49 protein-coding genes (2 of these 49 running past the window's edge) are annotated in these 57,671 nt (G+C 73.5%); 47 read left to right on the top strand and 2 right to left on the bottom strand.

Annotated features, from left to right (window positions below):
• The 20 genes from ACYVHQ_RS05025 to ACYVHQ_RS04930 all read left to right on the top strand — a co-directional run.
• Nucleotides 1–591: the 3' portion of an LmeA family phospholipid-binding protein gene (locus ACYVHQ_RS05025; RefSeq protein ID WP_460511038.1), read on the top strand. Its footprint begins 207 nt before the window's first position; 591 of the gene's 798 nt are visible here — the last part of the coding sequence; its start codon lies off the left edge, out of view; its stop codon occupies nt 589–591.
• Nucleotides 592–670: 79 nt separating this feature from the next.
• Nucleotides 671–2,110 (top strand): diaminopimelate decarboxylase, encoded by a 1,440-nt coding sequence (gene lysA / locus ACYVHQ_RS05020; protein WP_460511037.1) that lies wholly within the window; start codon nt 671–673, stop codon nt 2,108–2,110.
• On the top strand, nt 2,107–3,423 hold the full coding sequence (locus ACYVHQ_RS05015; RefSeq protein WP_460511036.1) for a homoserine dehydrogenase: 1,317 nt from the start codon (nt 2,107–2,109) through the stop codon (nt 3,421–3,423). Before lysA ends, ACYVHQ_RS05015 begins: the two co-directional genes overlap by 4 nt.
• Complete coding sequence (gene thrC, locus ACYVHQ_RS05010; RefSeq protein ID WP_460511035.1) at nt 3,423–4,505, top strand: threonine synthase; 1,083 nt, start codon at nt 3,423–3,425, stop codon at nt 4,503–4,505. Before ACYVHQ_RS05015 ends, thrC begins: the two co-directional genes overlap by 1 nt.
• A complete protein-coding gene (gene thrB, locus ACYVHQ_RS05005) occupies nt 4,505–5,437 on the top strand; it encodes a homoserine kinase (protein ID WP_460511034.1) in 933 nt (310 codons plus the stop codon). Before thrC ends, thrB begins: the two co-directional genes overlap by 1 nt.
• A gap of 240 nt (nt 5,438–5,677) precedes the next feature.
• A complete protein-coding gene (rho, locus tag ACYVHQ_RS05000) occupies nt 5,678–7,945 on the top strand; it encodes a transcription termination factor Rho (protein ID WP_460511033.1) in 2,268 nt (755 codons plus the stop codon).
• A gap of 2 nt (nt 7,946–7,947) precedes the next feature.
• On the top strand, nt 7,948–9,030 hold the full coding sequence (gene prfA / locus ACYVHQ_RS04995; RefSeq protein WP_460511032.1) for a peptide chain release factor 1: 1,083 nt from the start codon (nt 7,948–7,950) through the stop codon (nt 9,028–9,030).
• Nucleotides 9,027–9,884, top strand: a complete 858-nt coding sequence (gene prmC, locus ACYVHQ_RS04990; protein ID WP_460511031.1) for a peptide chain release factor N(5)-glutamine methyltransferase — start codon at nt 9,027–9,029, stop codon at nt 9,882–9,884. The genes prfA and prmC overlap by 4 nt, the downstream gene beginning before the upstream one ends.
• Before the next feature lie 38 nt (nt 9,885–9,922).
• Nucleotides 9,923–10,600: an L-threonylcarbamoyladenylate synthase gene (locus tag ACYVHQ_RS04985; protein ID WP_460511030.1), complete on the top strand. Its 678-nt coding sequence runs from the start codon at nt 9,923–9,925 to the stop codon at nt 10,598–10,600.
• A gap of 3 nt (nt 10,601–10,603) precedes the next feature.
• Nucleotides 10,604–11,875 (top strand): MraY family glycosyltransferase, encoded by a 1,272-nt coding sequence (locus ACYVHQ_RS04980; RefSeq protein ID WP_460511029.1) that lies wholly within the window; start codon nt 10,604–10,606, stop codon nt 11,873–11,875.
• Nucleotides 11,872–12,297, top strand: coding sequence for a hypothetical protein (locus tag ACYVHQ_RS04975; protein WP_460511028.1), 426 nt, complete (start codon nt 11,872–11,874; stop codon nt 12,295–12,297). The genes ACYVHQ_RS04980 and ACYVHQ_RS04975 overlap by 4 nt, the downstream gene beginning before the upstream one ends.
• A 159-nt stretch (nt 12,298–12,456) precedes the next feature.
• Entirely contained in the window at nt 12,457–13,284 is an 828-nt protein-coding gene (atpB, locus tag ACYVHQ_RS04970; RefSeq protein ID WP_460511248.1) for a F0F1 ATP synthase subunit A, read from the top strand.
• A 57-nt stretch (nt 13,285–13,341) separates the two neighbouring features.
• The gene (atpE, locus tag ACYVHQ_RS04965) at nt 13,342–13,575 is read left to right on the top strand and encodes an ATP synthase F0 subunit C (RefSeq protein ID WP_043594505.1); all 234 of its coding nucleotides are present in this window, start codon (nt 13,342–13,344) and stop codon (nt 13,573–13,575) included.
• Between the two features lie 19 nt (nt 13,576–13,594).
• Nucleotides 13,595–14,155 (top strand): F0F1 ATP synthase subunit B, encoded by a 561-nt coding sequence (locus ACYVHQ_RS04960; protein WP_460511027.1) that lies wholly within the window; start codon nt 13,595–13,597, stop codon nt 14,153–14,155.
• A gap of 2 nt (nt 14,156–14,157) precedes the next feature.
• Nucleotides 14,158–14,949 (top strand): F0F1 ATP synthase subunit delta, encoded by a 792-nt coding sequence (locus ACYVHQ_RS04955; protein ID WP_460511026.1) that lies wholly within the window; start codon nt 14,158–14,160, stop codon nt 14,947–14,949.
• Nucleotides 14,950–15,009: 60 nt separating this feature from the next.
• Nucleotides 15,010–16,647, top strand: a complete 1,638-nt coding sequence (atpA, locus tag ACYVHQ_RS04950; protein WP_460511025.1) for a F0F1 ATP synthase subunit alpha — start codon at nt 15,010–15,012, stop codon at nt 16,645–16,647.
• A gap of 43 nt (nt 16,648–16,690) precedes the next feature.
• On the top strand, nt 16,691–17,590 hold the full coding sequence (locus ACYVHQ_RS04945) for a F0F1 ATP synthase subunit gamma (RefSeq protein ID WP_460511024.1): 900 nt from the start codon (nt 16,691–16,693) through the stop codon (nt 17,588–17,590).
• Between the two features lie 24 nt (nt 17,591–17,614).
• Nucleotides 17,615–19,075, top strand: a complete 1,461-nt coding sequence (atpD, locus tag ACYVHQ_RS04940; protein ID WP_460511023.1) for a F0F1 ATP synthase subunit beta — start codon at nt 17,615–17,617, stop codon at nt 19,073–19,075.
• Nucleotides 19,076–19,077: 2 nt separating this feature from the next.
• Entirely contained in the window at nt 19,078–19,338 is a 261-nt protein-coding gene (locus ACYVHQ_RS04935) for a F0F1 ATP synthase subunit epsilon (RefSeq protein ID WP_460511022.1), read from the top strand.
• A 21-nt stretch (nt 19,339–19,359) separates the two neighbouring features.
• On the top strand, nt 19,360–20,121 hold the full coding sequence (locus ACYVHQ_RS04930; protein ID WP_460511021.1) for a YaaA family protein: 762 nt from the start codon (nt 19,360–19,362) through the stop codon (nt 20,119–20,121).
• Nucleotides 20,122–20,209: 88 nt separating this feature from the next.
• On the opposite strand, the gene ACYVHQ_RS04925 is transcribed toward ACYVHQ_RS04930, so the two are convergent.
• Entirely contained in the window at nt 20,210–20,767 is a 558-nt protein-coding gene (locus tag ACYVHQ_RS04925; protein WP_460511020.1) for a methylated-DNA--[protein]-cysteine S-methyltransferase, read from the bottom strand.
• A gap of 127 nt (nt 20,768–20,894) precedes the next feature.
• On the opposite strand from ACYVHQ_RS04925, the gene ACYVHQ_RS04920 reads away from it, so the two are divergent.
• The 9 genes from ACYVHQ_RS04920 (at nt 20,895) to ACYVHQ_RS04880 (ending at nt 37,551) form a co-directional block, all read left to right on the top strand.
• Nucleotides 20,895–21,443, top strand: coding sequence for an FHA domain-containing protein (locus tag ACYVHQ_RS04920; RefSeq protein WP_460511019.1), 549 nt, complete (start codon nt 20,895–20,897; stop codon nt 21,441–21,443).
• Nucleotides 21,440–22,231 (top strand): PP2C family protein-serine/threonine phosphatase, encoded by a 792-nt coding sequence (locus ACYVHQ_RS04915; RefSeq protein ID WP_460511018.1) that lies wholly within the window; start codon nt 21,440–21,442, stop codon nt 22,229–22,231. The genes ACYVHQ_RS04920 and ACYVHQ_RS04915 overlap by 4 nt, the downstream gene beginning before the upstream one ends.
• Before the next feature lie 177 nt (nt 22,232–22,408).
• Nucleotides 22,409–23,836: a serine/threonine-protein kinase gene (locus ACYVHQ_RS04910; protein ID WP_460511017.1), complete on the top strand. Its 1,428-nt coding sequence runs from the start codon at nt 22,409–22,411 to the stop codon at nt 23,834–23,836.
• Nucleotides 23,833–29,670, top strand: a complete 5,838-nt coding sequence (locus ACYVHQ_RS04905; RefSeq protein WP_460511016.1) for an Ig-like domain-containing protein — start codon at nt 23,833–23,835, stop codon at nt 29,668–29,670. Before ACYVHQ_RS04910 ends, ACYVHQ_RS04905 begins: the two co-directional genes overlap by 4 nt.
• A gap of 10 nt (nt 29,671–29,680) precedes the next feature.
• Nucleotides 29,681–30,652 (top strand): AAA family ATPase, encoded by a 972-nt coding sequence (locus tag ACYVHQ_RS04900; protein ID WP_460511015.1) that lies wholly within the window; start codon nt 29,681–29,683, stop codon nt 30,650–30,652.
• Nucleotides 30,649–32,088 carry a DUF58 domain-containing protein gene (locus ACYVHQ_RS04895; protein WP_460511014.1) on the top strand — a complete coding sequence of 480 codons (1,440 nt, stop codon included), beginning with the start codon at nt 30,649–30,651 and terminating at the stop codon, nt 32,086–32,088. The genes ACYVHQ_RS04900 and ACYVHQ_RS04895 overlap by 4 nt, the downstream gene beginning before the upstream one ends.
• Nucleotides 32,085–34,457: a transglutaminaseTgpA domain-containing protein gene (locus tag ACYVHQ_RS04890; RefSeq protein WP_460511013.1), complete on the top strand. Its 2,373-nt coding sequence runs from the start codon at nt 32,085–32,087 to the stop codon at nt 34,455–34,457. Before ACYVHQ_RS04895 ends, ACYVHQ_RS04890 begins: the two co-directional genes overlap by 4 nt.
• A gap of 8 nt (nt 34,458–34,465) precedes the next feature.
• The gene (locus tag ACYVHQ_RS04885) at nt 34,466–36,868 is read left to right on the top strand and encodes an FHA domain-containing protein (RefSeq protein WP_460511012.1); all 2,403 of its coding nucleotides are present in this window, start codon (nt 34,466–34,468) and stop codon (nt 36,866–36,868) included.
• Nucleotides 36,869–37,212: 344 nt separating this feature from the next.
• Nucleotides 37,213–37,551: a hypothetical protein gene (locus ACYVHQ_RS04880; protein WP_460511011.1), complete on the top strand. Its 339-nt coding sequence runs from the start codon at nt 37,213–37,215 to the stop codon at nt 37,549–37,551.
• An 8-nt stretch (nt 37,552–37,559) separates the two neighbouring features.
• Here the strand turns inward: ACYVHQ_RS04880 and ACYVHQ_RS04875 are convergent, their stop codons facing one another.
• Nucleotides 37,560–38,576, bottom strand: a complete 1,017-nt coding sequence (locus ACYVHQ_RS04875; protein WP_460511010.1) for an asparaginase — start codon at nt 38,574–38,576, stop codon at nt 37,560–37,562.
• A gap of 44 nt (nt 38,577–38,620) precedes the next feature.
• Here ACYVHQ_RS04875 and ACYVHQ_RS04870 point away from each other — a divergent pair, with 44 nt between their 5' ends.
• From ACYVHQ_RS04870 to infB, 18 genes are all read left to right on the top strand, one after another.
• A complete protein-coding gene (locus ACYVHQ_RS04870) occupies nt 38,621–39,088 on the top strand; it encodes an OsmC family protein (RefSeq protein WP_460511009.1) in 468 nt (155 codons plus the stop codon).
• Nucleotides 39,089–39,184: 96 nt separating this feature from the next.
• Nucleotides 39,185–40,165 carry an FKBP-type peptidyl-prolyl cis-trans isomerase gene (locus ACYVHQ_RS04865; protein WP_460511008.1) on the top strand — a complete coding sequence of 327 codons (981 nt, stop codon included), beginning with the start codon at nt 39,185–39,187 and terminating at the stop codon, nt 40,163–40,165.
• Nucleotides 40,165–41,244: a 1-deoxy-D-xylulose-5-phosphate reductoisomerase gene (gene dxr / locus ACYVHQ_RS04860; RefSeq protein ID WP_460511007.1), complete on the top strand. Its 1,080-nt coding sequence runs from the start codon at nt 40,165–40,167 to the stop codon at nt 41,242–41,244. Before ACYVHQ_RS04865 ends, dxr begins: the two co-directional genes overlap by 1 nt.
• 148 nt (nt 41,245–41,392) lie before the next feature.
• Nucleotides 41,393–42,688 carry a M50 family metallopeptidase gene (locus tag ACYVHQ_RS04855; RefSeq protein WP_460511247.1) on the top strand — a complete coding sequence of 432 codons (1,296 nt, stop codon included), beginning with the start codon at nt 41,393–41,395 and terminating at the stop codon, nt 42,686–42,688.
• Between the two features lie 36 nt (nt 42,689–42,724).
• Nucleotides 42,725–43,873, top strand: coding sequence for a flavodoxin-dependent (E)-4-hydroxy-3-methylbut-2-enyl-diphosphate synthase (gene ispG / locus ACYVHQ_RS04850; RefSeq protein ID WP_460511006.1), 1,149 nt, complete (start codon nt 42,725–42,727; stop codon nt 43,871–43,873).
• A 182-nt stretch (nt 43,874–44,055) separates the two neighbouring features.
• On the top strand, nt 44,056–44,976 hold the full coding sequence (locus ACYVHQ_RS04845; protein ID WP_460511005.1) for a MetQ/NlpA family ABC transporter substrate-binding protein: 921 nt from the start codon (nt 44,056–44,058) through the stop codon (nt 44,974–44,976).
• Nucleotides 44,973–46,025 (top strand): methionine ABC transporter ATP-binding protein, encoded by a 1,053-nt coding sequence (locus ACYVHQ_RS04840; RefSeq protein WP_460511004.1) that lies wholly within the window; start codon nt 44,973–44,975, stop codon nt 46,023–46,025. Before ACYVHQ_RS04845 ends, ACYVHQ_RS04840 begins: the two co-directional genes overlap by 4 nt.
• 1 nt (nt 46,026) lies before the next feature.
• Nucleotides 46,027–46,686 (top strand): methionine ABC transporter permease, encoded by a 660-nt coding sequence (locus ACYVHQ_RS04835; protein ID WP_460511003.1) that lies wholly within the window; start codon nt 46,027–46,029, stop codon nt 46,684–46,686.
• A 29-nt stretch (nt 46,687–46,715) separates the two neighbouring features.
• On the top strand, nt 46,716–47,786 hold the full coding sequence (locus ACYVHQ_RS04830) for an AAA family ATPase (RefSeq protein ID WP_460511002.1): 1,071 nt from the start codon (nt 46,716–46,718) through the stop codon (nt 47,784–47,786).
• A 5-nt stretch (nt 47,787–47,791) separates the two neighbouring features.
• Nucleotides 47,792–48,679, top strand: coding sequence for a DUF58 domain-containing protein (locus ACYVHQ_RS04825; protein WP_460511001.1), 888 nt, complete (start codon nt 47,792–47,794; stop codon nt 48,677–48,679).
• On the top strand, nt 48,666–49,145 hold the full coding sequence (locus ACYVHQ_RS04820) for a hypothetical protein (RefSeq protein ID WP_460511000.1): 480 nt from the start codon (nt 48,666–48,668) through the stop codon (nt 49,143–49,145). Before ACYVHQ_RS04825 ends, ACYVHQ_RS04820 begins: the two co-directional genes overlap by 14 nt.
• A complete protein-coding gene (locus ACYVHQ_RS04815; RefSeq protein WP_460510999.1) occupies nt 49,136–50,137 on the top strand; it encodes a VWA domain-containing protein in 1,002 nt (333 codons plus the stop codon). The genes ACYVHQ_RS04820 and ACYVHQ_RS04815 overlap by 10 nt, the downstream gene beginning before the upstream one ends.
• Nucleotides 50,134–51,177, top strand: a complete 1,044-nt coding sequence (locus ACYVHQ_RS04810) for a vWA domain-containing protein (RefSeq protein ID WP_460510998.1) — start codon at nt 50,134–50,136, stop codon at nt 51,175–51,177. The genes ACYVHQ_RS04815 and ACYVHQ_RS04810 overlap by 4 nt, the downstream gene beginning before the upstream one ends.
• Complete coding sequence (locus ACYVHQ_RS04805) at nt 51,174–52,001, top strand: hypothetical protein (protein ID WP_460510997.1); 828 nt, start codon at nt 51,174–51,176, stop codon at nt 51,999–52,001. The genes ACYVHQ_RS04810 and ACYVHQ_RS04805 overlap by 4 nt, the downstream gene beginning before the upstream one ends.
• Nucleotides 52,002–52,054: 53 nt before the next feature.
• The gene (locus tag ACYVHQ_RS04800) at nt 52,055–53,806 is read left to right on the top strand and encodes a proline--tRNA ligase (RefSeq protein WP_460510996.1); all 1,752 of its coding nucleotides are present in this window, start codon (nt 52,055–52,057) and stop codon (nt 53,804–53,806) included.
• A gap of 138 nt (nt 53,807–53,944) precedes the next feature.
• Nucleotides 53,945–54,934 carry a transcription termination factor NusA gene (gene nusA, locus ACYVHQ_RS04795; RefSeq protein ID WP_460510995.1) on the top strand — a complete coding sequence of 330 codons (990 nt, stop codon included), beginning with the start codon at nt 53,945–53,947 and terminating at the stop codon, nt 54,932–54,934.
• Nucleotides 54,935–54,940: 6 nt separating this feature from the next.
• Nucleotides 54,941–55,474, top strand: a complete 534-nt coding sequence (locus ACYVHQ_RS04790) for a YlxR family protein (protein WP_460510994.1) — start codon at nt 54,941–54,943, stop codon at nt 55,472–55,474.
• Between the two features lie 77 nt (nt 55,475–55,551).
• On the top strand, nt 55,552–57,671 hold the 5' portion of the coding sequence (gene infB, locus ACYVHQ_RS04785; protein ID WP_460510993.1) for a translation initiation factor IF-2. Its footprint extends 664 nt past the window's final position; 2,120 of the gene's 2,784 nt are visible here — the first part of the coding sequence; its start codon is at nt 55,552–55,554; its stop codon lies off the right edge, out of view.

Genomic DNA, 57,671 nt, shown 5'->3' with positions numbered 1-57,671 from the left:
ACGGCCACCGGCGGGGTCGACGTCGACATCCACGGCTGGTCGCTCCTCCTGCAGGCGCTGCGCGGCTCCGTCGACGACGTGACCGTGACGGGCGACGACCTCGAGCTGTCGGGCGTGCCGATCGGGCTCCGGGTCGACCTCACCGACGTCCCCGTCGACGGGCAGGGCACGACGGGACCGAGCACGGGCAGCCTCACGGTCGACCAGGAGTCCGTGAACGCGCTGCAGGCCGTCCAGGACACGGGCGGCTCCCTGACGCTGGGCAGCGCGAGCGTCACCTACGACCGCTCGTTCGAGGTTCCGCTGCTCGGCGAGGTGCCGGTCAGGGTCGAGGGGCGACCCGACCTGTCGAGCGACGGCCGCACGCTCACGCTGACGCCGACCGCCGCCTCCGTGCCCGGTTCCGGGCTCCAGATCGACGAGCCGCGGGTGCTGGGCACGTTCGCCTTCGACGTCTGCGTGGCGCAGTACCTGCCCGAGCAGCTGCAGCTCACCGACGTCGTCGTCGAGCCGTCGACGCTGACGCTCGACCTGCGCAGCGACGGCCTGCCGCTGTCCTCCGAGGCGTTCTCGTCGCGCGGCCGTTGCTGACCCCTCGTCACACGGCGCACCGCGTCGGTCGGCCTCGGTAAGCTCGGGGGGTCCCGCCGTCCCCGTCCCCGAGGAGATCGTGTCCCCGAACCCCCTGGCCCCGGACTGGCTCGTCGAGCCGGCCGACGCCGACGCGCTCGATCCCGCCGTCTGGTCGCGCACCGCGCGGCGCCGCCCCGACGGGGCCGTCGAGATCGGCGGCGTCGACGTGCACGAGCTCGCCCGCCGCTTCGGCACGCCGCTCTACGTGACCGACGAGCACGACGTGCGCGAGCGCGCCGCCGAGGCCAGGGCTGCGTTCGACCGCGAGCTCGGTCGCGTGGGCACGACGGCCAAGGTGTACTACGCCGCCAAGGCGTTCCTGTCGGTCGAGGTCGCGCGATGGGTGGCCGCCGCGGGCCTGCACCTCGACATCTGCACGAGCGGTGAGTTCGCCGTCGGGCACGCCGCGGGGGTCGACCCGGCGCGCATGGGGTTCCACGGCAACAACAAGTCGCTCGCCGAGATCGACCGCACGGTGGCCGCGGGCATCGGCTCGATCGTCGTCGACAACCCCCTCGAGGTCGAGCGGGTCGCCGACGCCGCCGAGCGCCACGGCCGCGTGCAGGCCGTCCGGGTGCGCGTCAACAGCGGCGTGCACGCCTCCACGCACGACTACCTCGCCACGGCGCGCGAGGACCAGAAGTTCGGCATCCCCCTGGCCGACACCGCCGACGTGGTCGCCGAGATCCGTCGCCGTCCGTCGCTGCGGTTCCTCGGCCTGCACAGCCACATCGGCTCGCAGATCTTCGGCGCCGACGGCTTCGTCGAGGCCGCGCGCCGCCTGCTCGGCGTGCACGCGGCCCTGCTGGCCGACGGGCCCGTCCCCGAGCTCAACCTGGGCGGCGGCTTCGGCATCGCCTACACGAGCGCCGACGACGCCCCGCCGCTCGCCGACCTGGCCCGCGAGCTCGCCGACATCGTCGCGGGGGAGTGCGCCCGCCTGGGCGTGCCCGTCCCGGTCGTCGCCGTCGAGCCCGGGCGCGTCATCGTCGGACCAGGCACGACCACGCTCTACACCGTCGGCACCCTGAAGGACGTCACGGTGACCGACGACGCCACGGGCACGACGGCCGTCCGCCGCTACGTGAGCGTCGACGGGGGCATGAGCGACAACGCGCGCACGGCCCTCTACGGCGCCGACTACTCGGTCCGACGCGTCGGTCGCACCTCCGACGCCGAGCCCGTGCTCGTCCGCGTCGCGGGCAAGCACTGCGAGAGCGGCGACGTCGTCGTGCTCGCCGACTACCTCCCCGCCGACGTCGAGCCGGGCGACCTGCTCGGCGTCCCCGCCACGGGCGCCTACTGCTGGAGCCTCTCGAGCAACTACAACCACGTCGGCCGGCCCGCCGTGGTCGCGGTCGCCGACGGCGAGGCGCGCGTCCTCGTGCGCGGCGAGACCGAGGCCGATCTGCTCGCCCGCGACGCCGGGCTCGACCCCGAGCGCCACGACCCCACCCCGACGAACGGACCATCATGATCGAGTACCGCAACGTGAGGGTCGCCCTGCTGGGGGCGGGCAGCGTCGGGTCGCAGGTCGCGCGCCTCCTGCTCGAGCAGGGCGACGACCTCGCGGGGCGCGCCGGAGCCGGTCTCGAGCTCATCGGCATCGGGGTCCGCGACGTCGACGCCCCGCGCGACGTCGACCTGCCGCGCGAGCTCTTCACGACCGACGTCGAGCAGCTCATCGTGGGGGCCGACATCGTCGTCGAGCTCATCGGTGGCATCGAGCCCGCGCGCAGCCACGTGCTCGCCGCCCTCGGCAGCGGGGCCGACGTCGTCACCGGCAACAAGGCGCTCCTGGCCAGCCACGGTCCCGAGCTCTTCGCCGCCGCCGAGCAGGTCGGCGCGCAGATCTACTACGAGGCGGCGGTCGCCGGGGCGATCCCCATCATCCGGCCGTTGCGCGACAGCTTGGCCGGCGATCGCATCCGCCGCATCATGGGCATCGTCAACGGCACGACGAACTACGTGCTCGACCGCATGGACCGTGAGGGCGACAGCTTCGAGGGCGCCTTGGCCGCCGCGACCGAGCTGGGCTACGCCGAGGCCGACCCGACCGCCGACGTCGAGGGCTACGACGCCGCGCAGAAGGCCGCCATCCTGGCGAGCCTCGCGTTCCACACGGCCGTGCCGCTCGACGCCGTGCACCGCGAGGGCATCACGGGCGTCACGCACGACCAGGTCGTGGCCGCGCGCGGCGCCGGCTACGTCGTCAAGATCCTCGCCATCTGCGAACGCCTCGTCGACGACGACGGCGTCGAGGGCGTCAGCGCGCGCGTCTACCCGGCGCTCGTGCCCGAGGCGCACCCGCTCGCCTCCGTGCACGGGGCCAAGAACGCGGTCTTCGTCGAGGCCGAGGCCGCGGGCGACCTCATGTTCTACGGTGCGGGCGCGGGCGGCGTCGAGACGGCCTCGGCCGTGCTCGGCGACCTGGTCAGCGCCGCACGACGGCACGTGGTCGGCGGTCCGGGCGTCGCCGAGTCGACCCGGTCGGCGCTCCGCGTGCTGCCCATCGGCCACGTGACGACGCGCTACCAGATCACGCTCGACGTGGCCGACCAGCCCGGCGTCCTGGCCGAGGTGGCGGGCGTCCTCGCCCGGCACGGCGTGAGCGTGCAGACGGTCGAGCAGTCGACGGGCACCGGCCCGGTCGACGGCACGGCCACCGCTACCCTGATCATCGGCACCCACCGTGCCCGCGAGGCCGACCTCGCGGCGACGGTCGAGGCGTTGGGCAACACCGCGGTCGTGAACACCGTCACGAGCGTCCTGAGAGTCGAAGGAGCCTGATGGCACACCAGTGGCAGGGAGTCCTGCGCGAGTACGCCGACCGTCTCGACGTCACCGAGGCCACCCCGATCGTCACGCTCGGCGAGGGCGGGACGCCGCTCGTCGAGGCGCGCGCGCTGTCCGCGCGCACGGGTGCGAGGGTCTTCGTGAAGTACGAGGGCATCAACCCGACGGGCTCGTTCAAGGACCGCGGCATGACCATGGCCATCTCGAAGGCCGTCGAGCACGGTGCGAAGGCCGTGATCTGCGCCTCGACCGGCAACACCTCCGCCTCCGCGGCCGCGTACGCGGCGCACGCGGGCATCACCGCCGCCGTGCTCGTGCCCGAGGGCAAGATCGCCATGGGCAAGCTCAGCCAGGCCGTCGCCCACGACGGACAGCTGCTGCAGATCCAGGGCAACTTCGACGACTGCCTCGACATCGCGCGCGACCTCGCCGCGAACTACCCCGTGCACCTCGTCAACTCGGTGAACAACGACCGCATCGAGGGGCAGAAGACCGCCGCGTTCGAGGTCGTCGACGTGCTCGGCGACGCTCCCGACTTCCACTTCGTGCCCGTCGGCAACGCCGGCAACTACACGGCGTACACGCGCGGGTACCGCGAGGACGTCGAGGCGGGCCGCGCGACGAAGCTGCCGCGGATGTTCGGCTTCCAGGCCGCGGGATCCGCGCCCATCGTCGCCGGCGAGGTGGTCAAGCACCCCGAGACCGTGGCCAGCGCCATCCGCATCGGCAACCCGGCCTCCTGGCAGCTCGCCCTCGAGGCCCGCGACCTGACGCAGGGCTGGTTCGGCGCCATCGACGACACCGCGATCCTCGCCGCCCAGAAGCTCCTCGCGGCCGAGGTCGGCATCTTCGTCGAGCCCGCCAGCGCCATCAGCGTCGCCGGCCTGCTCGAGCGGGCCGACGCGGGCGTCGTCCCCGCGGGAGCGACGGTCGTGCTCACGGTCACGGGCCACGGCCTGAAGGACCCGCAGTGGGCGCTCCGCAACGCCGACGGCAGCGACGTCCAGCCGACGGTCGTGCCGAGCGACACGTCGCAGGTGGCCGAGGTCCTCGGGCTCGCCCCGACCACCGCCTGATGACCGGCGGCGGTCCGGGCCGGGTCCTCGTCAAGGTCCCGGCGACCTCGGCGAACCTCGGCCCGGGCTTCGACACCCTCGGCCTCGCCCTCTCGCTCTACGACGAGCTCGACGTCGAGGCCCGGCCCGGTGCAGGCGTCGAGGTCCACGTCGAGGGCGTGGGTGCGGGGGAGGTCCCGACCGACGCGTCCAACCTCGTCGTGCGGTCCATCGTCGCGACCTTCGAGGCCGTCGGGCAGCCGGTGCCGGGGCTCGTGCTCCGGGCCCGCAACTCGATCCCGCACGGCCGCGGCCTGGGATCGTCGGCCGCGGCCATCGTCTCCGGCGTGATGGCCGCGAAGGGCCTGCTCGAGGGCGTCGTCGACCTCGACGCGGACGCCCTCCTCGCGGTGGCGACCGACCTCGAGGGGCATCCCGACAACGTCGCCCCCGCGCTCTTCGGCGGCCTCACGATCGCCTGGATGCACGGCGGCCGCCCTTCCTCGAAGCGCCTGCTCGTCCACCGCGGCGTCGCGCCCGTCGTCTTCGTGCCCGAGTCGACCCTGTCGACCAAGCTCGCCCGCAGCCTCCAGCCGGCATCGGTCCCGCACGAGGACGCCACCTTCAACGTGTCCCGGTCCGCGCTCCTCGTCGCCGCGCTTGTCCAGAGCCCCGAGCTGCTGCACGCCGCGACCGAGGACCGCCTGCACCAGAGCTACCGTGCGAGCGCCATGCCCGAGACCGACGCCCTGATCCGCGTCCTCCGCGACGCGGGACTCGCCGCGGTGGTCTCGGGCGCCGGGCCGTCCCTCCTGGTGCTCGGCAGCGACCCGGGTCAGCGCCTCTTCGCCGCCGACCTGGTCCGTGAGCACGCCCTCTCGACGTGGCGTCCCCTCATGACGGCCGTCGACCTCCGGGGTGCTACAGTGGTGCCGCACCCGGCCGTGACCTGAGATCACGCGGGTCCTCAGCAGTCCCACGGTCGGGCCCTCGGTCCGACGGGCACGTGAGGTCCCGGAGCCCCGGTCCCCGGGTGATCCCGTCCTGCACATCTCGCAGTGTCCGTCCGCCGCTCTGGCAGCCGTGCACAGCACCTCCTCAGATCCACCGCCGCACCCGTGCGAGCGCGAGGCGACGAGGTGCGACCAGCTCTGCCCCGCCGTTCCGCGCGGGGGAGCGAAAGGAACCCCATCGTGACCGACGTCGACCCCAGCACTCCCGCGGACCCCACCGCCGAGCTCCGCGCCCTCCGCCTCCCGCAGCTGCAGGCGCTCGCCTCGTCGCTCGGCATCAGCGGCCTCTCCAAGCTGCGCAAGGGCGACCTCGTCGCCGCCATCGCCGCCAAGCAGGCCGAGCAGGGCGAGGGCGCCGTCGTGCCCGAGGTCGTCCAGCCCGTCCTCGACGGCACCCCCGTCGAGACGGTCGCCGACCAGGCGCCCGAGGCCGAGCACGCCGCGCAGGCCCCCGCCGCCGAGCAGGCCCCGGTCCTCGACGCCCCGACGGAGGCCGGCGCCGAGGCCGCAGGCCTCGACGCCCCGACGGAGGCCGGCGCCGAGGCCGCAGGCCTCGCCGCCCCCGAGGCATCTGCAGAGGGCACCGCCCCCGCCGAGCAGCCCACCGGACGTCGTCGTGGGTCGCGTCGGGCCAGCAGCGCGACGACCGCCGCGGCCACCGAGCAGCGCGGCGCGGCCCAGCACGTCAACCACGGCGAGACCGGCACGTCGCCGCTCGTCGAGGCACCCACCACCGAGGCCGCCCCGGCTCCTGCCGGCTCCGCCGAGGCTCCTGCCGCCACCGACGGGGCAGCCCCGTCGTCACCGACCGAGGCGCCCGCCAACGAGCGCCAGGGCCGCGGTCGCCGCGGATCGCGACGCGCGAACGACGCGAGCGTCGGCGCCGAGACCGCGCAGGCCGCACCGGCCGCCGGCGAGCAGGCGTCCACCGACCCCGCCGAGGCCGGCGAGCCCGACCAGCGCGGCCAGCAGGGCGACCCGCAGCAGGGCGACCAGCAGGGGCAGCAGGAGGGCGGCGGACGCCGCAGCCGTAGCCGCAACCGCGGCAAGAAGAACGGCCAGCAGCAGGGCGACGCCCCCCAGCAGGCCCCGCAGGAGGCCCCCGCCGAGTCCACGACGGACGACGCGTCGCGCGGTCAGCAGCAGGGCGGCACCGGCCCTCAGCAGCAGCAGCAGCGCGACGACGAGGCGGGTCGTGGCCGTGGCCGTCAGCGCGACCGCAAGCGCGGTCGCGGCGCCCAGCAGGACGACGCCGAGCCCGAGATCTCCGAGGACGACGTCCTCATCCCCGTCGCGGGCATCCTGGACCTGCTCGAGAACTACGCCTTCGTGCGCACGACGGGCTACCTGCCGGGTGCCAGCGACGTCTACGTCTCGCTCGGGCAGGTCAAGAAGTACCACCTGCGCAAGGGCGACGCGGTCGTCGGTGCGATCCGTCAGCCCCGCGAGGGCGAGCAGGGACAGGGCCGCCAGAAGTTCAACGCCATCGTGCGCGTCGACTCGATCAACGGCCAGCCCGTGGACGAGGCCGCGAAGCGGGTCGACTTCAGCGACCTGACGCCGCTCTACCCCCAGGAGCGCCTGCGCCTCGAGACCGAGCAGCAGAAGCTCTCGACGCGCATCATCGACCTGGTGTCGCCGATCGGCAAGGGTCAGCGCGGCCTCATCGTCTCGCCGCCCAAGGCCGGCAAGACCATCGCGCTGCAGGCCATCGCGAACGCGATCGCCACGAACAACCCCGAGGTCCACCTCATGGTCGTGCTCGTCGACGAGCGCCCCGAAGAGGTCACCGACATGCAGCGCACGGTCAAGGGCGAGGTCATCGCCTCCACGTTCGACCGGCCCGCCGAGGACCACACGACCGTCGCCGAGCTGGCCATCGAGCGCGCCAAGCGCCTCGTCGAGCTGGGCCACGACGTCGTCGTGCTGCTCGACTCGATCACCCGTCTCGGCCGGGCGTACAACCTGGCCACGCCCGCCTCCGGCCGGATCCTGTCCGGTGGCGTCGACTCGTCGGCCCTGTACCCGCCGAAGCGCTTCTTCGGCGCGGCGCGCAACATCGAGGGCGGCGGCTCGCTGACGATCCTCGCCACGGCCCTGGTCGAGACCGGCTCCAAGATGGACGAGGTCATCTTCGAGGAGTTCAAGGGCACGGGCAACATGGAGCTCCGCCTCTCGCGCCACCTCGCCGACAAGCGCATCTTCCCGGCCGTCGACGTCAACGCCTCCGGCACGCGTCGCGAGGAGATGCTGCTCAGCCCCGACGAGGTCAAGATCACCTGGCGCCTGCGCCGGGCCCTCGCCGGCCTGGAGCCGCAGCAGGCGCTCGACGTGGTCCTCCGCAACCTGCGGGAGACCCAGTCGAACGTCGAGTTCCTCGTGCAGGTGCAGAAGTCGGTGCCGGCCTCGAACGGGCACGACGCGCACTCCGGCCACAAGGAGCACTGACCGTGTTCGAGTCGGTGGCGGTGCTGCTGGCCGAGCACGAGGAGCTGCAGGTGCAGCTCAGCGACCCGGCCGTGCACGCCGACGCGGGGCGCGCGAAGCGCATCAACCGTCGGTACGCCGAGCTGAGCCGCATCGTCGCCGCGCACGCGACGTGGACGCAGGCCGAGGAGGATCTCGTGGCGGCCCGGGAGCTCGCCAAGGAGGACGACGCGTTCGCCGACGAGGTGCCCGGCCTGGAGGCCGACCTGGCCGAGGCGCAGGAGAAGCTGCGACGCCTGCTGATCCCGCGCGACCCCGACGACGGCCGCGACGTCATCATGGAGATCAAGGGCGGGGAGGGCGGTGCCGAGAGCGCGCTCTTCGCGGCGGACCTGCTCCGCATGTACGTGCACTACGCCGAGTCGAAGGGCTGGAAGACCGAGCTCCTCGACCGCGACGAGTCCGACCTGGGCGGCTACAAGAACGTGCAGGTCGCCATCAAGTCGAACGCCTCCGACCCGTCGCAGGGCGTCTGGGCGCACCTCAAGTACGAGGGCGGCGTCCACCGCGTGCAGCGCGTGCCCGCGACCGAGTCGCAGGGCCGCATCCACACGTCGACCACGGGCGTGCTCGTGTTCCCCGAGGTGGACGAGCCCGAGGAGGTCGAGATCGCCCAGTCCGACCTGAAGATCGACGTCTACCGCTCGAGCGGTCCCGGCGGGCAGTCGGTCAACACGACCGACTCCGCGGTGCGCATCACGCACCTGCCGACCGGCATCGTCGTCGCGATGCAGAACGAGAAGAGCCAGCTGCAGAACCGCGAGGCGGGCATGCGCGTGCTCCGTGCGCGCATCCTGGCGCGTCAGCAGGAGGAGCAGGCGGCCCTCGCCTCCGACGCCCGCAAGAGCCAGATCCGGGGCATGGACCGGTCGGAGCGCATCCGCACCTACAACTTCCCCGAGAACCGCATCGCCGACCACCGCACGGGGTACAAGGCCTACAACCTCGACGCGGTGCTCGACGGTGCGCTCGAGCCCGTGGTCGAGTCGTGCGTGCGCGCCGACGAGGAGGCGCGCCTGGCCGACCTCGGCGACACCTCGTCGTGACCGTCGCCGTCGCCACGGCGGTGGCCGACGCCGAGCGGGTGCTGGGCGAGGCGGGCGTCCCCGACGCCCGCGTGGACGCGGAGCTCCTGCTCGGCCACGTGGCCGGTTGGTCGCGGGGGCAGGTCCAGGCGCGTGCGGTGACCGGTGCCTCGCTGACCGCCGACCTGCAGGAGGCCCTGGTCGCGCTCGTCGTGCGCCGGGCGACCCGCGAGCCGCTCCAGCACCTCACGGGCCTGGCCCCGTTCCGCTCGCTCGAGCTGCGGGTCGGCCCCGGCGTCTTCGTGCCGCGGCCCGAGACGGAGGGCGTGGCCCAGCTCGCGATCGACGCGCTCCGCGCGGACGAGGCGCCGGCGCCCGTGGCCGTGGACCTCGGCACCGGCAGCGGTGCGCTCGCCCTCGCCCTCGCGACGGAGGTGCCGCGCGCACGCGTGCACGCCGTGGAGCTCTCACCGGAGGCCGCGGCCTGGACGCGACGCAACATCGAGGCGACGGGCGCCGACGTGCACCTCGTGGAGGGCGACCTCGCCGAGGCGCTGCCGGAGCTCGACGGAACGGTGGCGGTCGTGGTCTCGAACCCGCCCTACGTCCCCGAGGGCATGGTGCCCCGCGATCCCGAGGTGCGCCTGCACGACCCGGCGCTGGCCCTCTACGGCGGGGCGGACGGCCTCGACGTCGTGCGCGTGCTCTCCCGGACCGCCCTGCGCCTCCTGCGTCCCGGTGGGCTTCTCGTCGTCGAGCACGGCGAGCACCAGGGTGCCGCGATGCGGGAGCTCTTCGCTGCCGACGGGTGGCGGGAGCTCGTCACGCACCAGGACCTCACGGGCCGTGACCGTTCGACGACCGCGGTGCTCTGACGGGGCTGCCAGACCGTGCCCACTATCATCGTGACGTCATGACCTCCCTCCACGACTGCTCCGTCGACACCGAGCTGCTGGCCGGCATGCGCCTCGCGCGCAGCGCCATCGGCCGCGGTGAGCTCGTCGTGCTGCCGACCGACACCGTCTACGGCGTCGCGGCGGACGCGTTCGACCCCGCCGCGGTCCAGCGCCTGCTCGACGCCAAGGGGCGCGGGCGGCAGTCGCCGCCCCCGGTCCTCGTCAAGGGGCGCGAGACCCTCGCCGCCCTCACCGACCACGTGCCCGAGGTGGTCCGCCCGCTGCTCGACGAGTTCTGGCCGGGGCCGTTGACCGTGATCCTCACGGCGCAGCGCTCCCTCAGCTGGGACCTCGGCGAGACCCGGGGCACGGTGGCCCTCCGCATGCCCAGCGACCGACTGGCGCTCGAGCTCCTCGAGGAGACCGGGCCGCTCGCCGTCTCGAGCGCGAACCTCACCGGTCGGCCCGCGGCCACGACCGCGTCCGAGGCCCGCGACATGCTGGGCGACTCGGTCTCCGTGTACCTCGAGGCCGGTCCCGTCGGCGGCTCCTACGAGCGTCGCCCCGGGGCCAACACGGGCTCGACGATCGTCGATGCCACGGCGGGCCGGGACGGCGTGCTGCGCGTCGTCCGCCACGGGGTCCTCCCGATCGACGAGATCGTGCGGGTCGTCGGGCCCGACGTCGTGGCCTGACGCGTGCGCTACTACCTCCTCGCGCTGGCGATCGCCGCGGTCGTGAGCTTCGTGCTCTCGATCGTGGTCTGGCGCGTGGGGCTGAGGTTCCACCTGTACCCGAAGATCCGGTCGCGCGACGTGCACTCCACGCCGACGCCGCGGCTCGGCGGCGTGGCCATGTGGGCCGGCGTCGTGGTCGCCGTCCTGTCGGCCTGGTTCGTGTTCCCGCTCATCGCGGGGGTGGACTACTTCCGGCTGGTGTTCGCCGACCCCGGCCCGCCGCTCGCCATCCTCGGGGCGGCCACGATCATCGTCGCGGTGGGCGTGACGGACGACCTCGTCGACCTCGACTGGATGACCAAGCTGGCGGCCCAGATCATCGCCGCCGGGGTCCTTGCCTGGCAGGGCGTGCAGCTGGTCTCGCTGCCGGTCGGGGGCAGCCTCGCCATCGGTTCGCCGTACATGTCGCTGGTGCTCACGATCCTCGCCGTGGTGCTGGTCATGAACGCGGTCAACTTCATCGACGGGCTCGACGGCCTCGTGGCGGGCGTCGCCATCATCGCCAACGGCGTCTTCTTCGTCTACAGCTTCGTCATCGCCCTGTCGATCGGGCAGACGGAGTACTTCAACCTCGCCGCACTGCTGGCCGCGGTGCTCATCGGAGCGTGCCTCGGGTTCCTGCCGCTCAACTGGCACCCCGCCAAGCTCTTCATGGGCGACGCGGGTGCGCTCCTCACCGGCCTGCTCATGGCCACCAGTGCGATCTCGGTGACGGGGCAGATCGATCCCGGCAGCACGTCGCGCGCCGTGCTCCTGCCGGCGTTCATCCCGATCCTGCTGCCCTTCGCGGTGCTCATCGTCCCGATGCTCGACTTCGGCCTGGCGGTGCTGCGACGGGTCGGTGCGGGCAAGTCGCCGTTCACCGCCGACCGCAAGCACCTGCACCACCGACTGCTCGACATGGGGCACTCGCACTTCCACGCCGTGCTGATCTTCTACGCCTGGACCACCGTGGTCGCCTTCGGCTGCCTCGGGTTCCTGTTCCTGCCCGGGGGCTGGGTCGCCGTGGCGCTCGGGCTCGGGCTCGTGGGGTGCGCCGTGGTGACCCTGGCGCCCCTCAGCCGCCGCAAGCGGGCGGAGATCGCCGCGCAGTCCGCGCCCCCCGGCAGCGCCGCCGGCCCCCTGGCGCGGCACCACGACCGCCTCGACGGGGCGGCCCAGCTCGACCCGATGACCGACCCCGTGGCCGGCCCTCCCGCCGTCCCGCACCGCAGCCCGGAGGAACGCCCATGAACGCCCGATCCGTCTTCGTCAAGATCCTGTCGTACACGGGCGTCCTCGCCGTGGTCATCGCCGTCGTCGGCGGGGGAGCGGGCTACCTGGTCGCGGGCACCGACGGCCTCTGGTCCGCCCTCGTCGGCACCGGCCTCGCCGTCCTGTTCGCCGCCCTCACCGCGCTCAGCATGCTCGTGGCCATCAGGTTCCGCCTCGCGGGCTTCTTCGGCATCGTGATGGGCCTGTGGCTCCTCAAGCTCGTCCTCTTCATCGGCCTGCTCGTCCTCGTCCGGGACCAGCCCTTCGTCGACGACGTCGTGCTCTTCCTCTCGCTCGTCGTGAGCATCGTCGGCACCCTCGCCATCGACGCCCTGGTCGTCGTCCGGGGTCGCATGGCGCACGCGAGCGACGTCACGTTGCCCTCCGTCCAGCACGACTGACGAGGGGTCCGTGCAGACCGTGAAAGAACCTCGGTCGATTCGTGCACACACCTGTTCCCTTGATAGGGTTGCGACGTTCCCGGCCGCTGTTCCCTGCGGGTCCGATGACAACCCCACCGATCGTCGCGGCACTCACCGGTGCACGCCCCGACCCAGGAGATAGCGCTGATAGCGAACGCTGCGACCCTGTTCTCCGCTGCCGATGCTGGTCACGGAGGCGGGGAATTCCATGCCCCCACACTGGACGAGTTCTTCCCCGCGGCCATCTTCTTCGAAGGCACGCCCTTCGAGCTGAACCGCATCATGCTGGTCCGCCTCCTGGCGATCGCCGTGATGGTGCTCCTCTTCTGGCTCGCCCTGCGCAAGGGTCGGCTCGTGCCGACGCGCGGGCAGAGCATCGCCGAGCTCGGCCTCGACTTCGTGCGCGTGCAGATCGTCGAGGAGATCCTCGGCGAGAAGCTCGGCCGCAAGTACCTGCCCCTGTTGGCCGCCATGTTCTTCGGCATCTTCGCCATGAACATCACGGGCATCATCCCGGGCCTCAACATCGCCGGCACCTCGGTGGTCGCGATGCCGCTGCTGCTCGGCGTGGTCGCCTACGTGGCGTTCATCTACGCGGGCTTCCGCGAGGTCGGTCCTGCGACCTTCTTCCGGAACTCCCTCTTCCCCGCGGGCGTCCCGTGGTACATGTACATCCTCCTGACGCCGATCGAGTTCATCAACATCTTCATCGTGCGTCCGATCTCGCTGGCGCTGCGACTCCTGCTGAACATGATGGTCGGGCACCTGCTGCTCGTCCTCTGCTTCGCAGCCACGCACTTCTTCTTCTTCTCGCTGGGCGGCGCCTCCGGCGCCTTCGGCGCCCTGACCCTCATCGGCGGCTTCGTCATGACCATCGTCGAGATGGCCGTGGCGGTCCTGCAGGCCTACGTCTTCACCCTCCTCACGTCGGTCTACATCCAGCAGGCCGCTGCCGAAGAACACTAAGCACCACGTCGACGGTCCCGTCGCCCGACGGCACCGCCCTACCGGAAGGAAACACAAGTGGACACCACCACGATCCTCGCTGAGATCAACGGCAACATCGCGACCGTCGGTTACGGCCTCGCCGCGATCGGCCCCGGCATCGGCATCGGCATCGTCGCGGGCAAGACGGTCGAGGCCATGGCCCGCCAGCCCGAGCTGGCCGGCCGCCTCCAGGTCACCATGTTCCTGGGCATCGCCTTCACCGAGCTCCTCGGCTTCATCGGCCTCGCAGCCGGCTTCATCTTCTCCTGATCAGTAAGGACGACATTCGATGATCGAGACGATCCTCGCGGCGGAGGGCTCGGCACCGGAAGGTGCTGCGGTCTTCTTCCCCGCCGACTACGACATCCTCTGGTCCCTCGTCGTCTTCGTGGTCATCGCGCTGTTCTTCGCGCTCTTCGCGATCCCGAGGTTCCGCACGATCCTCGACGAGCGTGCCGAGCGCATCGAGGGTGGCGTCGCCCGTGCCGAGGCCGCTCAGGCCGAGGCGGCCGAGGCGCTCGACGAGTACAAGAAGCAGCTGGCCGACGCTCGCGCCGAGGCCGGCCGCATCCGTGAGGCCGCACGCGCCGAGGGCACCGTGATCCTCGCCGAGATGAAGCAGCAGGCACAGGACGACGCCGACCGCATCACGGCGTCCGCCCACGCGCAGATCGAGGCCGAGCGCCAGGCGGCCGTCGCCTCGCTCCGTGCCGAGGTCGGCTCGCTGGCCATCGACCTCGCCTCCGGCGTGATCGGGGAGTCCCTCTCCGACGACGCTCGTGCGTCGGCGGTCGTGGACCGCTTCCTGGCCGACCTCGAGGCCGACCAGAACGCGAAGGCGGGCGACTGACGATGGGCTCCATGTCGCGAGAGGCCCTGCACGCGTCGCGTGCGGTGCTCGCCGACCTCGGCCCGGCTGCCGACCTGGCGACGGGCGAGCAGCTGCTCGACGCCGGCCGTGTCATCGGTGGGTCCGTCCAGCTCCAGTCCTACCTGGGCGACCCGGCGATCGGCGGCGAGGTCAAGAAGCAGATGCTCGACCGGCTCTTCGGCGCCTTCGGCGAGCCGGCGCGGGCGCTCCTCCTGTCGGTCGTCGCCGGTCGCTGGTCGTCACCCCGGGACCTGCTCGCGGGCATCGAGGAGATCGGCGTCCGCGTCGTCGCCGCGAGCGGCGACGAGGGCGCCATCGTCGACGAGCTCTTCTCGTTCGACGAGGCCGTCCGGGGCGACTCCCGGCTGGAGCTCGCGCTCGGCACGAAGCTCAGCGACGACGCCGCGAAGGCGGGTCTCGTGGAGCAGCTCCTCCGGGGCCGGGCGTCCGAGCAGACGGTCGCGATCGTCGGGCACCTCGTGCGCCAGCCCCGCGGCCGGCGCATCGGGCAGCTGCTCCGGCACGCCGCCTCGGTCGTGGCGGACCAGTCCGACCAGCTGGTGGCCACCGTCACCACGGCTGCGCCACTGGGCACCGAGCACCGCACACGCCTCGAGCAGGGCCTCGCGCGACAGTACGGCCGGTCCGTCCGGGTGAACGAGGTCGTCGACGCCGGCATCATCGGAGGCCTCCGCGTCCAGGTGGGCGACGAGGTCACCGACGGCACGGTCGCCACCAAGCTCAGCCAGCTCCGCCTGCAGCTCGCCGGCTAGGCGATCTCCTCTCCACAGACTCGAGGCCTCCTGATGCCTCGCTACCGAACAGGAACCACAATGGCAGACATCAAGATCAGCCCCGATGAGATCCGCGACGCGCTCAAGGACTTCGTCTCGTCCTACGACCCGTCGAAGGCGTCCACCGCCGAGGTGGGCCACGTCGTGGACGCGGCCGACGGCATCGCCCACGTCGAGGGACTCCCCGGCGTCATGGCGAACGAGCTCATCCGCTTCGCGGACGGCACGCTCGGGCTCGCGCAGAACCTCGACGAGAACGAGATCGGCACCATCGTGCTCGGTGAGTTCTCCGGCATCGAGGAGGGCATGGAGGTCACCCGCACGGGCGAGGTCCTGTCCGTGCCCGTCGGCGACGGCTACCTGGGTCGCGTCGTCGACCCGCTGGGCAGCCCGATCGACGGTCTCGGCGAGATCGCGACGGAGGGTCGTCGCGCACTGGAGCTCCAGGCTCCCGGCGTCATGGCGCGCAAGTCGGTCCACGAGCCGATGCAGACCGGCATCAAGGCCATCGACGCGATGATCCCGATCGGTCGAGGCCAGCGCCAGCTGATCATCGGTGACCGCCAGACCGGCAAGACCGCCATCGCGATCGACACGATCATCAACCAGAAGGCCAACTGGGAGTCGGGCGACGTCTCGAAGCAGGTCCGCTGCGTCTACGTCGCCATCGGCCAGAAGGGCTCCACGATCGCCTCCGTCAAGGGTGCGCTCGAAGAGGCCGGCGCCATGGAGTACACGACCATCATCGCGGCGCCCGCGTCCGACCCGGCCGGCTTCAAGTACCTCGCCCCCTACACCGGTTCGGCCATCGGCCAGCACTGGATGTACGGCGGCAAGCACGTCCTCATCATCTTCGACGACCTGTCGAAGCAGGCCGAGGCCTACCGCGCCGTGTCGCTCCTCCTGCGTCGCCCGCCGGGACGCGAGGCCTACCCCGGCGACGTGTTCTACCTGCACTCGCGCCTGCTCGAGCGTTGCGCCAAGCTCTCCGACGAGCTGGGTGCCGGATCGATGACGGGTCTGCCGATCATCGAGACCAAGGCCAACGACGTCTCGGCGTACATCCCGACCAACGTGATCTCGATCACCGACGGCCAGATCTTCCTGCAGTCCGACCTGTTCAACGCGAACCAGCGTCCCGCGGTCGACGTGGGCATCTCGGTGTCCCGCGTCGGCGGTGACGCCCAGGTGAAGTCGATCAAGAAGGTCTCCGGCACGCTGAAGCTCGAGCTCGCGCAGTACCGGTCGCTCGAGGCGTTCGCGATGTTCGCGTCCGACCTCGACGCCGCGAGCCGCCGTCAGCTCGCCCGTGGTGCGCGCCTCACGGAGCTGCTGAAGCAGCCCCAGTACTCGCCGTACCCCGTCGAGGAGCAGGTCGTCTCGATCTGGGCCGGGACGAACGGCAAGCTCGACGAGGTCCCCGTGCCCGACATCCTGCGCTTCGAGCGCGAGCTGCTCGACTACATGGGCCGCAACACCGACGTGCTGACCACCCTGCGCGAGACCAACGTGCTGAGCGACGACGTCGTGTCCGCGCTCGACTCCGGCATCGACGCGTTCAAGCAGGAGTTCCAGACGGGCGAGGGCAAGCCGCTCGCCTCCGTCGGGCGCGAGGAGTTCACGGCGATCGCCGCCGACGACGTCAACCAGGAACGGATCGTCAAGGCCAAGCGCTGACGCGCCGCCCGACGATCACGACTGACGAGACAACAGGAGAGCCATGGGAGCCCAGCTACGGGTCTACCGCCAGAGGATCCGCTCCGCGAAGACGACCAAGAAGGTCACGCGCGCGATGGAGCTCATCTCGGCCTCGCGCATCCAGAAGGCGCAGGCCCGGATGAAGGCCTCGGCACCGTACTCGCGTGCCATCACGCGGGCCGTGTCGGCCGTGGCGACGTTCTCGGACGTCGACCACGTGCTGACCACCGAGCCGGCGACGGTCGAGCGGGCCGCGGTCGTGCTCTTCACGTCCGACCGCGGCCTCAACGGTGCGTTCAGCTCGAACGTGCTGAAGGAGGGCGAACAGCTCGCCACCCTGCTCCGCAGCGAGGGCAAGGACGTCGTGTTCTACCTCGTCGGCCGCAAGGCCCAGGGGTACTTCGCCTTCCGTCGCCGCGACTCCGAGCGCATCTGGACGGGTGGCACCGACCAGCCCGAGTTCTCGACGGCGAAGGAGATCGGCGACGCGGTCGTCGCCAAGTTCCTCCAGGACGCGGGGGAGGGCGGCGTGGACGAGATCCACATCGTCTACAACCGCTTCGTGAACATGGTGAGCCAGGTCCCCGAGGTCGTGCGGCTGCTGCCGCTCGAGGTCGTCGAGGGCGTGGAGGAGCCCACGGAGGGCGAGGTGCTCCCGCTCTACGAGTTCGAGCCCGACCCCGTCGAGGTCCTCGACTCGCTCCTTCCGGTGTACATCGAGAGCCGCATCTTCAACGCGATGCTGCAGTCGGCGGCGTCCGAGCACGCTGCACGCCAGAAGGCGATGAAGGCGGCCAGCGACAACGCCGACACCCTCATCCGCGACTTCACGCGCCTCGCCAACAACGCGCGCCAGGCCGAGATCACCCAGCAGATCTCCGAGATCGTGGGCGGCGCAGACGCCCTGAGCTCGGCCAAGTAGACAATCATCCGAGAGAGAGAAGCCATGACTGACACCGCAACCGCGCCGGTCGCGACCGCGTCGGCTCCCGGGGTCGGACGCGTCGCCCGCGTGACGGGCCCCGTCGTCGACATCGAGTTCCCGCACGACGCCATCCCCGGCGTCTACAACGCCCTCACCACGACGATCACGATGGGCGAGACCACCTCGGTGCTGACCCTCGAGGTCGCCCAGCACCTCGGCGACGACCTCGTCCGTGCGATCGCGCTCAAGCCCACCGACGGCCTCGTCCGCGGCCAGGAGGTCACCGACACGGGTGCCCCGATCTCGGTCCCGGTCGGCGACGTCACCAAGGGCAAGGTCTTCAACGTCACGGGCGACATCCTCAACCTCGAGGGTGACGAGAAGATCGAGATCACCGAGCGTTGGCCGATCCACCGCAAGGCTCCCCAGTTCGACCAGCTCGAGTCGAAGACGCAGCTCTTCGAGACCGGCATCAAGTCGATCGACCTCCTCACCCCCTACGTGCAGGGTGGCAAGATCGGCCTCTTCGGCGGTGCGGGCGTCGGCAAGACGGTCCTCATCCAGGAGATGATCCAGCGCGTCGCGCAGGACCACGGTGGCGTGTCGGTGTTCGCCGGTGTCGGTGAGCGCACCCGTGAGGGCAACGACCTCATCGCCGAGATGGAGGAGGCGGGCGTCTTCGACAAGACCGCCCTCGTCTTCGGCCAGATGGACGAGCCGCCGGGAACGCGTCTCCGCGTGGCCCTGTCGGCCCTGACGATGGCGGAGTACTTCCGCGACGTGCAGAAGCAGGACGTCCTGCTCTTCATCGACAACATCTTCCGGTTCACCCAGGCGGGTTCCGAGGTCTCCACGCTGCTCGGCCGCATGCCCTCCGCCGTGGGCTACCAGCCGAACCTCGCCGACGAGATGGGCGTCCTCCAGGAGCGCATCACCTCGACGCGCGGCCACTCGATCACCTCGCTGCAGGCGATCTACGTGCCCGCTGACGACTACACCGACCCGGCGCCGGCGACGACCTTCGCGCACCTCGACGCGACGACCGAGCTCTCGCGAGAGATCGCGTCGCAGGGCCTCTACCCGGCCATCGACCCGCTGACCTCGACGAGCCGCATCCTCGACCCGCGGTACCTGGGCGACGCGCACTACAACACGGCGATCCGCGTCAAGGCGATCCTGCAGAAGAACAAGGAGCTCCAGGAGATCATCGCGATCCTCGGTGTCGACGAGCTCTCCGAAGAGGACAAGATCACGGTCGCGCGCGCCCGTCGCATCCAGCAGTTCCTCTCGCAGAACACCTACATGGCCAAGAAGTTCACGGGCGTCGAGGGTTCGACCGTCCCGCTCAAGGACACCATCGAGTCCTTCTCGGCCATCGCGGACGGCGAGTTCGACCACGTGGCGACGCAGGCCTTCTTCAACGTCGGCGGCATCGACGACGTCGAGCAGAAGTGGGCCCAGATCCAGAAGGAGAACGGCTGATCGTGGCTGCTCTCACCGTGAGCCTCGTCTCGGCCGACCAGGAGGTCTGGTCGGGCGAGGCGGCCTCGATCGTCGCCCGTACCTCCGAGGGTGAGATCGGCATCCTCCCCGGTCACGAGCCGTTGCTCGCCATCCTGGCCACCGGCCAGGTGCGGGTGCGACTGACTGACGGTTCCACCGTCACCGCCGAGGCAGCCGACGGCTTCCTCTCGGTCGACAACGACACCGTGGCGGTCGTCGCCCGCGACGCCCAGCTCGCCTGAGCCGAGCGTCGCCGTACCACCGTGCTGTTCCTGCTGCCCCCGTCCGAGTCGAAGCTCGGCGGGGGCAGCGTCGGTTCACGCCTCGACCTCGGCGCGCTCGGGTGGCACGAGCTCGACGGCACCCGCCGCGAGGCCCTCGTCGACCTCGACGCGCTGTCGAGCGATCGCGACGCCTCGCTGGCGGCGCTCAAGCTCGGGCCCCGGTCCGCGGACGAGGTCGAGCGCAACGTGCTGGTGCGGACCAGTCCTACCCTGCGCGCGCTCGAGCGCTACACGGGCGTGCTCTACGACCCCGTCGGGGCCCGCGACCTGACCGACGACCAGTGGTCCTGGGCCGCGGCGCACGTGGTCGTCCACTCGGCCCTGTTCGGGCTGGTGGGGTCCGCCGACCCGATCCCGGCCTACCGGCTGTCGCACGACTCGCGCCTCCCCGGCGCGACCCTCAAGCGCCGCTGGCGTGACGCGGTGGCGACCGCCCTCGCGGACTCGGGCGAGTTCGTCGTCGACCTGCGCTCCGAGGGCTACGTCGGCCTGGGGCCCGCCCCGGCCGACCGGTCGGCGTTCGTGCGCGTGGTCTCGGACGCGGGCGGTCGACGACGTGCGCTGAACCACTTCAACAAGAAGGCGAAGGGCCTCTTCGTGGCCGCGCTGCTGCAGGACCGCCCCGAGCTGGCCTCCCCGGGGGACCTGCACGACTGGGCCGCGGCCCGGGGCATCGGGCTCGAGCCCGGTGGCGAGATGGTCCTCGTCGCTGACTCCCTGCTCGGACGCGCCGCGGCTTGACGAGGCCGTCCGCGTCCCGGTCCCGTGCCTCCTGCGTCCCGGTCCCGTGCCTCCTGCGTCTTGGCCCCGTGCCTCCTGCGCCGGGTCGTCAGTCGACCGGGACGGGCCCGAGGCGGTAGGTGACGCCCTCGTGGCCGAGCAGCCAGGCCTTCGTCGCGATGCCCTCGCCGACCGTGTAGCCCGTCAGCCCGCGGGTGCGCCCGAGGACGCGGTGGCAGGGCACCAGGAGCGGCAGCGGGTTCGAGGCGACCGCCCGTCCGACGGCGCGGCCCGCCTGGGGCTTCCCGACCCGTGCGCCCAGGGCGCCGTAGGTCGTCGTGCTGCCCCAGGGGACGGCCTCGAGGGCTGCCCACACGGACCGTTGGAACGGCGTGCCCCTCGGTCGCAGCGGCAGGTCGAAGCTGCGGCGCACGCCCGCGAAGTAGTCGCTGATCTGTCGCTGTGCGCTGCGCAGCAGGTCGTCGGGCAGGTCGTCCGGGTCGTCGTCGTGGGGGAGCCGCCCGTCGCGCTCCACGTGCAGCCGCTCGACGGCGCCGTCCCTCGCCACGACCTCGATGCGGCCCACGGGCGAACGGAACCGGACGAAGGCGACGGCTTCGCGCGACGGGTCGGGCGGCAGCGGCGGGACGAGGTCGAGCGGGCACATGAGGGGACCGTAGGGGCCCGCGGAGCGTCGCGGGGCTGCGGTGACGTCCACCGGCCCGCAGCAGCGCGGGGGGCCTCCTGTGCAGGAGTGGTCGTGCGCGGCGCTCCTGCCGGGTAGCGTGGTCGTCGTGACCGACCACCCGGGGGATCTCGACGACACCGTCGTACGACCGGCGGCGTGGGCGGTCCGGTCGGCGCACGCGCGCAGCGAGGCGGACACGGACGACACCGTGCTCTCGGCCCGTCCGTCCGGCGGTGCCGCCCAGGTCACGGACCGCCCAGGAGGTCCGGGTGCGTCCCGTCCCGCCCGGGTCCACTCCGTGCGCGTGGGCCACCTGGTGCACCCCCTCGACGTGCCCGTCGTCATCGGCCGGCGCCCCTCTGCGCCCCGCGTGCCCCGCGGCGCGACCCCGCGCCTCGTGGCGGTCGCGTCCGACGGCGGCATCGTCTCCGGCAGCCACCTCGATGTGCGGCAGGAGGGCGACGTCGTCGTCGTCACCGACCTCCGGTCGACCAACGGGACGCGCGTGGCGCAGCCCGGCCGGCCAGCCGTGCAGCTCCGTCAGGGGGAGTCCCTGACGGTCCTCGCCGGCACCACCATCGACCTCGGCGACGCGGTCCTGCTCGAGATCCTCCCCCCGCAGCGCCTCACCCTCAAGGACGGACCCCAGCCGTGACCCAGATCGGACGCCCGACGACCGCGCACGCCCTCGCGTCGACCGAGGGCGAGCTCGCCCTGGACTGGGCGGGGCGCACCGACGTCGGTCGGCGCCGCGCGCACAACGAGGACAGCTACCTCGCCGAGGCGCCGCTCTTCGTCGTGGCCGACGGCATGGGCGGGCACAGCGCGGGCGACGTCGCCAGCGCCGCGGTCGTCGACCGCCTGCACGAGCTCGTGGACCAGGCCGTGGTCACGCAGGAGGCCGTGGAGGCAGCCCTGCAGCGCGCCACGGAGGACATCGCCGTGGCCGCCGAGGGGACTGAGCTGGGCGTCGGCACGACGGCGACGGGCGCGTTCCTCTCGCAGGGCGACGACGGAGGGCTGCGCTTCAGCGTCTTCAACGTGGGCGACTCCCGCGTCTACGCCTACGCCGACGACGTCCTCACCCAGGTGACCGTCGACCACAGCGTCGTCCAGGAGATGGTCGACGCGGGCATCCTGCACCCCGACGACGCCGAGCGGCACCCCGACAGCAACGTCATCACCCGCGCCGTCGGCTTCGACCCGGACCCGCGCCCCGACTACTGGCACCTGCCGCTGCGGGCGGGCCTGCGCCTCCTGGTGTGCTCCGACGGTCTCACCAAGGAGCTCTCCGCGCGCCACCTCGCCGCCGTGCTCGCCGCGGTCGAGGGCGCCGACGACGCGGCCCGCACGCTCGTCGACGCCGCCGTCGACGCGGGGGGACGCGACAACGTCACCGCCGTCGTCGTCGACGTCCGCAGGGCCCCGCGCGCGGCGGGCTGACCGGTCCCGCGCCCCGCGCGGGGCGCGTCGGCGTCCCTCCCCAGGAGTGGGGGCGACCGCTCCGTCCACAGGATCGGGGCCCCGTGAGGAGGCGGCCGGAGGGTCGCCGTAGACTTCCCCGGGTCGGCACCGCCGACGCCCGCAGACCGTGACCCCCGGAACGAGCAAGGAGGCGACGTGGCACGCAGGCTCCCGTCCCAGCCTCCCGTCCTGCCCGGTTTCTCGTACGTGCACGTCCTGGGCTCCGGAGGGTTCGCCGACGTCTTCCTGTACGAGCAGAACATGCCGCGGCGACAGGTCGCCGTCAAGGTGCTCCTGAGCGAGGTCGTCGACGACCAGGTCCGACAGATGTTCCAGGCCGAGGCGAACCTCATGGCCCAGCTGAGCGGGCACCCCTCGATCCTCACGGTGTTCCAGGCGAGCGTCTCGGCCGACGGTCGGCCCTACCTCGTCATGGAGCTCTGCTCGGCCTCCCTCAGCGAGCGGTACCGGAGGGAGCGCATCCCCGTCGCCGACGTGCTGCGCATCGGCGTCAAGATCGGCAGTGCCGTCGAGACGGCCCACCGGCAGGGGGTCCTGCACCGCGACATCAAGCCGTCGAACATCCTCATGACGGCCTACGGCCACCCCGTGCTCTCCGACTTCGGCATCGCGGCGTCGCTCGGCGGCGGGGAGCCGAGCGAGGTCGTGGGCATGTCGATCCCGTGGTCGGCGCCCGAGGTGCTCGTCGACGAGACCGCCGGCAGCGTCGAGTCCGAGGTCTACTCGCTCGGGGCCACGGTCTACTCGCTCCTCGCGGGTCGCAGCCCCTTCGAGGTGCTCGGGGGCGAGAGGAACGGTGCCTCCGACCTCATCGGCCGCATCGACCGGGGCAAGCTGCCCCCCACGGGGCGCACCGACGTCCCGGCCGGCCTGGAGCGCATCCTGGCCCGCAGCATGTCGCGCCGCCCCGACCACCGTCAGGCGAGCGTGCTCGAGCTCATCCGCGAGCTGCAGCAGGTCGAGACCGAGATCGGCGCCGGGCAGACGCCCATCGAGGTCGCCGTCGACGACTGGGCCCTGGCGACGGTCGCGGACCTCGAGGACGCCACGCGCCTCCGGGGCTCCTCCGCCGCCGCCTCGACGCGTCGTCGTCGCCGGCGACGCCGCGTCACGGAAGCACAGGCCTCCGCCGTGCAGGCGTCCGCGCTGGGCCAGAGCCGCGCCGTGCCTCGGGGCACGGCCACGAGGGAACGCCCGCGCCGACGAGGCGTCACCGCGCTCGTCTGGGCGCTCGTGGCCGCGTCCGTCGTCGTCACGGCCCTCGGCGCCACGGCGACCTTGGTGCTCGTGCGGGCGACCTCCACCGAGATCCCGCGCGTGGGGGCGGTCGACGCCGTGCTCACCGACGACAGCGTGCGCTTCAGCTGGGACGACCCCGGGCTGCGACCGGGCGACGCCTACGTCATCGCCGCCGGTGACGGGACGAGCCAGCAGACCTCCGCGGACTACGTCGTCGACGCGCCCGGCGAGGGCGAACGGGTCTGCGTCACCGTGCGCGTCGCCCGGGCGGGCTCCACCGGGCTGCCGAGCGGCGAGAAGTGCGTGACGGGGGAGGGCCCGTGAGGCAGGCGCTCGTCGGCTGGGCCCGCGGGCACCGGTCGGCGGCGGCCACCACGCTGAGCGGCGTCGTCGTGGCGGCGCTCGTCGCGACCGTCGCGGTCGTGAGCACGGGGTACGAGGCCCAGCGCCTCGACCTCGACGACGGCACCGTCTGGGTCGCCAACGGCGAGCTGGGCGCGATCGGGCGGGCCAACGCCGACGTGCTGGAGCTCAACTCCGCCGTGCGGACGAGCGGCGCCGACCTCTCCGTGGCCCAGGCCGGTCAGGACGTCCTCCTGGTCGACCGGAGCAGCGCCACCGTCGGGATCGTCGACACCGCCACGGCGACCGTCGTCGACGAGGTGCCCCTGCCGCCCACGTCGCCGGCGGTGCACCTGGCGGGCGACCGCGTCGTCGTGGCCTCGGACGGCACGGGCGAGTACTGGTCCGTCCCGGTCGACGAGCTGTCCTCCTACGTCGCCGACTCCGACCCCGACCTCAGCCTCGGCGCCGACGCGGTCTCTGCCGTCACGCCCGGGGGCCGCACGACGGTCTTCTCCGCGGACAGCGGGGCCGTGTCGATGATCGGCTCGGCGGACCGCTTCGAGGTCGACGAGACGGCGGTGACGGGCCTCCCGGAGGGCGACGACTACCAGGTGACCTCGGTCGGACCGCACTGGGCCGTGCTCGACACGGCGTCCGGGGCCCTCGTCGTCGACGGTCGCGCCGTCGACCTCGGGAGCCGCTCGACGGGCGGGCTCGCCCTGCAAGAGGCCAGCGACGACGGGTCGGCGGTGCTCGTCGCCACGGGCACGGGCCTCCTGTCGGTGCCCTTCGACGGGGGTGCCCCGACGGGCCTCGTCAGCGAGCGGTCCGGCCTGCCCGCCCGGCCCGTCGTCGTCGACGGCTGCACGTGGGCGGCCTGGGCCGACGGCACCGCCTGGAGCGACTGCCGCGCCGACGGCGAGCAGGTCCTCGCGCTCGAGCAGGTCGCGCCCTCGGCGCCCCTCGTCTTCGACGTCAACGGGCGTCGCGTGATGCTCAGCGACCCTGCCGGGGGCGGGTCCTGGGCCGTGCAGCGCGGAGGACAGCTCGTCGACAACTGGGGCGACCTCGTCGAGGACGAGCGGCAGGAGGACGACCAGGAGGAGAACGACGCCGAGCAGCCGCCCGAGCTCGACCCCGACCAGAAGCCGCCCGTCGCCGTGGCGGACGAGTTCGGAGCGAGACCGGGGCGCGCGAGCACGCTGCCCGTGCTCCTCAACGACTTCGACCCCAACGGCGACCCCCTCGCCATCGACTCGGTGGGCGCCGTCGACGAGGCCGTCGGGCGCGTCGACGTCATCAACGACGGTCAGCAGCTCCTGCTCACGCTCGCTCAGGAGGCCTCGGGCGTGGTCTCGTTCGACTACGTCGTCTCCGACGGACGCGGCGGGACCGCGAGCGCGACCGTGACGGTCACGGTCCGGGGGGCGGACGAGAACGGGGCACCCCGCCAGGTGCGCAGCACGGAGGCGTCCGTGTCGTCGAGCGGGCGGCTCGAGGTCGACGTCCTGGGGGACTGGGTCGACCCCGACGGTGACGCCTTCTACCTGGTGAGCGCGACGGGCGAGGGCGTCACGTCCAAGCCGACGGGCGAGGTCGTGGTCCAGGACGACGGCACCGGGCGCAGCCGCGTCGACGTCGCCCTGGTCGTCTCCGACGGGCGCGACGAGTCGGCCGGCACGCTGACGGTCGCCGTCGACGGGACCGCGCCCCTCGAGGCGCGCTCGTTCACGGTCGAGGCCTACGCGGGGCGCCAGACCAGCATCGACCCGCTGCGGTACGTCGTCGGCGGCTCGGGCCGCGCGCGGCTCAACAGCGTCCCGCCGCAGGCCGGGTCGGTGGTCACGCCCAGCTACGAGAAGGGCACCTTCCGGTTCTCGAGCGACGAGGTCCGTTCGCACGCGGTCGAGTACACGGTCACGGACGGGGACCAGACGGCCACCGGCACCGTCCGCGTCGACGTGCAGGAGCCGCCCGACCCGGGCACGCCACCGGTCACGGTGCCGAAGACCGTCTTCGTGCGGACGCTGAGCACCGAGACGGTCGACGTCACGGCCACGGACCGCGACCCCGCCGGCAACGTCCTCGTGCTCACCGGCACGTCGACGGTCGACGCCGGTCAGGGCGTGCGCGTCGAGGCGCTCGAGCAGCGCTACCTCCGGGTGACGTCGACGGCACCCCTCGAGACGGGGTCGACGACGTTCAGCTACACGGTCACGAACGGCCTCGCGTCGGCGGAGGGGAGCGTCACCGTCGTCGAGATCCCGCGCCCCGGGGTCGTGCAGCCGCCCGTGGCCGCCGCGGACGCCGCCACCGTCCGGGTCGGCGACGCGATCGACATCGACGTGCTCGCCAACGACGAGCAGCCCGACGGCGACGAGATCACGTTGGTGCCCGCCCTCGACCAGGACGTCCCCGAGGGGGGCGGCCTGCTCTTCACGGCGGGCGACCGGCTGCGCTACCTCGCACCGAGCACGCCCGGCGACTTCACGGCGCAGTACCGCATCACGGGTGCCGACGGGCAGAGCGCCTCCGCGCAGGTGTCCATCGCGGTCCGCGAGGCCGACGCGGCGACCAACGCGCCTCCCGTGCCGCAGACCGTGACGGCACGCGTCGTCGCCGGTGAGAGCGTCCGCGTGGCCGTCCCCCTCGACGGCATCGACCCCGACGGCGACGCGGTCCAGCTCGTCGGGGTGGACACCAACCCCGAGAAGGGCAGCGTCACGAACGTCGGCCCCGACTTCCTGGAGTTCGAGGCGGGGCCGGGCCAGGCCGGGACGGACTCCTTCACCTACTCCGTCATCGACGGGCTCGGCGCCCGGGCCACCGGGACCGTGCGCATCGGCATCGCGGAGCGCGCGGAGGGGTCGAGGGACCCGGTCGCGGTCGCGGACACGGTGACCATGCGGCCCGGTGGCAGCATCGCCGTGCGCGTCCTCGACAACGACTCCGACCCCGACGGCGGAGCCCTGACGGTCACGTCCGTCGAGCCCAACGGTGACGACGGCGTCCGCGCCGAGGTCCTCGACGGGACGACCGTGTCGGTGACGCCGCCTCGCGCCGAGGGCGAGTACGGCCTCGTCTACACGGTCGAGAACGAGGTCGGCGGCGCGAGCTCCAGCTTCGTGACGGTCGTCGTCGACCGCGACGCCCCCTTGCGGCAGCCCCTGGCGGACGACACCGTGCTGGACCTCCGTGACGTCCTCGATCGTGACAGCGTGCGCGTCGACGTGCTCCGCAACGCGTTCTTCGCCAATGGCCCGGTCACCGAGCTCGGCCTCGGGCTCGAACCCGGTCACGGCTCGACCGCTCGGATCACGGGAGACGGGCAGGTCGAGGTCGAGGTGCTGCCGACGAGCCAGATCGTGCCCTTCTACGTCTCCCACCCCCAGGACGACTCCCTGCGGGCGTACGCCTTCATCCGCGTGCCCGGGTCCGACGACGCCCTCCCGCAGATCGACAGGACCGCCCCCACGATCACGGTCGCGAGCGAGGAGGCGGTCGACATCGACCTGGACCGCTACGTCGTGGCCAGCGGCGGGCGCTCGGTGCGCCTCACGGACCCGTCGGCCGTGCGCGCCACCCACGCCTCCGGCGACGACCTGGTCGTCGACGCCACGACCCTGCGCTTCCGGTCCGCCGACCTCTTCTACGGTGCCGCGAGCATCTCCTTCGAGGTGACGGACGGCCGGTCGGCCGACGACCCCGACGGGCGCAAGGCCACCCTCGTGCTGCCCGTCCGGGTCACGCCCCGGGAGAACCAGCCGCCGGTGTTCGACGGCACGTCGATCCAGCTCGAACCGGGGGAGTCCCGCACCGTCGACCTGACCCGCCTCACGACGTACCCCTACCCCGACGACGTCGGCGAGCTGACCTACGCCGCGGGGGCCTCCTCCGTGCCCGGCTTCTCGTACTCCGTGTCGGGGCAGCGGCTGACCGTCACCGCCGACGCCTCGGCGACGAAGGGGACCTCCCGGTCGCTGCCGATCACGGTCGCCGACGCAGCGGCGCAGGGCAGGACCGGCGCCGTCACCGTCTCCGTCGTGGCGTCGAGCCGGCCCCTCGCGCTGCCGGCCGCCGACCGCGCGGTCGTCCGACGCGGCGGGACGACGACGGTCGACGTCCTGCAGAACGACCAGGCCACCAACCCCTTCCCCGGGCGACCGCTCGAGGTCGTCGCCATCCGGGGCCTCGACGGAGGCCGCGTGCCCGCTGGCGTCCGCATCACGCCGAGTGCCGACCGTCGCACCCTCTCCGTGACGGCCGACGCCTCGGCGCTGCCGGTCGACACCAACCTCCAGTACCAGGTCGCGGACGTCACCGGCGATCCGGACCGGCGGGTCTGGGGCAACGTCACCATCTCCGTCCAGGACGTCCCCAGCACGCCCAACGCGCCCGTGAGGACGGGCACCTTCCGGGGCGGGCAGCTCACGCTCGCCTACCAGTCGCCCGCGGCCAACAACTCGCCCGTGTCGCGCTTCGTGCTCACGGGCACCTCGACGAGCGGTGGCGCGACCTACAGCAAGGACTGCGGCGTCGCGACCGTGTGCACCCTCACCGACCTCGACCCGACGCAGCAGTACGCCTTCTCCGTCGTCGCGAGCAACGCCGTCGGCGACTCGGCCCCGAGCGCGGTGAGCGCCCCCTACAGCGCCGACTTCGTGCCGGCGGCGCCGGCCACGGTGACGGTGGCCGCGTCGCGCAGCACGCCGGGCGGGTTGGACGTCTCGTGGTCGCGCGTCCCCGATCCGCGCCCGGGCAGCCGGGTGGTCCGTTACGTCGTCGACATGACGGGGCCGGGTGCGCCCGCCACGTCCACGACGACCGACCTCCGGTTGTCGACGCTCACCGGCCTCGACCCCGACGCGCGCTACACGGCCACGGTCCGCGCCGAGAACGCCGCTCAGGTCTCGTCCACGGCGGACTGGGCCCGGACGACGTCGGCGCCGGGCCATCCCGTCGGCACCCCTCCGCCCGTGTCGGTGACGGCGACCGTGGTCGATCCGGGCCAGGGGTGGATCGGGCTCTCCCGGACGGACAGCTCCGCACGGGGCGGGGGGGCCCTGGCGTACTCCTACGGACGGGCTGCGGCCGGGACGCCCACGCCGACGTGCGCCGTCGGCCAGGCGGACCCGTACGGCGTCGAGCTGACGAAGGACCTGGTCGACCGGACCGCGGCGGACGGGCAGGAGTACGCGTACTTCGCCTACGTGCGCAACGGCTACTTCTGCACGGCGTCCAGCTCGGGAGCCGTCCAGAGCCTCAAGGCGCCCGGGAAGGCGTCCGTCGACCTGGCCGTCGTCCAGAACGGGACCAGCGACCGGTACGACGTCGCCGCCTCGGGCCTCGCGGTGGACGGCGGCACGGCGTCGCGGTACGAGGTCCGCCTCGGCGACGGTCCGTGGGCGGCCGTGCCGGCCTCCGGCAGGGTGACGACGGGCGACGACCCCGGCCTCTACAACCGGACGTCGGTCGTCGCCGTCCGGGGGTGCCGGGACGACACGCAGCGCTTCTGCGGTCCGCCGTCCGACGGCGCCGAGGCCACCCCCGTGCTCGCGGGCTTCGTCTCGCCGACCTTCTCCGGGACCGCTGCGGGTGGCACGTGGACGTTCTCGGCGCCGACCGGGAGCGGGCTCGCCTCCCGCCAGTACCGGTGCGGCACAGGAGGATGGACGACGATCGACGCGGGAGCGAGCGCGTCGTGCGACGTCACCGTCGCCGACGACCCCGAGCTGCGGCTGCAGACCCGCCTCCGGACCAGCACGGCCACCGTCGACTACGACCGGGACCACCTCCCGGTCATCACCGAGTGAGGAACGCGACATGACGATGACCCCCGAGCAGGCGACCTGGTTCTCCGACGTCTTCGGACGCCTCGTGGCGAACGTCGACCGGGTCCTCCTGGGCAAGACGTTCGTCGTGCGGCTCTCCTTCACGGCGCTGCTCAGCGAGGGGCACCTCCTGCTCGAGGACTACCCCGGCACGGGCAAGACCTCGCTGGCCCGCGCGATGGCGCAGAGCGTGCAGGGCACGAGCTCGCGCGTGCAGTTCACGCCCGACCTCCTGCCGGGCGACATCACGGGCGTGAGCATCTACGACCAGAAGGTCGGCGAGTTCGAGTTCCACCGCGGGCCGATCTTCGCGAACGTCGTCCTCGCGGACGAGATCAACCGTGCGAGCCCGAAGACCCAGTCGGCCCTGCTCGAGGTGATGGAGGAGGGGCGCGTCACGGTGGACGGCGTCAGCCACGACGTGGGCCGCCCCTTCATGGTCGTGGCCACCCAGAACCCGATCGAGCAGGCCGGCACCTACCGCCTCCCGGAGGCGCAGCTGGACCGGTTCCTGCTCAAGACGTCCATCGGGTACCCCGACCACGCGGCGACCCTGCGGATCCTCGAGGGCTCGGCGACCCGGGTGCACGAGGGCAGCCTCGCGCCCGTGGTGCAGGCCGGCGTCATCACCGAGATGGCGCAGCTGGCTCGCACCGTCCACGTCGAGCCGTCGCTCGCCGACTACGTCGCGCGGCTCGTCGAGGGCACGCGCACGGCGCAGGAGGTCCGGCTCGGCGTGAGCGTGCGCGGTGCGCTCGGCCTCGTGCGGGCCGCCAAGACCTACGCCGCCGCCTCGGGCCGGCACTACGTCACGCCCGACGACGTCAAGGCCCTCGCGGAGCCCGTGCTGGCGCACCGTCTCGTGCTCGACCCCGAGGCGGAGTTCGACGGCGTGACGCCCTCGAGCGTCGTCAGCCAGCTGCTCATCGAGACGCCGCCGCCGGCGGAGCGGACCGCCGTGTGAGCGCCGGACCCTCCCCGAGGACGACCTCGCGGGCCAGGGGCGGGGGAGCCCGTGTCGACCCACGGCCCGGGGGCACGACCTCGAGCGCCCGTGTCGACGCGGTCTCCGCCACCGGCACGCAGGGCCTCACCAACGCCCGGACCAGGATCGTCGGGGACCGCACCGGCCCCGTCGCCGACGCGCTCGTGCTCGGCGTGCGCGTCGGCCGTGTGCTCCGCTCCGCCCTCCGCGGGGCCCTCACCGCGGCGTCGTCGGTCGTCACCCCGCTCGGCTGGGTGGTCCTCGTCGCCGCGCCCGCCTCGCTCGTCGCCGGGTACCTCCTCGGTTGGCTCGAGCTCGTCGTCCTGGGGTGGGCGTCGGTCGTGCTGCTCGTCGTGGCCGGCGTGTTCCTCGCCGGGCGCAACGCCTTCGAGGTCGCCCTGTCGATCCCGCACCCGCGGGTCACGGTGGGCGAGACCGCCGGGGGAGCGGTGGTCGTGACGAACCCGACGCGCCGTCGCGTGCTCGGGACGACGGTCGAGGTGCCCGTCGGGGCCGGCCTCGCCGAGCTGGCCCTTCCGGGCCTCAGGCCCGACGAGAGCGCCGAGCGCACGTTCGGCGTCCCCACGGGCCGCCGAGGCCTCGTGCACGTCGGACCGGTGCGCACCGTGCGGGGCGACCCGGTCGGGCTGGCCCGGCGGGAGCTCGACTGGACGGGCGTCGCCGAGGTCTTCGTGCACCCGCGCACGATCGGGATCCCGAGCACGAGCACCGGGCTCGTCCGCGACCTCGAGGGCAGCCCGACCCGGGACCTCTCGACGAGCGACATCTCCTTCCACGCGCTCCGCGAGTACCAGCCGGGCGACGAGCGACGGAACATCCACTGGCGGTCCACCGCGAAGACGGGCACCCACATGGTGCGGCAGTTCGAGGAGAGCCGACGCAGCCACCTGGTCATCGCCCTCAGCCTCTCGGCCGCCGACTACGCCATCGACGAGGAGTTCGAGCTCGCGGTGAGCGCCGTCGGATCGCTGGGCGCCCGCGCGATCCGCGACGCGCGCGAGGTGAGCGTCGTCGTCAGCGAGCGCACGCCCGAGTTCGCGAAGCGCAAGAAGCTCGAGATCCGTCGCCTGGCCACCCTCACCCGCGACCGCCTCCTGGACGACCTCGCCGTCGTCGAGCTCGCCCCCTCGGCGCTCGCCGTCACGGACGTCGCACGGGTCGCCGGCGAGCAGGTGCAGGGCATCTCCGTCGCGTTCCTCGTCGTCGGGTCGACGACGACGCTGACCCAGCTCCGCGCCGCCGCCGCCGCCTTCCCGCTCGGCGTGGAGTCGGTCGCCGTGGTGTGCGACCCGGAGTCGGTGCCCGGCCTCCGGCGCCTCGGCGACCTCACGGTGCTCACGATCGGCTACCTGGAGGACCTCCAGAAGTCGCTCGCCCGGGTGGCCGCCTCGTGAGCACGAGCACGACCGAGCCGGGCGACCGCCCCCGTCGACCCGGCGACCGCCCTCGTCGCCGCACCGGGCCTCCTGCGCCGTTCGTGGTCGTGGCGACGGGCCTGTTCGTCCTCGCCCAGGTCGTCGCCGTGAGCACCTGGTGGCCGATCCACCGCAGCGGTCAGCTCGTCGTGCTCGTCGCCGTGACCGTGCTCGTCGGCTCCGCACTGGGCGTGGTCGGTGCCGTGCGGCGACTGTCGAGCGCGTGGCTCGCGGCGGGCACGGTCGGGGCCTTCCTGGTGCTCGGCGTGCCCCTCGCGGTCCCCGACGCCGCCGTGGCGGGCCTCCTGCCGTCGGGCCGGGGCCTGCTCGACCTCGTCGCCGGGGTCGCCCTCGGCTGGAGGCAGCTGCTCACCATCAGCCTGCCCGTCGGCAGCTACCAGGCGCTCCTGGTCCCCGTGTTCGTGCTGCTGCTCGTCGGGACCGTCGTCGGCGTCTCCGTCGCCGTGCGTGCCCGCTCCGGCGAGGTCGCCGCCGTGGTCCCGGTCGTGACGTGGCTGACGGGCATCGTGCTCGGCCCGTCCGAGGCCTTCCTGCCCGTCGCGACCGCGCTGGCGCTGCTCGCCGTGCTCGTCACGTGGTCGATGTGGTGGCGCCTCCGCCGCCGGCGCCTGGCCCTCGACGCCCTGGCGGGCACCGCCGGCGGGTCGGGTGCTCGCGCGGCCGGCCACGGGGCCGCCGTCCTCCGCGCGGTCGCAGGAGGCGCGGCCACCGTGGTCGTCGCGGGCGCGGTGGCCGCGGGCGCGGTCGCGCTCGTGCCGCCGACGGGGAGCCGACTCGTGGCCCGCGACGCCGTCGAGCAGCCCTTCGACCCGCGCGACGAGGTCTCGCCGCTCACCCGGTTCCGGGCCTACCAGCAGTCGCCCGCGGTCGACGAGGTGCTCTTCACCGTGAGCGGCGCGCCCGACGGCTCCCTGCTGCGCCTCGCCACCCTCGACACCTACGACGGGGTCGCGTACACCGTGGGGAGCAGCCAGGTGGACAGCGCGTCGGGCTCCTTCACGCGGGTGCCCTCGGCGATCGACCGGTCGGACGTGCAGGGCAGTGCGGTGAGCGTCGACGTCGCGGTGGCGGACTGGTCGAGCACGTGGCTCCCCACGCTGGGGCGCCTCGAGGGCGTCCGCTTCACCTCGGACGACTCCGCCGAGCTCCGGGACGCCTTCTACTACAACGACGTCACCGGCACGGCGGCCGTGCTCGGGGGGCTCCGCCCCGGCGACTCCTACCGGCTCGAGGCCGTGCTCCCGGACCAGCCGGACGAGGAGGACCTCGCGTCCGCGCGTCCCGGCCCCGAGCGCGTGCCCGCGCCGCGGTCCGTCCCCGCGCAGGTGCGCGAGGCGGCCCGGTCCGCCTCGGCCGGCGCCGACGGGCCCGGCGCGGCGCTGCTCGCCGCGCTCGCCGCGCTCCGCGAGGAGGGCTACGTGAGCCACGGCGTGGGCGAGGACGAGCCCGTGAGCCGCTCCGGCCACGGAGCAGACCGCATCGCCCAGTTGTTCGACGACCCCGTGATGATCGGGGACGCCGAGCAGTACGCCACGGCGGCCGCGCTCGTCGCGGACGAGCTCGGCTTCCCGGCACGCGTCGTCATGGGCTTCCGCGCACGGGCCGACGGTGCGGGGGCCGACGGCGCGCCGAGCCCCGTGACCGGCGCCGACGTGACGGCGTGGATCGAGGTCGACACGGCCCGGGACGGCTGGGTCGCGCTCGACCCCAACCCGGAGGAGCGCCCGGTCCCCGAGGACCAGCTGCAGGACCCGAGCCAGGTCTCGCGACCGGAGTCCGTCGTCCAGCCCCCGCCGCAGGACCCCCAGATCCGCGACGCGCAGTCCCCGCCGCAGTCCGAGCGCGAGACGCCCGACGCGCCTCCTGCCTGGCTCGCCGTCCTGCTCGCCGTCGTGCGGGTCGCCGGCTGGGTCCTGCTCGTCGCGGCGGTCCTCGCCGCGCCGTTCGTCGCCGTGGTGGCGGCCAAGGCCCGCCGACGGCGGCGGCGTCGCCGACGGACCGACCCCGTCGCCCGGATCGCCGGGGGGTGGGAGGAGTTCGAGGACGCCGTCGTCGACCACGGCATCCCCACGCCGCCGTCCGGCACCCGCCACGAGATCGCGGCCGCCGTGGGCAGCTCGCGGGCCGTGGTCCTGGCCAGGGTCGCCGATCGGGCCGTGTTCGCCCCGGGACCGCCCGGGCCGGAGGACGCCGATCGCGTGTGGACCGCCGTGACCGACATGCGCGCGTCGCTGTCCCGGGGCCTGCCGCGGTGGCAGCGCTTCAAGGCGGCCGTCTCCCCGCGCAGCTTGCGTCGATACCATGGTCGGACACCACCGCGACGCTGAGGACCTCCATGACCTGCCCGACCTGTGCCAGCCCGCTGCCCGCGGGTGCCATGTTCTGCGGCGAGTGCGGGCGGGCCGTGACGAGCGCCGACGTCGCCGCCCAGCGGTCGTCCGCCGAGGCCGCCGCTCGCCGTCCCTCGGACCCGACCGCGTCGACCCCGCCGCCTGCGTGGCGGTCGCGCGCGGACCGGCACGTCCCCGGCCGCGACGTCGAGCCGTGGTGGGTCCGTGAGCGGGTCGAGCCCGACGCCGCCCCCGGTCCCGCCGACCACCACCTCGGTCCCGCTCCGGGCTCGGCGCCCGAGCCGGGCGCCGCTCCGGCGACCCCTTCTCCCGGGAGCGGGGCTCCTGCTGCCCCCGACGAGCACCCCGTCGTCCCTCCGGGCGCCCACCCCGACCTCACGTCGTGGCCGCCGCCCGTCGTGCCCCGGGACACGACCACGGAGATCCCTCCGTCCGCGTCGTCGTCGCCCCTCGACCGACCGTCCGCGGAGGCCCCGCGGGACGTGACCGACGGGGGGCCGACCCCACCGGCGCGCCCGGAGACGGCACGACCTGAGGCCGCGCGCCCCGAGACGGCTCGGCCCGGGGCCACGCGCCCCGAGACGATCCGACCCGGGGCGGCAGCACCCGGGGCCGCCCGCCCCGCACCGACGCAGCCTCCTGCCCTGCGCGCTCCCGAGGCGTCCGCCGACCACGCCCCCCGCGCTCCGCTCTGGACGGCCTCACTGGCACCGCTGCCGGCGGAGGACCGCGCCGAGGAGGAGCAGGCCGGGGCCGAGGAGCACGGCGCCGAGGAGCACGGCGCCGACGAGCACGGCACCGACGAGCACGAGGGCGCCGAGCGCGAGGGCGTCGACCGGCAGGGTCGCGCCCTCGTGCAGGGCCCGGTCTCGGGCACCGGTTCGGCGAGCACGCCCGGGTCCGGGGACACGGTCCGGGGCGGGGACGACGTGCCCGCCCCGGTGGTCGGCGACGGCACCGTCGGCGCCGCGGCCGACGGCCCCGACGGCCCTGCCGACCCGCAGACCGAGATCGACCTGGACGCCGACGGGCCCGCCGACGCGCTCCCCGCACCCGGTGACACGGCACTGTTCGAACGCCTCCTGCCCGACGTCGCGCCCGCCGTGCCGAGCGACGTCGACGACAGGGCCGAGGGCGAGGGGGCCGACGCCGCCCGCTCCCGGAGGACGACGGACGCCGGCGCGGCTGCCGTCGGGGCTGCCCCGCCCCCGCTCGTCGAGCCGGGCAGCGCGGGGGAGCGCTGCACGCAGTGCGGTGGGCCGATCCACGAGGACGACATCTTCTGCGGCGAGTGCGGTGCCGTCGTGCAGTCCGTGGCGCGGTCGTTCACGGGGCCGGTGGTCCCGCTGACGCCCGGGTGGCGGCCACCCGTCGTCGACGGGTCCCGGGCCGGCGCTGACGACGTCCCCCGGACCGACCCGGGCGACGCACCCGCTCCCGGCGCGCCCACCGCGGCCGGGTCCTCGGAGCGTCCCACCGGTGCGCCCACTGCTGCTGGTGCGTCCGCTGCCGACGCCTCCTCTGCCCGGGCGACCCCGGACGACGCGGCCGACCGCCCCGACACGGGCCGCGTGCGCCGTTCCGGGCGTCGTGCCCGCGACGTGCCGGCGGACGCCCCTCGGCAGCCCCGTCCGGTCCCGGCGAGCTGGTCGCCTCCCACGGTCCCTGGGGCCCCCGCGGCCCCTGAGCCGTCGACGGGAGCCCCGCTCGCGGGGGAGGACCCGGACGCCACCAAGCGCCGTCTCGTCGACGAGGCTGCTCGTCGCGCCCTGGCGTGGCCGCCGTCGACGACGGACGCGCCCCGTCCGGGTGGCAGTGCCGGCCCTGCTCGTGACGCGGACGTGCCCGGTGCCCTCCTCCCTCCGGTCGACCACGTGCCCGGCGTCGTCCGGGCCGCACCGCCCGAGCGTCCGGTCGCACCGAGCGTGCCCCCGGCTCCGCAGGCGGACACGCCCGACGGGTCCTCGCCGTGGGCCGCGGTCCGCGCGTCGGTGCCCCAGGGCCAGGCGGAGGACGACGACGACGTGGACGAGACGCGCATCGTCGCGCCGCGACCCGGCGCCGTCGAGTACGGGCTCCAGTTCAGCACCGGCGAGAGCGTGACCGTCTCGGGCAGCGGCCTGCTGGGGCGGGCGCCCGTCGCCCAGCCGGGTGAGCGGTTCGACCACCTCGTGCGCCTGGTCGACCCCGGCAAGTCCGTCTCGAAGACGCACCTGGAGTTCGGCCTCGAGGGGGGCCACCTCTGGGTCAGCGACCGGTGGAGCGGCAACGGCACGCTCGTGCGGGCCGTCGACCAGCCGCCCCGGCGCGTGCAGCCGGGCACGAGGGTGCGCGTCCCGCGGGGCGCGCGCGTCGACATCGGGGAGCAGTTCTTCCTCGTCCAGTGACCGTCCGTCCCCAGGGCGGCACGGTGCGGCGGCGTCCACCGAGCCGCCCTCGGCCGGTCGGGGCGGCGGCACCACCGTGATCAGCTGGGCGCGTGCCGCCGTCCCCTCTCCCCCCGTCCGTGCCCGAGCTCCGCTCACCGCGCCGCCCCGACCGGTGGCCGCTCGCCCCGCTGCCCCGGTCGTGGCGCGGTCGTGCGGCGTCCGACCGGACCGCGGCGGACGATGCCGATGTCGATCACGGCAGCGGCGGTGCCCCCGCGGAGTGGTCCTGGAGGTTCCCCTGCACGCCGGCCGAGCGGGACGCCGCGCGTCACGGACCGCGGCGTCCGGCCACGGGCGTCCTCGTGCTGGGCACCGGGCCGGTCACCGCCCCCGACGGCTCACCCGTCGACGGGCCGCTCTGCGTGCCCGTGAGCGTCCCCGTCGTGCTGGTCGCGCCTCCCGTGACCGGTCGCGCGCTGGTGCGCAGCTGGTGCGCGCAGGAGGCCGTGGCCGGCTCGGCCCCGCAGGTCGCGCACGTGGGTTCCCTCGCCCGGGCCCGGCCGCTGCTCTCGACCCGGGACGCCCTCCTCGTGGTCGTCGAGGGCACGGGGGAGTGCTGGGCCCGTCGACCGCACCGTCCCGGTGAACGGGTGCCGTTCGTGCCGTGGCTCGTCGCCCGTGACCCCGGCCCGGGGGCGTGATGCGCGGGTCAGGCGGCGAGCAGGCCGCGACCGGGTCGGAGTCGCCCGACCGGCACGCCGCCGCCGAGCACGCGCTCGACGGTGCGCGCCTCGACGCGGGCGACGGCGTCGGCGTCGACGACGCCCTGCGCCGCGAGCAGCTCGAGGGCCACGAGGGTCGCGGCCCGGAGGCTGCCGTCGAGCACCTTGACCGCGACCGCGACGCCGTCGGTGGTGCCCATGACCATGACGCCCTCGGCGCCCAGCTTGGCGAGCACGCCCAGCTCGTCGATGGTCACCGTGTTCGCCCGGCCGGGGCCGTCGAGGGCCCAGGCGTCGTCGAGCACCGCACGGACCAGGTGCGCCGCGTGCGCGTCGTCGCCGCGGCCCACGGAGCCCGTGACGCGCGAGATGCCGCGCGCGAGCCCGGTGACGGTCGTCGCGAAGACGGGAGCGCCGCAGCCGTCCACGCCCGCGTGGTCGACGACCTCGCCCGTGGCCTCCGCGACGGTCTCGCGCACGGCGACCTGCAGCGGGTGGTCGAGGGACGTGTACGTGGCGGGGTCCCAGCCGGCGTGCTCGCAGGCGAGCAGGAACGCCGCGTGCTTGCCCGAGCAGTTCATCGCCAGGCGGCGCCGCTCGACGGCGGCCCGGCCCGCAGCGGGGTCGCTCGGCCAGTCCGGCGGGCAGAGGAGGTCGTCCTCGACGTGGCCCGCACGGTCGAGCACTGCAGAGACGACCTGCTGGTGGGCGTCCGTGCCGGCGTGGCTCGCGGTCGCGAGCACGGCCTCCGGCCCCTCCAGTCGCACGCCCGCGCGCAGCACCGTGAGCGCCTGCAGCGGCTTGAGGCACGACCGGGGGTAGATGCTCGCGCCGACGTCGCCCACCGAGCGCAGGACGGCCCCGTCGGGCCCCACGACGACGGCGGCACCGAGGTGCCGGCTCTCGTCCAGCCCGGACCGCTCGAGCACCGCGAGCTCGACGCTGCCGTCGGCGTCGAGGGGGCGGCGGGCGGCAGGGGTCGACGAGGCGCTCGGGTCGGTCATGATGGGGAGCGTAGCAACGCACCCCACCCGCCCGAGGAGGCCCCGTGCTCGACCACCGGTTCACCGTCGACCTCCGCTGGACCGGCGACCGAGGCGTCGGCACGACCTCGTACCGGGCCTACGGCCGCGACCTCGTGCTGTCGGCCGAGGGCAAGCACGCCATCGAGGGCTCAGCCGCCCGCGCCTTCCACGGCGACGCCGACCGCTGGAACCCCGAGGAGCTCCTGCTCGCCGCGCTCGCCGAGTGCCACCTGCTCAGCTACCTCTACGTGGCGGCCTCGGCGGGCGTGGTCGTCGTCGGCTACGAGGACGCCGCCTCCTGCACCCTCGAGCGCGACGACGCCGGCGGGGGCCGCATCACGAGCGCGACGCTGCGGCCCCGGGTGGTCGTGCGCGACGCCTCGATGGCCGAGCGGGCCGCCGAGCTGCACGCCGAGGCGGCGCGCAGCTGCTTCGTCGCGGCCTCGGTGGCGTTCCCCGTGCACCACGAACCGACGACGACCGTGGCCTGAGCGGCCACGACCTCCGCCCGACCGGCGATCGCCCAGCCCCGCCCGGCCCGGCGTGCGGCAGACTGGTCGGGTCCCCGAGCTGATCGTGAGTCCCCCATGCGTCGCAAGCTGTCCCTCCTGGCCGTGCCCGTCCTCCTCGTCTCGCTCGCCGCGTGCACGGGCGACGAGGCCCCCGAGGCGTCCCCGACCCCCGGTGCCAGCACCGCCGACGGGCCGCGGGCCACGTGCCCCGAGCCCGGCGAGCTGTCCGACGGCGTCGAGGTGGCCGGCGACGCGGGTGCGAAGCCCACCGTCACGTTCGAGTCGCCGCTCGAGGTCGACGAGACCCAGCGCACCGTCGTCTCCGAGGGCGACGGCGACGAGGTCGAGCCCGGCGACGTCGTCAACATCGCGGTGAGCATCTACGACGCCGCGACCGGCGACGAGGTCGCGGTGACCGGTTACGACGGCACCGCCGCCACGCAGCTCACGGTCGACGAGGGCCTGTGGGTCCCCGGCCTGGTCTCGGCCGTCACCTGCGTGCCCGTGGGCAGCCGCACGGTGACCGTCGCGACCGCCGACGACATGCGCCCCCAGGGAGCGACCGGCGCCGACGCGGAGGCCGCGACGTCGGTGGTCATCGTCGCGGACGTGCAGTCCGTCGTCCCGACCCGTGCCGACGGCGAGGACCAGCCCGCCGTCGAGGGCCTGCCGACCGTCGAGCTCGACGACGACGGTCGCCCCACCGTCACGATCCCCGACGCCGAGGCGCCGGACGAGCTGCAGATCGCCACGCTCAAGAAGGGCGACGGCGAGGTCGTGCCCGACCCCGCGAACGTCACGGTGCAGTACCAGGGCGTCAACTGGCGCACGGGCGAGGTCTTCGACGAGAGCTGGGGCCGCGGCGCCCCGAGCCCCTTCTCGACCGACCAGGTCGTGCCGGGCTTCGCGAAGGCCATGATCGGCCAGACCGTCGGCTCGCAGGTGCTCGTGGTGATCCCGCCGAGCGAGGGCTACGGCGAGGCGGGCCAGCCCAGCGCCGGCATCGAGGGCACCGACACGCTCGTCTTCGTCATCGACATCCTCGCGGTCTCCTGATGCGCCGGGTGACGGTCCTCGGGTCGACCGGGTCGATCGGGGTGCAGGCGCTCGACGTGATCGCGCGCAACCCCGACCGCTTCGAGGTGGTCGGCCTCTCCGCCGGGTCGAACCGCGAGCTCGTCACCGAACAGGCCCGCCGCCACGGGGTGGAGCACGTCGCCCTGGGCACCGACGAGAGCGTCGCGCTCGTGCGCGACGTCCAGGCCGACGTCGTGCTCAACGGCATCACGGGCTCGGTGGGCCTCGCGCCGACCCTCGCCGCCCTCGGGTCGGGGTCGGTGCTGGCCCTGGCCAACAAGGAGAGCCTCATCGTCGGTGGCGACCTGGTGAAGGCCGCGGCGGCGCCGGGGCAGCTGGTCCCGGTCGACTCCGAGCACAGCGCGATCGCCCAGGCCCTCCGCTCGGGCGCCGCGGACGAGGTCCGTCGCCTGGTCCTCACGGCCTCGGGCGGGCCGTTCCGGGGTCGCAGCAGGGAGTCGCTCGCGGGCGTCACCCCGCAGGAGGCGCTGGCGCACCCCACGTGGGACATGGGCCTGGTCGTCACCACGAACTCGGCGACGCTCGTCAACAAGGGCCTCGAGGTCATCGAGGCGCACCTGCTCTTCGACGTCGACTACGACGACATCGAGGTCACGGTCCACCCGCAGTCGGTGGTGCACAGCATGGTCGAGTTCGTCGACGGCTCGACGCTCGCCCAGGCCTCGCCGCCCGACATGCGGCTGCCGATCTCGTTGGGCCTGGCCTGGCCCGAGCGGGTGCCCGGCACGGGGGTGCCGCTCGACTGGACGACCGCTTCGACCTGGACCTTCGAGCCGCTCGACGCCGAGGCGTTCCCCGCCGTCGAGCTGGCGAAGCAGGTCGGTCGTGCCGGCGGGACGGTCCCCGCCGTGTTCAACGCCGCGAACGAGCAAGCCGTGCTGGCCTTCCACGCGGGGCGCCTCGACTACCTGGGGATCCTCGACACGGTGGTCGAGGTCGTCGACCGGCACGACCGCGCCGAGACCACGCTCGAGGGCGTGCTCGAGGCGGAGCGCTGGGCGCGGCGCGAGGCCGACGCCCTCATCGCCGCCCGCTGAGCCGGCGCGTCGGCGGCGGCCATCGCGCCGTCAGGAGGCCTCGGACCCGCTCCCAGCGTCGCCAGGGCTCCGGCGCGGCTCGCTCCCGGCGGTCCGCGGCTACTGTTCTCGGGTGACCGTCCTCCTCTTCGTCGTCGGCGTCCTGATCATGGTCGTCGGGCTCGCCGTGTCCATCGCCCTGCACGAGGTGGGGCACCTGGTGCCGGCGAAGCGCTTCGGGGTCAAGGTCGGCCAGTACATGATCGGCTTCGGGCCGACGATCTTCTCCCGTCGTCGGGGCGAGACCGAGTACGGGGTGAAGGCGCTGCCGCTCGGCGGCTACATCTCGATGGCCGGGATGTTCCCGCCCGGCAAGGCCGGGGGAGACGCCCGCACCTCGAGCACCGGCTTCTTCCAGACCCTCGTGCAGGACGCCCGGACCGCCAGCGCCGACACCATCGACCCGGGCGACGAGCAGCGCACGTTCTACCGCCTGCCGGTGGCGAAGCGCATCGTGATCATGCTGGGCGGGCCGGTCATGAACCTCCTGATCGGCGTGGTGCTCTACGCCGTGCTGCTCTGCGGCTTCGGCACCGCGCAGTACAGCAGCACGCTCGGCAGCGTGTCCGAGTGCGTGCTGCCCGCGGGCTCGACGGCGACGAGCTGCCCGGCCGGCGCCGAGACGGCGCCCGCGGCGGCGGCCGGCCTCGCGCCGGGCGACCGCCTGGTCTCGATCGACGGCACGGCCGTGGCCGACGGCGACGAGGTGACGGAGCTCCTCCGCGCGTCGCCGGGCACGCCGCTCGAGGTCGTCTACGAGCGTGACGGCGCGCGCGCCACGACGACGCTCACGCCCCAGCTCAGCGAGCGCTACGTCGTCGACGACGCCACCGGGCGGGTGGTCGAGGGCGATGACGGCGAACCCGTCACGCAGGAGGTCGGCTTCGTCGGCATCGGCTTCGCCACCGAGACCGTGCGCCGACCGGTGACCGAGGTGCTGCCGACCGTCGGCGAGAACGTCGTGCGCGTGGCCGACCTCGTCGTGCACCTGCCGCAGCGGCTCGTCGGCGTGGCCGACGCCGCGTTCGGCGGGGGAGAGCGCGCGGCCGACGGTCCGCTCAGCGTCGTGGGCGTGGGCCGCATGGCGGGAGAGGTCGCGAGCCTCGACGCCGTGCCGCTCGTCGACCGGGCCGCGTACCTGGTGGGCCTGCTCGCGAACCTCAACGTCGCGCTGTTCGTCTTCAACCTGATCCCGCTCATGCCCCTCGACGGCGGGCACGTGCTCGGTGCCGTGATCGAGGCGGTGCGCCGGGCCTTCGCGAAGCTCCTGGGCCGGCCCGACCCGGGTCCCGTCGACACCGCGAAGGTGATCCCGCTGACGTTCGTGGTGGTCGCCGTCCTGGGGGCGATGAGCGTCCTGCTCATCTACGCGGACATCGTCAACCCGATCGACATCTTCGGCTAGGGCGGGCGCCCAGCCGCGCGGGCTTACGATGAGCGGGTGCCCGCAGTGAATCTAGGTATGCCCAAGGTCCCCGAGGTCCTGGCGCCTCGACGCAAGTCCCGACAGATCAAGGTCGGCAAGGTCCTCGTGGGCGGTGACGCCCCCGTGAGCGTCCAGTCCATGACGACGACGCCGACGCCGAACATCAACGCGACCCTCCAGCAGATCGCCGAGCTCACGGCCTCCGGCTGCGACATCGTGCGCGTCGCGGTGCCGAGCCGCGACGATGCCGAGGCGCTGCCGATCATCGCGAAGAAGAGCCAGATCCCGGTCATCGCCGACATCCACTTCCAGCCGAACTACGTGTTCCAGGCGATCGACGCCGGCTGCGCGGCGGTCCGCGTGAACCCCGGCAACATCCGCAAGTTCGACGACCAGGTCGGCAAGATCGCGGCCGCGGCCAAGGCGGCGGGCGTGTCCATCCGCATCGGCGTCAACGCCGGGTCGCTCGAGCCGAGCCTGCTGCAGAAGTACGGCAAGGCGACGCCCGAGGCGCTGGTGGAGTCGGCCGTGTGGGAGGCCTCGCTCTTCGAGGAGCACGACTTCCACGACTTCAAGATCTCCGTGAAGCACAACGACCCGATCGTCATGGTCAAGGCCTACCGCCAGCTCGCCGAGCGCGGCGACTGGCCCCTGCACCTCGGCGTCACCGAGGCCGGCCCGGAGTTCCAGGGCACCATCAAGTCGGCCACGGCCTTCGGCCTCCTGCTGGGGGAGGGCATCGGCGACACGATCCGCGTCAGCCTCAGCGCCCCTCCGGCGCAAGAGGTCAAGGTCGGCCTGCAGATCCTGCAGTCGCTCAACCTGCGCGAGCGCAAGCTCGAGATCGTCAGCTGCCCGAGCTGCGGCCGCGCGCAGGTCGACGTCTACAAGCTCGCGAACGACGTCACCGACGGGCTCGAGGGCATGACCGTGCCCCTGCGCGTCGCCGTCATGGGCTGCGTCGTCAACGGTCCCGGCGAGGCCCGGGAGGCCGACCTGGGCGTCGCGTCCGGCAACGGCAAGGGCCAGATCTTCGTCAAGGGCGAGGTCATCAAGACCGTCCCCGAGGCCGAGATCGTGCAGACCCTCATCGACGAGGCCAACCGCCTCGCGGCCGAGATGCCCGCGAGCGAGACCGGCACCGTGCAGGTCCTGACGCCCTAGGCGTCGAGCGACATCCACCGGAGGCGCGGTGCGGGGGCGACCCGCACCGCGCCTCCTGCGCGTGTGTCGTCGTGTGACGACCCGACGTGCCGGCGGCGCGCGGACCGGGCACCATGGACGCTGCACCGTGCGGGCCCCGAGCGTCCCGGTGCCTCCCCCCAGCACCGCCGAGAGGAACACCCATGTCGAGTCCTGCCCCCCTCATCGAGGCGCCGAAGAGGCGCACCGGTCGCCTCGTGGCGATCGTCATCGCGATCGCCGTCGTCCTGGCCGCGGTCGGCATCGGCGTCGCCGTGGCCTCGCGCGGCGGCGACGACGTGGTCCGGGTGGGCGTGGTCGGCAAGAGCGACCCGTACTGGGCGGACTTCGTCTCGGCCGCCGCCGACGAGGGCATCGACGTCGAGCTCGTCGACTACAGCGACTACGAGCAGCCGAACCCCGCCCTCAGCGACGGCGAGCTCGACCTCAACCAGTTCCAGCACATCGTCTACCTCGCCCAGTACGACGTGGCCTCGGGCTCCGACCTCGTGCCCGTCGGCTCGACGGCGATCTACCCGCTGCCGCTCTACTCCGAACGCTACGACTCGGTGGAGGACTTCCAGGAGGGCGACACCGTCGCCGTCCCCGACGACACCAGCAACCTGGCGCGGGCCCTGCTCGTGCTGCAGTCGAACGGCCTCATCGAGCTCGAGGGCGGCGGCGACATCTTCTCGGGCATCGCGGACATCGACCAGGACGCCTCGAAGGTCCAGGTCGCGACCGTCAAGGCCGACCTGGCGGCCACGTCGCTGCCCGACTACGCCGGCGCGATCATCAACAACGAGTTCGCGACGAAGGCCGGCCTCTCGGCCGACGACGTCGTCGCCCAGGACGACCCGTCCGACCCGGCCTCGACGCCCTACGTCAACGTCTTCGCGGCCCGCGCCGACGACGCGGACGACGAGACCTACGCGCGGCTCGTCGAGATCTACCAGTCGACGCGCGCCGTGCAGGACGGCGTCGTCGAGAACTCCGGCGGCACCGCCGTCACCGTCGAGGTCCCGGCCGAGGAGCTCCGCCGGTCGCTCGACGAGACGAAGGAGCTCGTGGAGCAGAAGGGTTGACCGCCGTCGCCACCGCGCGCGGCACGGCGGTCCGGCTCACGGACGTCGTCAAGGCCTACCCGCCGCGTGAGAAGGGCGGGGAGCCGCTCACGGCGGTCGACCGGGTCTCCCTCGACGTCGCCGGGGGCGAGATCTTCGGGATCATCGGCTACTCGGGCGCCGGCAAGAGCACGCTCGTGCGGCTCGTCAACGCGCTCGAGCTCGCCACGAGCGGCAGCATCGAGCTCGACGGCCGCGACATCACGGGCCTGCCCGAGCGCGAGCTGCGCCGGCTGCGAGCCGGCATCGGCATGATCTTCCAGCAGTTCAACCTGTTCTCGTCGAAGACCGTCTGGGGCAACGTGGAGTTCCCGCTCCGCGCGGCGGGCGTGCCACGGTCGGAGCACCAGCGGCGCATCAGCGACCTGCTGCACTTCGTGGGCCTGGGCGACAAGGCGCACGCCTACCCCGACCAGCTGTCCGGCGGTCAGAAGCAGCGCGTGGGGATCGCGCGGGCGCTCGCGACCGACCCGCGCCTCCTGCTCGCCGACGAGGCGACCAGTGCCCTCGACCCCGAGACCACGCAGGAGGTCCTGGCCCTGCTCCGGCGGGTCAACGCCGAGCTGGGCGTCACGGTCGTCGTCATCACGCACGAGATGGACGTCATCAAGTCGATCGCCGACCGGGTGGCGGTCATGGACCGCGGGCGCGTCGTCGAGATCGGACCGACCTTCGACGTGTTCTCGGCGCCGCGCGAGGAGTCGACGAAGCGCTTCGTGTCGACCGTCATCGCCGGCACCCCCGAGGGCGCGGAGCGCTCGGCGCTGGCCGCGCGCCACGCCGGCGTGCTCGTCGCCGTGCGCCTCTCGGAGGGTGGCGTGGAGCAGCGCGACGTCTTCGCGGTCCTGGGCCGCCACGGGCTCGGTTTCGAGATCGTCTACGGCGGCGTCAACGAGATCCAGGGGCGCACGTTCGGCACCCTGACCCTGGCGGTCACCGGCGGCGACGCGGCGGTCCGCGCCGCGCTGGCCGAGCTGGGCGAGGCCGCGACCGAGCTGGAGGTGGCGTGACGTGGAGAACCTCCTGGCACTGCAGCCGCAGCTCTGGCAGGCGGCCCTCGAGACCGTCTACATCGTCGCCCTCACGCTCCTCTTCGGCGGGGCGGGCGGGCTCGTCCTGGGGCTGGCCCTCTACCTGACCCGCGGGGGCGGCCTCTTCGCCAACCGCGTCGTCGCGGGCGTGCTCAACGTCGTGGTGAACGTGTTCCGGCCGATCCCGTTCATCATCTTCCTGGCCGCGGCGCAGCCCCTGGCGCGCGCCGTGATCGGCAGCGGCAGCGGGAACCCGGCGATCATCTTCACGCTGTCGCTCGCGGCCAGCTTCGCGATCTCGCGCATCGTCGAGCAGAACCTGCTCACGGTGCAGCCGGGCGTCATCGAGGCGGCGCGCGCGGCCGGGGCCGGACCGCTGCGCATCATCGGGACCGTGATCCTGCCCGAGGCGCTGGGACCGCTGCTGCTCGGCTACACGTTCGTGTTCGTCGCCATCGTCGACATGTCGGCGGTCGCCGGCTACGTGGGCGGAGGCGGTCTCGGCAGCTTCGCGCTGCTCTACGGCTACCGCCAGTTCGACCCCGTCGTGACGTGGGGCGCGGTCCTGCTGATCATCGTCCTGGTGCAGCTCGTGCAGTTCCTGGGCAACGCCCTGGCGAGGCGAGCGCTCCGGCGGTGACGACGGGGGACTGCCCTACAGTGGGGCGGGTGACCGACACGACGACCTCGTCCTCGCCGCCCGCCCCCGGTGGCAGCGGTCCCGCGTCGGCCGGGCCGGCACCCGTCACGCCCGACGAGCTCGCCCACGCCGGGCAGGTCGTGGGCCGCGTCGCCGACGCCTTCTCGCGCACGGTCGTCGGTCAGACGGGGCTGCGCGACTCGCTCCTCGTGGCCCTGCTCACGGGCGGCCACGTGCTGCTCGAGAGCGTGCCCGGCCTCGCCAAGACCACGGCCGCCCAGGCGCTGGCGCGCTCGATCGACGCGTCGTTCCGCCGCGTCCAGTGCACGCCCGACCTCCTGCCGAGCGACATCACGGGCACGCAGGTCTACGACGCCCAGCAGTCGACGTTCGTCACCCAGCTCGGCCCGGTGCACGCGAACTTCGTGCTGCTCGACGAGATCAACCGTTCGAGCGCCAAGACGCAGAGCGCCATGCTCGAGGCGATGCAGGAACGCCAGACCACCATCGGCGGCACGGTCCACCGGCTGCCCGACCCGTTCCTGGTGCTCGCGACGCAGAACCCCATCGAGCAGGAGGGCACCTACCAGCTGCCCGAGGCGCAGCTGGACCGCTTCCTGCTGAAGGAGGTGCTCGACTACCCGACGCCCGCCGAGGAGGCCGAGGTGATCCGCCGTCTCGACGCGGGCGTCCTGGGCGGCACGACCGATCCCACCGCGACCGTGCCCGGTCCGGTGGCGACCCTCGACGACGTGCGCCAGCTGCAGCAGGTCGCCCGCCGTGTCTACGTCGACCCGTCGATCGTCTCCTACGTGGTGCAGCTGGCCTACGTCACGCGGCACCCGCAGCAGTACCTCCCGGCGTCCCTCGCCGAGTACGTCGAGTTCGGGGCGAGCCCGCGCGCGAGCATCGCCTTCGTGCAGGCCGCCCGGGCGCTCGCCCTGCTGCACGGGCGCGACTACGTGATCCCGGAGGACGTCAAGCACCTGCGGCACGGCGTGCTCCGGCACCGCGTCGTGCTGGGCTACGAGGCCCAGGCCGACGACGTCGCGCCCGAGACGATCGTCGACGCGGTCTTCGCCGCGGTGCCGACGCCCTGACGCCCGTGCCGAGCCTCCTGCTGCGCGTCAAGTCGAAGCTGTCGCTCGCGGCGCACCGCCGCGTCGTCGACCTGCTCGAGGGCGGCTACGCCTCCGTGCACCACGGTCGCAGCCACGACTTCGACGACCTCCGCGCGTACGTCCCCGGCGACGAGGTGCGCGACATCGACTGGAAGGCCACGGCCCGGCACGGCCAGCCGCTCGTCAAGCGCTACGTCGCGAGCCGCCGCCAGCACCTCGTGCTGGTCGTCGACACCGGGCGCGACATGGCGGCCACCGCGACCAGCGGCGAGGTCAAGCGCGACATCGCCGTGCTCGCCGCGGGCGCGCTCGGCTACATCGCCGCGAAGCACGGCGACGTCGTGTCGCTCGTCGCGGGTGACGCCGACGGTGCACGCGCCCACCCCGCGGGCGCGACCGAGCGGCACCTCGAGCTGCTGCTGCGCCAGATCGACGCGCGCACCACGCTCGACGCGCCGCACAGCGACCTGCCGGGGCTGCTGCGGTGGGTCGCGCGCGGCGTGCGCGGGCGGTGCACGCTGCTCGTCGTCACCGACGACGTGACGCTCGACGACGACGCCGTGCGGCTGCTCCGGCGGCTGCGCGCCCAGCACGAGGTCGTGTGGCTCACCATCGGCGACGCCGACCTCATGACGCGCTCCGGCCACGCCGCCGAGGTGTACGACGTGCGCGAGCTGGCGACGCTGCCCGCCTGGCTGCGCGAGCAGGCCGCGCTGCGCGGCGAGTTCGACCGCACGACCGAGGCGCGGCGCGGCGACACGGCCCGCGTGCTCGAGGGCCTCGGCATCAGCAGTCGGCGGCTCGTGTCGCGCGACGAGGTCGTCCCCGGCCTGTTCGCCCTCTTGGAGGAGCACCGCCGTGCTCGACGATGACGGCTTCTTCGGCCCGTGGCAGTACCCGCTCTGGGTGCTCTGGCTCGTGCTCGGGCTGCTCGCGCTGGCGCTCGTGGTCGGCTGGTACGTCTGGGTGCACCGGTTCACGGCACGGCGCCTGCCGCCGGCCGAGCGGGACCGCTCGCGCGAGCGCCCGGTCGACCCGGTCGAGGTGCAGGCGCGCTACGAGCGGCTCCTCGACGAGGTCGAGCGGGCCTGGCGCGACGGCCGGCTCGGCGATCGGGCCGTGCACGCGCGCCTGAGCCTGCTCGTGCGCTTCCACGCGCACGAGCTCGCCGGCGTCGACGCGCACGTCATGACCCTCGAGGACCTCCGCGAGGCCCGGCTGCCGCAGTTGTCCGGCGCGGTCGAGCAGTGGTACCCGCCAGCCTTCCGGCCCGGGCACCCGGGCGACCCCGGGCAGGCGATCGCCACGGCGCGGCAGGTGGTGCGCTCGTGGCGCTGACCTGGTGGTGGAGCCTGCCGATCGCGGCGCTGGTCGTGCTGGCCGCGGCCGCGGCGTACGTGACGTGGCGGCGCCGGAGCCGCGCGCGCCTCCGGCGGTCCGGCGTGCCCGTGGCGCACAGCGAGCGGCTCACGGCCCTGCCGACGTACCAGCGGCTCGTCCGCCGCTATCGCGCCGCGCTCGTGGGCGCGGTCGTCGCGCTCGGGCTCCTGGCCGGCTCGGCGGCGGTCCTCACGGCGCGACCGTCGACCGTCGACGTGGTGCAGCCCGAGTCGAGCAAGCGCGACGTCGTGCTCTGCCTGGACGTGTCGGGCTCGATGACCGAGGTCGACTCCGAGATCGTCGAGACCTTCTCGTCGCTCGTGGAGGGCCTCGACGGCGAGCGCATCGGCCTCACCCTGTTCGACAGCTCGGCGGTGCAGGCCTTCCCGCTCACCGCCGACTACGACTTCGTGCAGGAGCGCCTGCTCGAGTACCGCGACTCGTTCGACTCCTCCGGCGAGGACGGCCGGCGGTTCTGGACCGGCACCGACCTGGGCGACGGGGCCTCGCTGATCGGAGACGGCCTGGCCTCCTGCGTGCTCGCCTTCGACGGCGGTGACGCCTCGACGCGGCCTCGCTCGATCGTGCTCGCGACCGACAACTACGTGAACGGAGCCGCGCTGCTCGGGCTCGACGAGGCCGCCGGGCTCGCGACCGACCGGGGGGTGCGCGTCTACGCGATCAACCCCGCCGACCACGGCACCGAGGGCGCCGCCGACGAGGTCGCTGCCGAGCTGCGGGCCGCCGTCGAGTCGACGGACGGCGCCTACTACGCCGCCGACGCGTCCGACGCCGTGCCGGGGATCGTCGCCCAGATCGACGCCCGGGAGGCGGGCCTGTTCGACGGCACGCGCCGACTGGTCGTCACGGACGCCCCGCAGGCCGCGACGATCGTGGCCCTGCTGGCGCTGGGCGCGGCGCTCGTGCTGCTCTGGAGGTTCCGGCTGTGACCGCCGCCCTGCTCCTCCGGCCCGTGCTGCCGACGTGGGCGTTCGTGGCCGTCGGCGTCCTGCTCGTCGGCTTCGTCGCGTGGCGCGTCGTCGCCGAGCGCGGCGACCGCCGTGCGCTCCTCACCTGGCTCAGGAGGCTCGTGGTCGTGGTCCTGCTGCTGGTCGTCGCGGCGCGCCCCAGCCTGCCGGGCGGGACCGCGCAGGCCTCCGTCGCGAAGCTGGACGTCTTCTTCGTCGTGGACACGACCTCGAGCATCGCGGCGGAGGACTGGGGCGACGGCCGCCCCCGCCTCGAGGGGGTCCGGGCCGACGTCGAGACGGTGACGGAGCAGCTGGCCGGTGCCCGCTTCGCCCTGATCTCGTTCGACAGCTCGGCGGTGCTGCGGTCGCCGCTCACGGACGACGCCTCGGCCGTGGTCACGGCGGCGACCGTGCTGCGGCAGGAGGTCACGACGTACTCGTCGGGCAGCAGCATCACCGTCGCGCACGACCTCCTCGAGGAGCAGCTGGACGCCGCGCGCGAGGCCGACCCCGCGCGGGCGACGGTGGTCCTCTACCTGGGAGACGGCGAGCAGACCCTCGACGAGGAGCCCGGGTCGTTCGCCGACCTGGCGGGCGACGTCGACGGGGGAGCGGTGCTCGGCTACGGCACGGAGGAGGGCGGGCGCATGCGCGAGTTCGACGGCTACGGTGACGAGTACTCCGACCTCGGCTACATCGAGGACCGCACGCAGCCAGGCTCGCCCGAGGCGGTGTCGCGCCTCGACGAGGAGGCCCTGCGCCGCCTCGCCTCGCAGCTCGGGGTGCCCTACGTGCACCGCACGGCGGACAGCGACGTGGGGCCGGTGCTCGAGGACGCCCGCGCGGGTCGCGTCACCTCCGACGAGGGCAGCGCCGAGAGCCTCACCGACCTCTACTGGATCGCGGCGGTCCCGCTGTTCCTGCTGGTGCTCGTCGACCTGGCCCTCGTGGCGCGGGCGCTCGGCGACGTCCGGTCGACGGGCCCCGCGCGGCGCCCGGAGCGGGGTGGTCGCCCGTGACCGGCACGACCACGACGCCCGTGGCCGGTCGCGACGAGCGTCCGCCGGCCACCGAGGCCGAGGTGGCCGCCTACCGACGCGGCCTCCGTCGTCGGCTGTGGGGCTGGAGCGCGCCCGCCGTGCTCGTCGTCCTGCTCGTCGCGGTCAAGCTGCTCAGCCTCCCGCTCTTCGCGGCCCTGTCGCAGTGGGCCTACTCCGACCGCGCGTTCGAGCGGGCGGCGAGCCTGACCGCCCCGCTGGGGGTCCTCAACGTCGTCGAGCCCTGGGTGCACCACTTCGACCGGGGCACCGCGTACGCGCAGGTCGGCGTGCTCGAGGTCGCCCGCCAGGAGTTCACCCGCGCCCTCGACCTCGCGCCCGACGACGACCGGGTCTCGTGCGTCGTCCGCGTCGACCTCGTGCTCACCATCGAGGCGCAGGGCGACGCGGCCGTGCTCGACCTCCGCTTCGCGGACGCGCAGGCGCTCTACGAGCAGGGGCTGCAGGTCGTCGAGGAGGCTCCCGAGGGGTGCTTCGAGCCCCCTGAGTCGCCGCAGGAGCCCGACACGCAGCAGCCCCTCGACGACGCGCGCGAGCGCCTCGACGAGAAGGGCGAGCAGGCCGAGGGCGACCAGGGCGACCCCCAGGACGGCGGCGGCGGCGACCAGGAGGGCGACGAGGGCTCCCCGGAGGAGGGCGAGGGCGACGGCGGCTCGGGCGGCCAGGACCCGCTCGACCAGCTGCGCGAGCAGGGCGAGGAGAGCCAGCGCGAGCAGCAGCAGGAGCAGGACCGTCGCCGTGACGCCGAGCGCGACCCCGACGACTACGACGGACGCCCGTGGTGACCGGGAGGCCGCGTCCCCGCCGGGCGTCCCGTCGACGCCCCTAAGCTGGTCGGGTGTCCACGCGCCTGTCCCAGCTCTTCGTCCGCACCCTCCGAGAAGACCCCTCCGACGCGGAGGTGACGAGCCACCGCCTGCTCGTCCGCGCCGGCTACGTGCGCCGCCAGGCACCGGGCGTGTTCGCCTGGCTGCCGCTGGGCCTCCGCGTGAAGGCCCGCATCGAGGCGATCGTCCGCGAGGAGATGACCGCCGCGGGCGCGCAGGAGGTCCACCTCCCCGCGCTCCTGCCCCGCGAGCCCTACGAGGCGACCGGCCGCTGGACCGAGTACGGCGAGGGCATGTTCCGCCTGAAGGACCGCAAGGGCGCCGACTACCTGCTGGCCCCGACGCACGAGGAGGCGTTCACGCTGCTCGTGAAGGACCTCTTCTCGTCGTACAAGGACCTCCCCCTCACGCTCTTCCAGATCCAGGACAAGTACCGCGACGAGGCCCGCCCCCGTGCCGGCCTCCTCCGCGGGCGCGAGTTCACCATGAAGGACGCCTACTCGTTCGACGTCGCCGACGAGGGCCTCGACCGCAGCTACCAGGCCCAACGCGACGCCTACGAGCGCATCTTCACGCGGCTCGGCCTCGACTACGTCATCGTCCAGGCCGACGCGGGCGCCATGGGAGGCTCGCGCAGCGAGGAGTTCCTGCACCCGACCGAGGTCGGCGAGGACACCTTCGTGCGCTCGGCGGGCGGGTACGCCGCGAACGTCGAGGCCTACACGACGACCGTGCCGGCGTCGCTGCCGACCGAGGGCCAGCCCCCTGCCGTGATGCTCGGCAAGGCCGACACCCCGACGATCGACTCGCTCGTGGCCCAGCTGCAGGAGTCGCACCCCCGCGCCGACGGACGCGACTGGACGGCCGCCGACACCCTCAAGAACGTCGTCGTCGCGCTCACGCACCTCGACGGCACGCGCGAGCTCGTCGTAGTCGGCCTGCCCGGCGACCGCGACGTCGACCTGAAGCGCCTCGAGGTCGCCTTCGCCCCGGCCGAGGTCGAGGCGGCGGGCGACGCCGACTTCGCCCGCACGCCCGGCCTGGTCAAGGGCTACATCGGCCCAGGGGGCGCGGGCTGGGGAGCCGGCGTCCGGTACGTCGTCGACCCCCGCGTCGTCGACGGCAGCTCGTGGGTCACGGGCGCGAACATCCAGGGCGTGCACGTCGCGGGCCTGGTGGCCGGTCGAGACTTCGAGCACGACGGCGTCGTCGAGGTCGCACAGGTGCGCGAGGGGGACCCGGCGCCCGACGGCTCCGGCCCCATCGAGACCGCGCGCGGCATGGAGATCGGGCACGTGTTCCAGCTCGGCCGCAAGTACGCCGAGGCGCTCGGGCTCAAGGTGCTCGACGAGAACGGCAAGCAGGTGACCGTCACCATGGGGTCGTACGGCGTCGGCATCACGCGCGTGCTCGCCGTCATCGCCGAGGCGACCGCCGACGAGAAGGGGCTGGTCTGGCCGGAGGCCGTCGCGCCCTTCGACGTCCACGTGGTCGCGACCGGCAAGGACCCGGTCGTCTTCGAGGTGGCCGAGCGGCTCACCGACGAGCTCGAGCGCGCGCGCTTCGACGTGCTCTACGACGACCGCCCCAAGGTCTCGCCGGGCGTCAAGTTCGGCGACGCCGAGCTGCTCGGCGTCCCGCGCATCGTCGTGGTCGGCCGCTCCGCCGGCGACGGCGTCGTCGAGCTCTGGGACCGCCGCACGGGGGAGCGCACGCCGGTGCCCGCGACCGAGGTCGTCGCGCGCCTCTCCGGCACGGCCTGACCCGCGCCTCCTGCGCCACCGACGGACCGGCCGACGAGCTCGCCGGTCCGTCGGCGGCCCCGCGCTCGGGTACCGTGGGGGGATGCTGTGCGCGCCACCGTGCGTGCAGCCTGCAGACCTGAACAGTGGAGGCCCTCAGTGGACATCGACCTGAGCGTGCTGCGCCTCATGGAGCGCGAGCGTGAGATCCCCTTCGACGAGCTCGTCCGGATCATCGAACAGGCCATCCTCACGGCCTACCTGAAGCACACCGACGAGCCCGAGAGCCGCGACCGCCCCGCCGCCCGCGTCGAGCTCGACCGCAAGACTGGTCACGTGACCGTCTGGTCGATCGAGCGCGACGACGAGGGCGAGGTCGTCGGCGAGGAGGTCGACGACCCCAGCGACTTCGGCCGCGTCGCGGCCTTCGCCGCGAAGCAGGTCATCAACCAACGGCTGCGCGACCTCGGCGACGACAAGGTCCTCGGTCAGTTCAAGGGCCGCGAGGGCGACATCGTCGCGGGCGTGATCCAGCAGGGCCCCAACCCGCGCATGGTGCACGTCGACCTCGGCACCGTCGAGGCGATCCTGCCCCCGGAGGAGCAGGTGCCGGGCGAGCGCTACGACCACGGGCGCCGCATCCGCGTCTACGTCACGGGCGTGAGCAAGGGCACCAAGGGCCCGCAGATCACGGTGTCGCGCACGCACCCCTCGCTCGTCCGCAAGCTCTTCGCCCTCGAGGTGCCCGAGATCGCGGCGGGCGTCGTCGAGATCGTGTCCATCGCCCGCGAGGCCGGCCACCGCACCAAGATGGCCGTCCGTGCCACCGAGGCCGGCGTCAACGCCAAGGGCGCCTGCATCGGCGAGATGGGCCAGCGCGTCCGCGCCGTCACGAACGAGCTCGACGACGAGAAGATCGACATCGTCGACTACTCGGCCGACCTGCCCACGTTCGTGGCCAGCGCGCTCTCGCCGGCCAAGGTGTCCTCGTCGTTCGTCATCGACAAGGCGACGAAGGCCGTGCGCGCGCTCGTGCCCGACTACCAGCTGTCGCTCGCGATCGGCAAGGAGGGCCAGAACGCCCGCCTCGCCGCGAAGCTCACGGGCGCGCGGATCGACATCCAGCCCGACTCGATCCTCGAGGATTGAGCCTGGATGTCGATCCGCGCGCCGGGTCGACGACGCGCCAGCGTCGGCGGCCCGGTAGCTCGGATGACCCATCCAGCCCGATTCGATCCTCGAGGACGACTAGGCACGGCGCCCCGCGGGGGCGCCGGGAGCGGAGATGCGCGACGCGCGTCGCCGTTCGCTCCCGGCGTCCCCGCGTCCCGGCAGCGAGGGGGTAGAGTGGAACCCGTCAGAACGTGCATCGGCACTCGAACGCGCGCTCCGCGATCCGCACTCGTGCGGGTCGTCGCCCGAGACGGGCGACTGGTGGTCGACGAGACCAGGTCGCTCCCCGGGCGGGGTGCGTGGTTGACGCCGACGATGGAGGCGTTCGAGTCGGCGGTGAAGCGCAGGGCCTTCCGGCGCGCGCTGCGCCTCGACTCCGAACCCGACGTGAGCGCGGTGCGTGAGCACTTCACGCACCTCGTCGCGACGGACTCCGGGGCACGCCCCTCGGTCGGACCGGTGTCATCTCCGGACCAGACCACGACAGAAATGGCTGAACGGCTAATGGACGAATGATGAGCGGCTCGAAATGAGACCCGTCCAGGACTGAAGGCCCCCTCCCGCTCGGGGAAGGGGCCCGAGACAGGAGAACTGTGGCTAAACCACGCGTACACGAGATCGCCAGCGAGCTGGGGATCGACAGCAAGACCGCGCTCGAGAAGCTGAAGGAGATGGGCGAGTTCGTCAAGGGACCGTCCTCCAGCATCGAGCCCCCCGTCGCACGCAAGCTGCGTGCGGCGTTCCCCGCCGGAGGAGCCCAGAAGGCTCCTGCGAAGGCCCCCGCCGCCCGGCCCGGTGCCGCGAGCTCGTCGGCCCCCAAGCCCGGCGCCCCGCGTCCGGCCGCCCCGACGCCGGCTCCCGCGCCGCCCGCTGCCCCCGTGCAGCAGGACGCCCCCGCCGCCCGTGAGGCGGAGGTCGACGGCGACGTCGCCCTGCCCCCGGCACCCCCGCTGACCGTCGCCGAGCGCCAGGCCCAGGCCGAGGCGCAGCGCGCCGCGGCCGCCAAGGGCGAGACCGACGCCCCCGAGGCACCCACCACGCCCGGCGCGTCCGCGCCGAAGCCCGGTGGTCCCCGTCCGGGCGCCCCCCGCCCCGGCAACAACCCCTTCGCCAGCAACCAGGGCATGGGCCGTCCCGGTTCGGCCCCGCCGCGTCCCGGCGGCACGGCCGGTGCCGCGGGTCCGCGTCCGATGGCGCCGCGTCCCGGCGCACCGCGCCCGGGTGCTCCCCGTCCCGGCGCTCCTCGCCCTGGTGCCCCGCGTCCCGGCGCTCCTCGCCCCGGCGTGGGTGCGTCCCCCCGTCCCAACGGCTTCGGCCAGCGCCCCGCGGGTGCCGGTCGTCCCGGTGGCGGCGGCGCGCCCGGTGCCGGTGGCGGCTTCCGCCCCGGTTTCGGTGGTCCTCGCCCCGCCGGTGGCGGCGGTCGTGGCCGTGGCCCCGGTGGTGGCACGGCCGGCGCCTTCGGCCGCGGTGGCGGCAAGAGCAAGGCACGCAAGTCGAAGCGGACGAAGAGGGCCGAGTTCGAGATGCGGTCGGCCCCGTCGCTGGGTGGCGTCAGCGTCCCCCGCGGCGACGGCAAGACGGTCGTCCGCCTGCGTCGCGGCGCGTCCATCAGCGACTTCGCCGACAAGATCGACGCCAGCCCCGGCAACCTCGTGACCGTGCTGTTCCACCTCGGTGAGATGGCGACGGCCACGGAGTCCCTCGACGACGCGACCTTCCAGGTGCTCGGCGAGGAGCTGGGCTACGACATCCAGGTCGTCTCGCCCGAGGACGAGGACAAGGAGCTCCTCGAGGGCTTCGACATCGACCTCGCACAGGAGCTCGAGGACGAGGACGAGTCCGTCCTGCAGATCCGTCCTCCGGTCGTCACGGTCATGGGCCACGTCGACCACGGAAAGACCCGCCTGCTCGACGCGATCCGCAAGGCCAACGTCGTCGCCGGCGAGGCCGGTGGCATCACGCAGCACATCGGTGCGTACCAGGTGTGGGCACCGCACGAGGGCGTCGAGCGCGCCATCACCTTCATCGACACCCCGGGCCACGAGGCGTTCACCGCCATGCGTGCCCGTGGTGCGCAGGTGACCGACATCGCGATCCTCGTGGTCGCGGCCGACGACGGCATCATGCCGCAGACGGTCGAGGCCCTGAACCACGCCCAGGCGGCCAACGTGCCGATCGTGGTCGCGGTCAACAAGATCGACAAGGAGGGGGCCAACCCCGCCAAGGTGCGCCAGCAGCTCACCGAGTACGGCCTCGTCGCCGAGGAGTACGGCGGAGACGTCATGTTCGTCGACGTGTCGGCCCGCGACGACAAGAACATCGACGCGCTCCTCGAAGCGGTGCTCCTCACGGCCGACGCCGGCCTCGACCTCCGGGCGAACCCCGAGAAGTCGGCACGAGGCGTCGCCATCGAGGCCCGCCTCGACAAGGGCCGCGGTGCGGTCGCGACCGTGCTCATCCAGTCCGGTACGCTGCGCGTCGGTGACGCGATCGTCGCCGGGACGGCGTACGGCCGCGTCCGCGCGATGATGGACGAGAACGGCGAGGTCGTCGAGGAGGCGTACCCGTCGCGTCCCGTCCTCGTGCAGGGCCTGTCGAGCGTCCCCCGGGCCGGCGACACCTTCCTCGTCACCGAGGAGGACCGCACGGCGCGTCAGATCGCCGAGAAGCGCGAGGCCGTCGAGCGCAACGCCTCGCTGGCCAAGGCCCGCAA

The organism is Frigoribacterium salinisoli, from assembly GCF_054781095.1.
This window is presented reverse-complemented; position numbering and strand designations above follow the sequence as displayed.

Excerpts from the sequence above, each read along its gene's own strand:
- ACYVHQ_RS04900 (WP_460511015.1), top strand. The coding sequence starts at position 29,681 with ATGACGATGACCCCCGAGCAGGCGACCTGGTTCTCCGACGTCTTCGGA.
- atpD (WP_460511023.1), top strand. The coding sequence starts at position 17,615 with ATGACTGACACCGCAACCGCGCCGGTCGCGACCGCGTCGGCTCCCGGG.
- ACYVHQ_RS04960 (WP_460511027.1), top strand. The coding sequence starts at position 13,595 with ATGATCGAGACGATCCTCGCGGCGGAGGGCTCGGCACCGGAAGGTGCT.
- ACYVHQ_RS04865 (WP_460511008.1), top strand. The coding sequence starts at position 39,185 with ATGCGTCGCAAGCTGTCCCTCCTGGCCGTGCCCGTCCTCCTCGTCTCG.
- thrC (WP_460511035.1), top strand. The coding sequence starts at position 3,423 with ATGGCACACCAGTGGCAGGGAGTCCTGCGCGAGTACGCCGACCGTCTC.
- ACYVHQ_RS04790 (WP_460510994.1), top strand. The coding sequence starts at position 54,941 with ATGTCGATCCGCGCGCCGGGTCGACGACGCGCCAGCGTCGGCGGCCCG.
- ACYVHQ_RS05015 (WP_460511036.1), top strand. The coding sequence starts at position 2,107 with ATGATCGAGTACCGCAACGTGAGGGTCGCCCTGCTGGGGGCGGGCAGC.
- atpA (WP_460511025.1), top strand. The coding sequence starts at position 15,010 with ATGGCAGACATCAAGATCAGCCCCGATGAGATCCGCGACGCGCTCAAG.
- ACYVHQ_RS04945 (WP_460511024.1), top strand. The coding sequence starts at position 16,691 with ATGGGAGCCCAGCTACGGGTCTACCGCCAGAGGATCCGCTCCGCGAAG.
- ACYVHQ_RS04985 (WP_460511030.1), top strand. The coding sequence starts at position 9,923 with ATGACCTCCCTCCACGACTGCTCCGTCGACACCGAGCTGCTGGCCGGC.
- ACYVHQ_RS04855 (WP_460511247.1), top strand. The coding sequence starts at position 41,393 with ATGGTCGTCGGGCTCGCCGTGTCCATCGCCCTGCACGAGGTGGGGCAC.
- ACYVHQ_RS04885 (WP_460511012.1), top strand. The coding sequence starts at position 34,466 with ATGACCTGCCCGACCTGTGCCAGCCCGCTGCCCGCGGGTGCCATGTTC.
- ACYVHQ_RS04975 (WP_460511028.1), top strand. The coding sequence starts at position 11,872 with ATGAACGCCCGATCCGTCTTCGTCAAGATCCTGTCGTACACGGGCGTC.
- ACYVHQ_RS04955 (WP_460511026.1), top strand. The coding sequence starts at position 14,158 with ATGGGCTCCATGTCGCGAGAGGCCCTGCACGCGTCGCGTGCGGTGCTC.
- dxr (WP_460511007.1), top strand. The coding sequence starts at position 40,165 with ATGCGCCGGGTGACGGTCCTCGGGTCGACCGGGTCGATCGGGGTGCAG.
- ACYVHQ_RS04875 (WP_460511010.1), bottom strand. The coding sequence starts at position 38,576 with ATGACCGACCCGAGCGCCTCGTCGACCCCTGCCGCCCGCCGCCCCCTC.
- ACYVHQ_RS04845 (WP_460511005.1), top strand. The coding sequence starts at position 44,056 with ATGTCGAGTCCTGCCCCCCTCATCGAGGCGCCGAAGAGGCGCACCGGT.
- thrB (WP_460511034.1), top strand. The coding sequence starts at position 4,505 with ATGACCGGCGGCGGTCCGGGCCGGGTCCTCGTCAAGGTCCCGGCGACC.
- ACYVHQ_RS04925 (WP_460511020.1), bottom strand. The coding sequence starts at position 20,767 with ATGTGCCCGCTCGACCTCGTCCCGCCGCTGCCGCCCGACCCGTCGCGC.